The sequence below is a fragment of the Pseudomonas sp. DF5 genome (assembly GCF_058148225.1).
In genome coordinates, this window is the sequence record NZ_JBYVYM010000008.1 from 1 (window position 1) to 54,880 (window position 54,880).

General features: G+C 59.3%; 54 protein-coding genes and 1 rRNA gene (1 of these 55 cut by a window edge). 31 read left to right on the forward strand and 24 right to left on the reverse strand.

Going from position 1 to position 54,880, the window contains the following annotated elements:
- The first annotated feature begins 76 nt into the window (after positions 1 to 76).
- The 5 genes from rrf (at position 77) to AC30D7_RS09395 (ending at position 4,978) form a co-directional block, all read left to right on the forward strand.
- A 5S ribosomal RNA gene (rrf, locus tag AC30D7_RS09375) occupies positions 77 to 192 on the forward strand.
- 149 nt (positions 193 to 341) lie between these two features.
- Positions 342 to 1,001, forward strand: a complete 660-nt coding sequence (locus tag AC30D7_RS09380) for a paraquat-inducible protein A (RefSeq protein ID WP_490133852.1) — start codon at positions 342 to 344, stop codon at positions 999 to 1,001.
- A complete protein-coding gene (locus AC30D7_RS09385; protein WP_490133853.1) occupies positions 988 to 1,611 on the forward strand; it encodes a paraquat-inducible protein A in 624 nt (207 codons plus the stop codon). The genes AC30D7_RS09380 and AC30D7_RS09385 overlap by 14 nt, the downstream gene beginning before the upstream one ends.
- Positions 1,604 to 3,907, forward strand: coding sequence for a PqiB family protein (locus tag AC30D7_RS09390; protein ID WP_490133854.1), 2,304 nt, complete (start codon positions 1,604 to 1,606; stop codon positions 3,905 to 3,907). The genes AC30D7_RS09385 and AC30D7_RS09390 overlap by 8 nt, the downstream gene beginning before the upstream one ends.
- 129 nt (positions 3,908 to 4,036) lie before the next feature.
- Positions 4,037 to 4,978 carry an AEC family transporter gene (locus AC30D7_RS09395; protein ID WP_490133855.1) on the forward strand — a complete coding sequence of 314 codons (942 nt, stop codon included), beginning with the start codon at positions 4,037 to 4,039 and terminating at the stop codon, positions 4,976 to 4,978.
- A 129-nt stretch (positions 4,979 to 5,107) separates the two neighbouring features.
- Here the strand turns inward: AC30D7_RS09395 and AC30D7_RS09400 are convergent, their stop codons facing one another.
- The 6 genes from AC30D7_RS09400 to gatC all read right to left on the reverse strand — a co-directional run bounded on the left by AC30D7_RS09400 (position 5,108) and on the right by gatC (position 10,374).
- Positions 5,108 to 5,488: a carboxymuconolactone decarboxylase family protein gene (locus AC30D7_RS09400; RefSeq protein ID WP_490133856.1), complete on the reverse strand. Its 381-nt coding sequence runs from the start codon at positions 5,486 to 5,488 to the stop codon at positions 5,108 to 5,110.
- Positions 5,485 to 6,546, reverse strand: a complete 1,062-nt coding sequence (locus AC30D7_RS09405; protein WP_490133857.1) for a calcium/sodium antiporter — start codon at positions 6,544 to 6,546, stop codon at positions 5,485 to 5,487. Before AC30D7_RS09405 ends, AC30D7_RS09400 begins: the two co-directional genes overlap by 4 nt.
- 50 nt (positions 6,547 to 6,596) lie before the next feature.
- Entirely contained in the window at positions 6,597 to 6,971 is a 375-nt protein-coding gene (locus AC30D7_RS09410; RefSeq protein ID WP_205888793.1) for a septal ring lytic transglycosylase RlpA family protein, read from the reverse strand.
- A 191-nt stretch (positions 6,972 to 7,162) separates the two neighbouring features.
- Positions 7,163 to 8,608, reverse strand: a complete 1,446-nt coding sequence (gene gatB / locus AC30D7_RS09415) for an Asp-tRNA(Asn)/Glu-tRNA(Gln) amidotransferase subunit GatB (protein WP_490133858.1) — start codon at positions 8,606 to 8,608, stop codon at positions 7,163 to 7,165.
- A 10-nt stretch (positions 8,609 to 8,618) separates the two neighbouring features.
- The gene (gene gatA / locus AC30D7_RS09420; protein ID WP_490133859.1) at positions 8,619 to 10,070 is read right to left on the reverse strand and encodes an Asp-tRNA(Asn)/Glu-tRNA(Gln) amidotransferase subunit GatA; all 1,452 of its coding nucleotides are present in this window, start codon (positions 10,068 to 10,070) and stop codon (positions 8,619 to 8,621) included.
- A gap of 16 nt (positions 10,071 to 10,086) precedes the next feature.
- On the reverse strand, positions 10,087 to 10,374 hold the full coding sequence (gene gatC, locus AC30D7_RS09425) for an Asp-tRNA(Asn)/Glu-tRNA(Gln) amidotransferase subunit GatC (RefSeq protein ID WP_007901429.1): 288 nt from the start codon (positions 10,372 to 10,374) through the stop codon (positions 10,087 to 10,089).
- A gap of 210 nt (positions 10,375 to 10,584) precedes the next feature.
- Between gatC and mreB the strand changes: the two genes are divergently transcribed.
- From mreB to tldD, 8 genes are all read left to right on the forward strand, one after another.
- Entirely contained in the window at positions 10,585 to 11,622 is a 1,038-nt protein-coding gene (gene mreB, locus AC30D7_RS09430) for a rod shape-determining protein MreB (RefSeq protein ID WP_002555108.1), read from the forward strand.
- 143 nt (positions 11,623 to 11,765) lie between these two features.
- A complete protein-coding gene (gene mreC / locus AC30D7_RS09435) occupies positions 11,766 to 12,905 on the forward strand; it encodes a rod shape-determining protein MreC (protein ID WP_490133967.1) in 1,140 nt (379 codons plus the stop codon).
- Positions 12,905 to 13,396, forward strand: coding sequence for a rod shape-determining protein MreD (gene mreD, locus AC30D7_RS09440; RefSeq protein WP_105340069.1), 492 nt, complete (start codon positions 12,905 to 12,907; stop codon positions 13,394 to 13,396). The genes mreC and mreD overlap by 1 nt, the downstream gene beginning before the upstream one ends.
- Positions 13,397 to 13,439: 43 nt before the next feature.
- Positions 13,440 to 14,036 (forward strand): Maf family protein, encoded by a 597-nt coding sequence (locus AC30D7_RS09445; RefSeq protein ID WP_490133860.1) that lies wholly within the window; start codon positions 13,440 to 13,442, stop codon positions 14,034 to 14,036.
- Between the two features lie 57 nt (positions 14,037 to 14,093).
- On the forward strand, positions 14,094 to 15,551 hold the full coding sequence (rng, locus tag AC30D7_RS09450; protein WP_490133861.1) for a ribonuclease G: 1,458 nt from the start codon (positions 14,094 to 14,096) through the stop codon (positions 15,549 to 15,551).
- 75 nt (positions 15,552 to 15,626) lie between these two features.
- Positions 15,627 to 19,430: a YhdP family protein gene (locus AC30D7_RS09455; RefSeq protein WP_490133862.1), complete on the forward strand. Its 3,804-nt coding sequence runs from the start codon at positions 15,627 to 15,629 to the stop codon at positions 19,428 to 19,430.
- 153 nt (positions 19,431 to 19,583) lie between these two features.
- Positions 19,584 to 20,438 carry a carbon-nitrogen hydrolase family protein gene (locus tag AC30D7_RS09460; RefSeq protein WP_490133863.1) on the forward strand — a complete coding sequence of 285 codons (855 nt, stop codon included), beginning with the start codon at positions 19,584 to 19,586 and terminating at the stop codon, positions 20,436 to 20,438.
- A gap of 12 nt (positions 20,439 to 20,450) precedes the next feature.
- Positions 20,451 to 21,893 carry a metalloprotease TldD gene (gene tldD / locus AC30D7_RS09465; protein WP_018927212.1) on the forward strand — a complete coding sequence of 481 codons (1,443 nt, stop codon included), beginning with the start codon at positions 20,451 to 20,453 and terminating at the stop codon, positions 21,891 to 21,893.
- Between the two features lie 60 nt (positions 21,894 to 21,953).
- Here tldD and yjgA read toward each other — a convergent pair whose 3' ends face one another.
- Positions 21,954 to 22,478: a ribosome biogenesis factor YjgA gene (gene yjgA / locus AC30D7_RS09470; RefSeq protein WP_490133864.1), complete on the reverse strand. Its 525-nt coding sequence runs from the start codon at positions 22,476 to 22,478 to the stop codon at positions 21,954 to 21,956.
- Between the two features lie 108 nt (positions 22,479 to 22,586).
- On the opposite strand from yjgA, the gene pmbA reads away from it, so the two are divergent.
- Positions 22,587 to 23,933 carry a metalloprotease PmbA gene (gene pmbA, locus AC30D7_RS09475; RefSeq protein WP_490133865.1) on the forward strand — a complete coding sequence of 449 codons (1,347 nt, stop codon included), beginning with the start codon at positions 22,587 to 22,589 and terminating at the stop codon, positions 23,931 to 23,933.
- 106 nt (positions 23,934 to 24,039) lie between these two features.
- Here pmbA and AC30D7_RS09480 read toward each other — a convergent pair whose 3' ends face one another.
- The 10 genes from AC30D7_RS09480 to AC30D7_RS09525 all read right to left on the reverse strand — a co-directional run bounded on the left by AC30D7_RS09480 (position 24,040) and on the right by AC30D7_RS09525 (position 31,067).
- Positions 24,040 to 24,315: an HPr family phosphocarrier protein gene (locus AC30D7_RS09480; RefSeq protein ID WP_490133866.1), complete on the reverse strand. Its 276-nt coding sequence runs from the start codon at positions 24,313 to 24,315 to the stop codon at positions 24,040 to 24,042.
- 15 nt (positions 24,316 to 24,330) lie between these two features.
- On the reverse strand, positions 24,331 to 25,188 hold the full coding sequence (gene rapZ / locus AC30D7_RS09485) for an RNase adapter RapZ (protein ID WP_007941240.1): 858 nt from the start codon (positions 25,186 to 25,188) through the stop codon (positions 24,331 to 24,333).
- A 2-nt stretch (positions 25,189 to 25,190) separates the two neighbouring features.
- Positions 25,191 to 25,655: a PTS IIA-like nitrogen regulatory protein PtsN gene (gene ptsN, locus AC30D7_RS09490; RefSeq protein ID WP_454184907.1), complete on the reverse strand. Its 465-nt coding sequence runs from the start codon at positions 25,653 to 25,655 to the stop codon at positions 25,191 to 25,193.
- A 12-nt stretch (positions 25,656 to 25,667) separates the two neighbouring features.
- Positions 25,668 to 25,976, reverse strand: a complete 309-nt coding sequence (gene hpf, locus AC30D7_RS09495) for a ribosome hibernation-promoting factor, HPF/YfiA family (protein ID WP_007941242.1) — start codon at positions 25,974 to 25,976, stop codon at positions 25,668 to 25,670.
- A gap of 74 nt (positions 25,977 to 26,050) precedes the next feature.
- Entirely contained in the window at positions 26,051 to 27,544 is a 1,494-nt protein-coding gene (locus AC30D7_RS09500; protein WP_490133867.1) for an RNA polymerase factor sigma-54, read from the reverse strand.
- A 184-nt stretch (positions 27,545 to 27,728) separates the two neighbouring features.
- A complete protein-coding gene (lptB, locus tag AC30D7_RS09505) occupies positions 27,729 to 28,454 on the reverse strand; it encodes an LPS export ABC transporter ATP-binding protein (RefSeq protein ID WP_018927206.1) in 726 nt (241 codons plus the stop codon).
- Positions 28,454 to 29,002, reverse strand: a complete 549-nt coding sequence (gene lptA, locus AC30D7_RS09510; RefSeq protein WP_490133868.1) for a lipopolysaccharide transport periplasmic protein LptA — start codon at positions 29,000 to 29,002, stop codon at positions 28,454 to 28,456. The genes lptB and lptA overlap by 1 nt, the downstream gene beginning before the upstream one ends.
- Positions 28,989 to 29,561: an LPS export ABC transporter periplasmic protein LptC gene (lptC, locus tag AC30D7_RS09515; protein ID WP_019647656.1), complete on the reverse strand. Its 573-nt coding sequence runs from the start codon at positions 29,559 to 29,561 to the stop codon at positions 28,989 to 28,991. Before lptC ends, lptA begins: the two co-directional genes overlap by 14 nt.
- A 7-nt stretch (positions 29,562 to 29,568) precedes the next feature.
- Positions 29,569 to 30,093: a KdsC family phosphatase gene (locus AC30D7_RS09520; protein WP_008008625.1), complete on the reverse strand. Its 525-nt coding sequence runs from the start codon at positions 30,091 to 30,093 to the stop codon at positions 29,569 to 29,571.
- Positions 30,093 to 31,067 carry a KpsF/GutQ family sugar-phosphate isomerase gene (locus AC30D7_RS09525; RefSeq protein WP_490133869.1) on the reverse strand — a complete coding sequence of 325 codons (975 nt, stop codon included), beginning with the start codon at positions 31,065 to 31,067 and terminating at the stop codon, positions 30,093 to 30,095. The genes AC30D7_RS09520 and AC30D7_RS09525 overlap by 1 nt, the downstream gene beginning before the upstream one ends.
- Positions 31,068 to 31,342: 275 nt before the next feature.
- Here AC30D7_RS09525 and AC30D7_RS09530 point away from each other — a divergent pair, with 275 nt between their 5' ends.
- The 10 genes from AC30D7_RS09530 (at position 31,343) to hisC (ending at position 39,293) form a co-directional block, all read left to right on the forward strand.
- Positions 31,343 to 32,152, forward strand: a complete 810-nt coding sequence (locus AC30D7_RS09530; RefSeq protein ID WP_490133870.1) for an ATP-binding cassette domain-containing protein — start codon at positions 31,343 to 31,345, stop codon at positions 32,150 to 32,152.
- Complete coding sequence (gene mlaE / locus AC30D7_RS09535) at positions 32,152 to 32,949, forward strand: lipid asymmetry maintenance ABC transporter permease subunit MlaE (protein ID WP_026286502.1); 798 nt, start codon at positions 32,152 to 32,154, stop codon at positions 32,947 to 32,949. Before AC30D7_RS09530 ends, mlaE begins: the two co-directional genes overlap by 1 nt.
- Complete coding sequence (gene mlaD / locus AC30D7_RS09540) at positions 32,949 to 33,416, forward strand: outer membrane lipid asymmetry maintenance protein MlaD (protein WP_490133871.1); 468 nt, start codon at positions 32,949 to 32,951, stop codon at positions 33,414 to 33,416. Before mlaE ends, mlaD begins: the two co-directional genes overlap by 1 nt.
- 11 nt (positions 33,417 to 33,427) lie before the next feature.
- Entirely contained in the window at positions 33,428 to 34,081 is a 654-nt protein-coding gene (locus AC30D7_RS09545) for an MlaC/ttg2D family ABC transporter substrate-binding protein (protein ID WP_490133872.1), read from the forward strand.
- Complete coding sequence (locus AC30D7_RS09550) at positions 34,078 to 34,383, forward strand: STAS domain-containing protein (RefSeq protein WP_018927197.1); 306 nt, start codon at positions 34,078 to 34,080, stop codon at positions 34,381 to 34,383. Before AC30D7_RS09545 ends, AC30D7_RS09550 begins: the two co-directional genes overlap by 4 nt.
- A gap of 114 nt (positions 34,384 to 34,497) precedes the next feature.
- A complete protein-coding gene (locus AC30D7_RS09555) occupies positions 34,498 to 34,737 on the forward strand; it encodes a BolA family protein (protein ID WP_018927196.1) in 240 nt (79 codons plus the stop codon).
- A 22-nt stretch (positions 34,738 to 34,759) separates the two neighbouring features.
- A complete protein-coding gene (murA, locus tag AC30D7_RS09560) occupies positions 34,760 to 36,025 on the forward strand; it encodes a UDP-N-acetylglucosamine 1-carboxyvinyltransferase (RefSeq protein ID WP_018927195.1) in 1,266 nt (421 codons plus the stop codon).
- A 126-nt stretch (positions 36,026 to 36,151) separates the two neighbouring features.
- Positions 36,152 to 36,787: an ATP phosphoribosyltransferase gene (hisG, locus tag AC30D7_RS09565; RefSeq protein ID WP_007941260.1), complete on the forward strand. Its 636-nt coding sequence runs from the start codon at positions 36,152 to 36,154 to the stop codon at positions 36,785 to 36,787.
- Positions 36,788 to 36,912: 125 nt separating this feature from the next.
- Positions 36,913 to 38,238: a histidinol dehydrogenase gene (gene hisD, locus AC30D7_RS09570; RefSeq protein ID WP_018927194.1), complete on the forward strand. Its 1,326-nt coding sequence runs from the start codon at positions 36,913 to 36,915 to the stop codon at positions 38,236 to 38,238.
- A 2-nt stretch (positions 38,239 to 38,240) separates the two neighbouring features.
- The gene (gene hisC, locus AC30D7_RS09575; protein ID WP_490133873.1) at positions 38,241 to 39,293 is read left to right on the forward strand and encodes a histidinol-phosphate transaminase; all 1,053 of its coding nucleotides are present in this window, start codon (positions 38,241 to 38,243) and stop codon (positions 39,291 to 39,293) included.
- 124 nt (positions 39,294 to 39,417) lie between these two features.
- Here the strand turns inward: hisC and algW are convergent, their stop codons facing one another.
- Positions 39,418 to 40,578: a Do family serine endopeptidase AlgW gene (gene algW / locus AC30D7_RS09580; protein WP_490133874.1), complete on the reverse strand. Its 1,161-nt coding sequence runs from the start codon at positions 40,576 to 40,578 to the stop codon at positions 39,418 to 39,420.
- Positions 40,579 to 40,680: 102 nt separating this feature from the next.
- Between algW and AC30D7_RS09585 the strand changes: the two genes are divergently transcribed.
- From AC30D7_RS09585 to cysN, 3 genes are all read left to right on the forward strand, one after another.
- Positions 40,681 to 41,439 carry a Nif3-like dinuclear metal center hexameric protein gene (locus AC30D7_RS09585; protein WP_018927191.1) on the forward strand — a complete coding sequence of 253 codons (759 nt, stop codon included), beginning with the start codon at positions 40,681 to 40,683 and terminating at the stop codon, positions 41,437 to 41,439.
- A 146-nt stretch (positions 41,440 to 41,585) separates the two neighbouring features.
- Entirely contained in the window at positions 41,586 to 42,503 is a 918-nt protein-coding gene (cysD, locus tag AC30D7_RS09590) for a sulfate adenylyltransferase subunit CysD (protein WP_019647662.1), read from the forward strand.
- A gap of 9 nt (positions 42,504 to 42,512) precedes the next feature.
- Positions 42,513 to 44,411 (forward strand): sulfate adenylyltransferase subunit CysN, encoded by a 1,899-nt coding sequence (gene cysN, locus AC30D7_RS09595; RefSeq protein ID WP_490133875.1) that lies wholly within the window; start codon positions 42,513 to 42,515, stop codon positions 44,409 to 44,411.
- A gap of 83 nt (positions 44,412 to 44,494) precedes the next feature.
- Here cysN and yihG read toward each other — a convergent pair whose 3' ends face one another.
- Genes yihG through AC30D7_RS09610 form a run of 3 tightly spaced genes read right to left on the reverse strand, consistent with a single transcriptional unit; the run spans position 44,495 to position 47,899 of the window.
- Complete coding sequence (gene yihG / locus AC30D7_RS09600; protein ID WP_490133876.1) at positions 44,495 to 45,400, reverse strand: 1-acylglycerol-3-phosphate O-acyltransferase, YihG family; 906 nt, start codon at positions 45,398 to 45,400, stop codon at positions 44,495 to 44,497.
- Positions 45,401 to 47,500: a phosphate acetyltransferase gene (pta, locus tag AC30D7_RS09605; RefSeq protein ID WP_490133877.1), complete on the reverse strand. Its 2,100-nt coding sequence runs from the start codon at positions 47,498 to 47,500 to the stop codon at positions 45,401 to 45,403. It lies immediately after the preceding gene.
- A gap of 60 nt (positions 47,501 to 47,560) precedes the next feature.
- The gene (locus tag AC30D7_RS09610) at positions 47,561 to 47,899 is read right to left on the reverse strand and encodes a DUF3565 domain-containing protein (protein ID WP_490133878.1); all 339 of its coding nucleotides are present in this window, start codon (positions 47,897 to 47,899) and stop codon (positions 47,561 to 47,563) included.
- Here AC30D7_RS09610 and AC30D7_RS09615 point away from each other — a divergent pair.
- The 3 genes from AC30D7_RS09615 to AC30D7_RS09625 all read left to right on the forward strand — a co-directional run bounded on the left by AC30D7_RS09615 (position 47,868) and on the right by AC30D7_RS09625 (position 50,287).
- A complete protein-coding gene (locus tag AC30D7_RS09615; RefSeq protein ID WP_007942189.1) occupies positions 47,868 to 48,353 on the forward strand; it encodes an FKBP-type peptidyl-prolyl cis-trans isomerase in 486 nt (161 codons plus the stop codon). The two genes, AC30D7_RS09610 and AC30D7_RS09615, sit on opposite strands and share 32 nt — an antisense overlap.
- Before the next feature lie 124 nt (positions 48,354 to 48,477).
- Positions 48,478 to 48,960: a glutathione peroxidase gene (locus AC30D7_RS09620; RefSeq protein ID WP_490133879.1), complete on the forward strand. Its 483-nt coding sequence runs from the start codon at positions 48,478 to 48,480 to the stop codon at positions 48,958 to 48,960.
- A 223-nt stretch (positions 48,961 to 49,183) separates the two neighbouring features.
- The gene (locus tag AC30D7_RS09625; protein ID WP_490133880.1) at positions 49,184 to 50,287 is read left to right on the forward strand and encodes an NADH:flavin oxidoreductase; all 1,104 of its coding nucleotides are present in this window, start codon (positions 49,184 to 49,186) and stop codon (positions 50,285 to 50,287) included.
- A 70-nt stretch (positions 50,288 to 50,357) separates the two neighbouring features.
- On the opposite strand, the gene AC30D7_RS09630 is transcribed toward AC30D7_RS09625, so the two are convergent.
- The 3 genes from AC30D7_RS09630 to cysZ form a co-directional block, all read right to left on the reverse strand.
- The gene (locus tag AC30D7_RS09630) at positions 50,358 to 51,557 is read right to left on the reverse strand and encodes a glycosyltransferase family 4 protein (RefSeq protein WP_490133881.1); all 1,200 of its coding nucleotides are present in this window, start codon (positions 51,555 to 51,557) and stop codon (positions 50,358 to 50,360) included.
- A 72-nt stretch (positions 51,558 to 51,629) separates the two neighbouring features.
- Positions 51,630 to 53,225, reverse strand: coding sequence for a beta-N-acetylhexosaminidase (locus AC30D7_RS09635; protein ID WP_490133882.1), 1,596 nt, complete (start codon positions 53,223 to 53,225; stop codon positions 51,630 to 51,632).
- A 155-nt stretch (positions 53,226 to 53,380) separates the two neighbouring features.
- Entirely contained in the window at positions 53,381 to 54,136 is a 756-nt protein-coding gene (cysZ, locus tag AC30D7_RS09640; protein WP_490133883.1) for a sulfate transporter CysZ, read from the reverse strand.
- A 314-nt stretch (positions 54,137 to 54,450) separates the two neighbouring features.
- Here cysZ and trxB point away from each other — a divergent pair, with 314 nt between their 5' ends.
- Positions 54,451 to 54,880 carry the 5' end (the start) of a thioredoxin-disulfide reductase gene (gene trxB, locus AC30D7_RS09645; RefSeq protein ID WP_490133884.1) on the forward strand. Its footprint extends 533 nt past the window's final position, so only the first 430 of its 963 coding nucleotides appear in the window; it begins with the start codon at positions 54,451 to 54,453; its stop codon lies beyond the right edge, outside the window.

Here is a 54,880-nt window from a genome sequence, read left to right on the forward strand (position 1 = left end):
TAATTCACAAAAGCCGCACAAATTATCGCATACCCAATTTGCTGAAGCGTCGAAAGACGGTTCGGTACCCGAATTTCTTGACGACCATAGAGCATTGGAACCACCTGATCCCATCCCGAACTCAGCAGTGAAACGATGCATCGCCGATGGTAGTGTGGGGTTTCCCCATGTGAGAGTAGGTCATCGTCAAGATTAAATTCCGAAACCCCTATCTGCGTATGCAGGTAGGGGTTTTGTTTTGCCCGCAGAAAAAATCTACTTCTCTGGCAACACAAAATTGCACAGTTATTTTCGAGTCAGGACACTAGAATAGGTCCAACTTTTTTGGAGCCAGAGCCTTTATGCCAGATCCGGTTGACGCCCCTGGGCTGTCAGATTTACCACTGGACGGTTTGGTAGCGTGTCATGAGTGCGACTTGTTGATGCGCAAGCCTGAACTCGCTCATGGAGAGAAGGCCATCTGTCCACGTTGCGGCTATGAGCTGTATGCCCATCGGCACAATGTCGTGCAGCGCAGTCTCGCCCTGGTCATTGCCGCACTGCTGTTGTTTATCCCGGCGAACTTTTTACCCATCATGCAGCTCCATCTACTCGGACAGTCATCGAATGACACTGTTTGGAGCGGCGTTGTTGGTCTGTTCGATACCGGCATGCAAGGTGTAGCAGCAGTGGTATTTCTCTGCAGCATGGGGATTCCGCTGCTAAAGCTGCTCTGCCAATTGGTCGTGCTGTTGAGTATCCGCTTCGATATCGGACGCAGCTACGGTTTGCTGCTCTACCGCATTTATCACCATCTACGGGACTGGGGGATGCTTGAGGTTTACCTCATGGGCGTGCTGGTCGCGATCGTCAAATTGGCCGATATGGCAGCGATTACCGTAGGTTTTGGTCTGGTGTGCTTTATCGGATTGTTGTTGGTCCAGGTCTGGCTGGAAGTGGTGATGTCGCCACACCAGATCTGGCAGGCTTTATCAGGAGAAGATGCCCATGCGGGCGATTGATGCGGGCATTCTGATTTGTGCCGAATGCCACGAGTTGAACAAGCAGGAAGCCGGCACTGACGAGCAGGTCTGCACCCGCTGTGGCGCGTTGGTGCATGCGCGTCGACCGGACAGCCTGATGCGTACCTGGGCGCTGCTGATCACCGCTGCGATTATTTATATCCCGGCCAACGTGCTGCCCATCATGACCGTCAGTTCCCTGGGGCAGGGCGATCCAAGCACTATTATGTCCGGCGTGATCCAACTGGTTCAGCACGGCATGATTCCAATCGCCGCTGTGGTTTTTATCGCCAGTATTCTGGTACCCACGTTCAAACTGGTGGGTATCGGATTGCTGCTGTTTTCGGTGCAGCGCCGCCAGCCACTCTCGGCGCGGCAGCGTATCTGGATGTACCGCTTTATCGAATTCATCGGCCGCTGGTCGATGCTCGACATTTTTGTGATCGCCATCCTGGTGGCAGTTGTGAATTTTGGACGGCTTGCCAGTGTCGAAGCCAATCTTGGCGCCATCGCCTTCGCCAGCGTGGTGATTCTGACGATGCTTGCCGCAGTAACTTTCGATCCCCGACTGATTTGGGATAACACGGAGTCGGACGACGACCATGACTGATTTGCCTACAGCGAAAACCCGACCGGCCTCTAACTGGTCTGCCATTTGGGTGTTGCCCCTGATCGCCTTGCTTATCGGCGGCTGGCTCGCCTGGCGGGCCTATAGCGAGACAGGCATCGAGATTCATGTGCGCTTCGAAAGCGGCGAAGGTATTCAGGCCAACAAGACCGAAGTCGTTTACAAAGGCATGTCGGTCGGTAAGGTGAAAGCCCTCACACTCGATGACGAAGGCAGCGCCAAAGGCGTGATCGCCACCATCGAGATGAATAAGGACGTGGAACAATACCTCAGGACCAGCACGCGTTTCTGGCTGGTCAAACCGAGCGTAACCCTGGCCGGTATCACAGGCCTGGAGACGCTGGTCTCGGGTAACTATGTGGCCGTCAGCCCGGGAGAAGGCGAGCCGACCCGCAAGTTCAAGGCTTTGGCCGAAGAGCCGCCGCTGTCAGACGCCAAGCCCGGTCTGCACCTGACCATCAAGGCAGATCGTCTCGGTTCGCTGAATCGCGGCAGCCCGGTATTTTACAAGCAGATCCAGGTCGGTCAGATCAAAAGCTACGTGCTGTCCGCCGACCAGAGCACTGTCGAACTCAAAGTCTTCATTGAGCCAACCTACGCCGGCCTGGTGCGTAAACACACACGATTCTGGAATGCCAGCGGCATCAGTATCGACGCGAACCTCTCTGGCGTAAAAGTGCGTAGTGAGTCCCTCGCCAGCATCGTCGCTGGTGGTATTGCGTTTGCTACACCGGAAAACCGCAAGGACAGCCCGCCCACCGATCCCAGCCTGCCGTTCCGTCTTTATGAAGACTTCGATGCAGCCGCCGCCGGTATTCGGGTCAAGGTCAAACTCAGCGATTTCGAAGGCCTGCAGGCCGGTCGTACTCCGGTGATGTACAAAGGCATTCAGGTCGGCAATCTGAAAGCGCTCAAGATTGACCCGGACCTTTCCAGTGCAACCGCCGAGCTGACGCTCGACCCATTGGCTGAGGATTATCTGGTCACCGGCACACAGTTCTGGGTGGTCAAACCATCGATTTCGCTTGCCGGTATCACCGGCCTGGAAGCATTGGTCAAAGGTAACTACATCGCTGTACGCCCTGGCGACAAGGGTGGCGCACCGCAGCGCGAGTTCGAAGCGCGGGCCAAGGCGCCACCGCTGGATCTGCGTTCGCCAGGCCTGCACCTGGTGCTGTTCACCGAAAACCTCGGTTCACTGGAAGTCGGCAGTCCGATTCTCTACAAGCAGGTCAAGGTGGGATCGGTGCAGAGCTACCAGTTCTCCCGCACCAAAAAGCAGTTGGTAATTGGGGTACACATCGAGAAGGAATACGAGGGGCTGGTCAACGCTTCGACGCGCTTCTGGAATGCTAGCGGTATCACGCTGACAGGTGGGCTGACCGGTGGCATCCAGGTCAAAAGTGAGTCGTTGCAAAGCCTGATGGCTGGCGGCATTGCTTTCGAAACCCCACAAGCCAAAGCGCCGTTGCAGAAGCGCATTCCACGTTTCCGTCTGTTCGCCAGCCATGAAGAAGCAAATCAGAAAGGCGCCGTGGTGACCATCAAGGTCGATCGCGCCGATGGTCTGCGCACGGGCACACCGATCCGGTTCAAAGGCCTCGACGTCGGCAAGGTCGAAGACGTTGACCTCAGCGACGACCTGCAATCGGTGCTGCTGACTGCGCGAATCACGGAAGTGCCGGAGCGTATTGCTCGGGTGGGCAGTCAGTTCTGGGTGGTCAAACCTGAATTGGGTCTGATCAAGACGTCCAACCTTGAGACGCTGGTGACTGGGCAGTACATCGAAGTGCAGCCGGCGCCGAAAAATCTCGGTCCGCAAAAGGACTTCATAGCACTGGCCAATCCCCCGGAAACCGCCAAGGAAGAGGCTGGTTTGAGCCTGGTATTGAGTGCTGCTCGTAGAGGTTCTCTGAAGACCGGTGTACCCGTCACCTATCGCGAAATCACGGTGGGCAAGGTGACTGGCTATGAACTGGGGCAGACGGCAGATCGAGTGTTGGTACACATCCTGATCGAGCCGAAGTATGCGCCATTGGTGCGCAGTGGCACGCGGTTCTGGAACACCAGTGGTTTTGGTTTTGACTACGGCTTGTTCAAAGGCGCAACCATACGCACCGAATCGCTGGAGACGCTGATCCAGGGTGGTATCGCCTTTGCCACACCGGATGGCGACCGCATGGGTGTCCCGGCGCGGCCCGAACAAACGTTTCCGCTGTTCGACAAGTTTGAAGATGAATGGCTGACTTGGGCGCCGAAGATTTCTATCGGTAAGTAACCCGAGGTTAATTTGGCGTTTATCAGGACGTCTTCGCGGGCAAGCCGGCGAAGACGGTCTAACAGACGCCGACGTCTCCGGTGGCTTATCATTAGCCCCCTAACGACGCCCACCCAAGGTTCCTCCGGCATGCTGGCTATTTTCCTCGAAACCCTGAATATCACCGCGCCGGTGTTTGCCATGCTGTTACTGGGTGTGCTGCTCAAGCGCATCGACTGGATCAACGACAACTTCATCCATACCGCGTCGGCCCTGGTGTTCAACGTCACCATGCCGGCGTTGCTGTTTCTGGGCATCTTGCATGCTGACCTGCACGCTGCGTTGCAACCGGCGCTGCTGATCTACTTCTCGGTCGCGACCCTGATGTGCTTTGCAGTTGCCTGGGGTTGGGCGATCTGGAAATGCCCCCGGGAAGATCGGGGCATTTACACCCAAGGCGCGTTTCGCGGCAATAACGGGGTAATCGGCCTGGCCCTGGCGGCGAGCATGTACGGCGACTATGGCATTTCCCTTGGGGCGATTCTCGCGGCGCTGGTGATCCTGTTTTACAACACGCTCTCAACCATTGTGCTGGCGGTCTACAGCCCGGTGATCAAGTCTGATCCGTGGAGCATCTGTAAAAGTGTGATGGTCAACCCGTTGATCATCAGCGTGTTTGCGGCGGCGCCATTTGCCTATTACGAAATCGGTTTGCCGGGGTGGCTGGAAAAGTCCGGCCAGTACCTGGCACAAACCACTTTGCCGTTGGCGTTGATCTGCATCGGTGGCACGTTGTCGCTGGCGGCGATGCGCAAAAGCGGGACGATGGCGCTCAGTTCAAGCCTGGTGAAGATGATCGGCCTGCCGGTGCTGGCGACACTCGGTGCCTGGCTCTGGGGCTTTCGTGGGGCGGAGTTGGGGATACTGTTTCTGTACTTCGGCAGCCCGACCGCCGCGGCCAGTTTCGTCATGGCCCGGCAAGCCAATGGCAATCATGAACTGGCGGCAGCGATCATTGTGATTACTACGCTGATGGCGGCGGTGACCACTAATATCGGGATCTTTTTGTTGCAGTGGGGTGGGTGGATTTAGCTTCAGGATTTGTGGTGTTTTTTAGATCCATTTCGCGAGCAAGCCGGCTTCCACAGGGGAATGCACTCCAAATGTAGGAGCGGGCTTGCTCGCGAAGACGGCTGAACCGCCACCAGAAATGTCAGCGGCTTACTCCGGTATTTGGTAGGTATCGATCACTTCCTGCGCCGCCCGAAATGCATCGATCGCCGCCGGCACACCGGCATACACCGCGCAATGCAGCAGTGCTTCGCGAATCTCTTCCACAGTGCAGCCGTTGTTCAACGCACCGCGCACATGGCCTTTCAATTCTTGCGGGCACTTCAACGCGGTTAGCGCGGCGAGGGTGATCAGGCTGCGGGTTTTCAGCGGCAAACCTTCGCGGTTCCATACACCGCCCCAGGCGTGCTCATTGACGAAGTCCTGCAACGGCTGGGTGAACTCGGTGGCGTTGCCCAAGGCGCGGTCGACGAAGGCATCGCCCATTACTTGGCGGCGGATTTCAACCCCGGGCTTTTTATCAGTGCTCATGGCAATTCCCTCTTGTGGTGTTGGCGACGCCAGGCGCGTAGCGAGGTGAACAGCAAAAACGCCACCAGCGCCGGCAGGACGAAAAACAGCATCAGGTGTTCGAGCTTGCCGGCCAGCGGCATACCTGTGGTGAACGACACCACGTGCAGCCCATAGGCCAGGTACAAGCCCAAAAACAGCAAGCCTTCGGCGCGAGTCACCCGGTAGCCGGAATAGAACACCGGCAGGCACAGCACTGCGACGCCGAGCATCACTGGCAAATCGAAGTCCAGCGCATTGGGCGAGACCGATAGGGGGGACGGCGCAATCAACGCGGTCAGCCCCAGTACGCCCAAGAGGTTGAACAGGTTGCTGCCGATCACGTTGCCCACCGCGATGTCTCGTTGGCCACGCAATGCGGCGATCAATGAAGTGGCCAGTTCCGGCAAGGAGGTGCTGACGGCGACGATGGTCAGGCCGATGATCCGCTCCGACAACCCCAGGTCGGTCGCGACTGCCACCGCGGCGCCGAGCAGTAAATGCCCGGCGAACACCAGCATCGCCAGTCCGACGACAATCATTAGCAAACTGCTGAACCACGGTGCCTGCGGCGCTTCATGAGCCGCCAATGGCGGGCGTGTCGAGTGTCGCGACTGACGCAGCAGCAAACCCAGATACAGCGCCAGTGCGGTCAGCAGGATCACGCCGTCGACCCGAGTCAGTTCTTCATTCCACGCCAGTACGGACACCAGCAGGCTGGCGCCGATCATCAGTGGAATATCCAGGCGCACCAATTGCCGCGAAACCCGTAGCGGAATAATCAGTGCGGAGAGCCCGAGGGTGACGAGGATGTTGAAGATGCTGCTGCCGATCACGCTGCCGACGGCAATGTCGGCGTTTTGCGTCAAGGTGGCTTGCAGGCTGACCGCCATCTGCGGTGCGCTGCTGCCGAGGGCCACGATGGTCAGGCCGATGATCAGTGGTCGCACATGCAGTCGCGCGGCCAGGCGTACGGCGGCGCGCACCATCAGTTCGGCGCCGGCGATCAGTAAAAACAGACCGCTGAGTAATTCAATCACGCTGATCAGGGGTAAATCGGTCAGTCCGAAAATAGTCAGCGCTCCGTCTATCAGTCGTCGAGAGCTTGCACGCGAACCTTCGCGGTGCCGCTGCGCAGCATGCCCAACTGTTCGGCCGCTTCACGGGATACGTCGATCAGGCGCCCACGGGAATACGGCCCGCGGTCGTTGATGCGTACCACGCAGGATCTGTCGTTATTCAGGTTGGTAATCTTCACTCGGGTGCCGAACGGCAACTGGCGATGGGCAGCGGTCAGGCCATGCTGGTTGAAACGCTCACCGCTGGCGGTGCGTTTGCCATGGTGCTTGGCGCCGTAATACGAAGCCGTGCCGGTCTTGTCGTAACCGTGTGGATCGACGGTATCGGTACTGGCACAACCGGCCAGCAGAGAGAGCAGGGCGCATGCGCTGAGCAGACGTTTCATTTGGACGGCTCCCAAAATAAGTGTGGCGAGGGAGCTTGCTCCCGCTCGACCAAGAAGCGGTCGCAAAATCGGCCGATGCATTCTCGCTGAAAGAGTGCGGTTGCCGATTTGGGCCTGCTTCGCAGACCAGCGGGAGCAAGCTCCCTCGCCACAAGGAATGGAGCCAATATTGAGAGCTGGCTCCATTCTCATCAGCCTTCGAGCTTGCTTTTAAGCAGTTCGTTGACCTGTTGCGGGTTGGCCTTGCCTTTGGAGGCTTTCATGGCCTGGCCGACGAAGAAGCCGAACATCTTGCCGCGTTTGGCTTCGTCTGCCGCGCGGTACTGTTCGACCTGTTCGGCGTTGGCCGCGAGCATTTCGTCCAGCACCGCCGAGATTGCGCCGGTGTCGGTCACTTGCTTGAGACCGCGCTTGTCGATGATCTCGTCCGCGCTGCCTTCACCGTTGGCCATGGCTTCAAATACCACCTTGGCGATCTTGCCGGAGATGGTGTTGTCCTTGATGCGCAACAGCATGCCGCCCAGTTGCTCGGCCGAAACCGGCGACTGCTCGATATCCAGGCCTTGCTTGTTCAACAAGCTGCCCAGTTCAACCATGACCCAGTTGGCCGCCAGTTTGGCGTCGCCACTGATGCTCACGACTTTCTCGAAGTAATTGGCTTGCTCACGGCTGGTGGCCAGGACGCTGGCGTCATACACCGACAAACCGAACTGCTGCTGGAAACGCTCGCGTTTCTGCGGCGGCAGTTCCGGCAGGGTGGCGCGCACCTCGTTGAGGAACGAGTCCTCGATGACCACCGGCAGCAGGTCCGGGTCGGGGAAGTAACGGTAGTCGTTGGCTTCCTCTTTGCTGCGCATCGGACGGGTTTCGTCCTTGTTCGGATCGTACAGGCGAGTCTGCTGGATCACTTTACCGCCGTCTTCGATCAGTTCGATCTGGCGTTGCACTTCGCTGTTGATCGCCTTCTCGATGAAGCGGAACGAGTTGACGTTCTTGATCTCGCAGCGAGTACCGAACTCGGCCTGGCCTTTCGGACGGATCGACACGTTGCAGTCGCAACGCAGCGAGCCTTCGGCCATGTTGCCGTCGCAGATGCCCAGGTAGCGTACCAGCGCGTGGATCGCTTTGACGTAAGCCACGGCTTCCTTGGCGCTGCGCATGTCTGGCTCGGAAACGATTTCCAGCAGCGGCGTGCCGGCACGGTTCAGGTCGATGCCGGTGGCGCCGCTGAATTCTTCGTGCAGGCTTTTACCGGCGTCTTCTTCCAGGTGTGCGCGGGTGATGCCAACGCGCTTGACCGTGCCGTCTTCTAGGGCGATGTCCAGGTGGCCCTTGCCGACGATCGGCAATTCCATTTGGCTGATCTGATAGCCCTTGGGCAGGTCCGGGTAGAAATAGTTTTTACGGGCGAACACGTTGTGCTGGCCGATCTCGGCATCGATGGCCAGGCCGAACATCACCGCCATGCGCACCGCTTCCTGGTTCAGCACCGGCAATACGCCGGGCATGCCAAGGTCAACCAGGCTGGCCTGGGTGTTCGGCTCGGAACCGAAAGTGGTGGAACTACCGGAAAAGATTTTCGACCGGGTGGTGAGCTGGGTATGAATCTCCAGCCCGATCACGACTTCCCATTGCATGTGTTTCTCCTTAGAAGCCGGTTGGGGTGCGGGTGTGCCAGTCAGTGTTCTGCTGATACTGATGGGCAACGTTCAACAGGCGACCTTCCTGGAAATACGGGGCGAGCAGTTGCACGCCGACCGGCAGGCCATCGACAAAACCTGCAGGCATGGACAAGCCCGGCAGACCGGCGAGGTTGGCGGTGATGGTGTAGACGTCTTCCAGATACGCGGCGACCGGATCGTTGTTCTTGGCGCCGAGCTTCCAGGCCGGGTTCGGCGTGGTTGGGCCGAGGATAATGTCGACCTCATTGAAGGCCGCCATGAAGTCGTTCTTGATCAGGCGACGGATCTTCTGCGCCTTCAGGTAGTAGGCGTCGTAGTAACCGGCCGACAGCGCATAGGCGCCGACCATGATCCGGCGCTGCACTTCCGGGCCGAAACCTTCGCCACGGGAACGCTTGTACAGGTCTTCCAGGTTTTTCGGGTCTGCGCAGCGATAGCCGAAACGCACGCCGTCGAAACGCGACAAGTTGGAGGACGCTTCTGCCGGAGCGATCACGTAGTACGCAGGAATGGCGTGCTGCATGTTTGGCAGGCTGATTTCCTTGATCACGGCGCCGAGCTTTTTCAGCTCTTCAACGCTGGCCATGATCAGGTCGGCGATGCGCGGGTCCAGGCCTGCGCTGAAGTATTCCTTCGGCACGCCGATGCGCAGGCCTTGCAGCGAACCGTTGAGGCCGGCGCTGTAATCAGGCACGGGCTCGTCAATGCTGGTGGAGTCCTGCGGGTCGAAACCGGCCATGCCTTGCAGCAGGATCGCGCAGTCTTCGGCAGTGCGGGCCAGCGGGCCACCCTGATCGAGGCTGGACGCGTAGGCAATCATGCCCCAACGCGAAACACGACCGTACGTCGGTTTCAGGCCGGTGAGGTTGGTCAGCGCGGCAGGCTGACGAATCGAGCCGCCGGTGTCGGTGCCAGTCGCTGCCGGCAACAGACGAGCGGCCACCGCCGCCGCGGAACCGCCGGACGAGCCGCCCGGAACGTATTCCAGGTTCCACGGGTTTTTCACCGCGCCGTAGTAGCTCGACTCGTTGGCCGACCCCATGGCGAATTCGTCCATGTTGGTCTTGCCCAGGGTCACGGCCCCGGCAGCGGCCAGTTTGGCGACCACGGTGGCGTCGTACGGTGCCTTGAAGTTGTCGAGCATCTTCGAGCCGCAGCTGGTGCGGATCCCCTGGGTGCAGAACAGGTCTTTGTGGGCGATCGGCGCGCCGAGCAGGGCGCCGCTCTCACCGTTGGCCCGACGTGCGTCAGCGGCTTTCGCCTGCTGCAGCGCCAGGTCTTCGGTGAGGCTGATGAAACTGTTGAGCTGCGGGTCGAGCTGGGCGATGCGCGCCAGCAGGACTTTGGTCAGCTCTTCGGAAGAAAACTTTTTATCGGCGAGTCCGCGGGCGATCTCGGCCAGAGTCAATTGATGCATTGCAGGCTCTTTCCCTTTAGTCGATGACTTTCGGAACCAGGTACAGGCCGTTTTCGACCGCTGGTGCGATGGACTGATAGGCCTCGCGATGATTGGTCTCGGTCACGACGTCTGCACGCAGGCGCTGGCTGGCTTCCAGTGGGTGGGCCAGCGGCTCGATACCGTCGGTATTGACCGCTTGCATTTCGTCGACCAGCCCGAGAATGCTGTTCAGGGCCGAAGTGATGTGTGGAAGATCGGCATCATTGAGGCCAAGGCAGGCCAGATGAGCGATTTTTTCCACGTCGGAGCGTTCAAGCGCCATGGGATTCTCCAGTGGAAAACAAAACGGACCGCGTCCGTGTGTTAGATTGTCGGAACACTACCGCATATCTACGGTCTCAGGGCCGCGATTGTGGTGCTTGGTGCACAGAAAAGCAGCCAATTTAACATATTGGCGCCTTGCCCAAAATCCCTGTCGTTGTTAGAGTTTGCCGCACTTTTTTACCCACGCGTTGCCTAGGGTCCCTTTCCCATGTTCAAGAAACTGCGTGGCATGTTTTCCAGCGATCTTTCCATTGACCTGGGCACTGCCAACACCCTTATTTACGTGCGCGAGCGCGGAATCGTCCTGAATGAGCCATCGGTTGTGGCTATTCGGACACACGGTAACCAGAAAAGTGTCGTGGCTGTCGGCACCGAGGCCAAGCGCATGCTCGGCCGTACACCGGGCAACATTGCTGCCATTCGTCCGATGAAGGACGGCGTGATCGCCGACTTCAGCGTCTGCGAAAAGATGCTGCAGTACTTTATCAACAAGGTTCACGAAAACAGCTTTCTGCAGCCTAGCCCTCGTGTGCTGATCTGCGTTCCATGCAAATCCACCCAGGTTGAGCGTCGTGCCATCCGTGAGTCGGCCCTCGGTGCTGGCGCCCGTGAAGTGTTCCTGATCGAAGAGCCAATGGCTGCCGCGATCGGTGCCGGCCTGCCGGTTGAAGAAGCCCGCGGTTCGATGGTCGTCGATATCGGTGGTGGTACCACTGAAATCGCGCTGATTTCCCTCAACGGTGTGGTCTATGCCGAATCCGTGCGGGTTGGCGGCGACCGCTTCGACGAAGCGATCATCACCTACGTGCGTCGTAACTACGGCAGCCTGATCGGCGAATCCACCGCCGAGCGCATCAAACAGGAAATCGGTACGGCCTACCCGGGCGGCGAAGTTCGTGAAGTCGACGTTCGTGGCCGTAACCTGGCCGAAGGCGTTCCACGCGCATTCACCCTGAACTCCAACGAAGTGCTGGAGGCTCTGCAAGAGTCGCTGGCCACTATCGTTCAGGCAGTGAAAAGTGCGCTGGAACAATCGCCTCCGGAACTGGCTTCCGATATCGCCGAGCGTGGTCTGGTACTGACCGGTGGTGGCGCTTTGCTGCGCGACCTCGACAAGTTGCTGGCCCAGGAAACCGGTCTGCCGGTGATCGTCGCGGAAGACCCGCTGACCTGCGTTGCTCGCGGCGGTGGCCGTGCATTGGAAATGATGGATAAACACACCATGGACCTGCTGTCGAGCGAGTGATCTCGCCCGATGCATCTATGCTGGTGAGCCCGCAGGCAGCACTTTGCAGTGCTGCCTGTTGGCGTTTATCTTCTGTCAGTCTGCATCCAAGCCGGTTTGATGCCGTATGAATAAAGAGAACATTTGCCTGGGAGGAGCGGCTTATTAAACCGCTTTTCACCAAAGGCCCCTCACTGGGCGTGCGCTTGTTGGTGCTGGTCGTGTTATCGGTCGCGCTGATGGTGGTCGATGCCCGCTTCACACTGCTCAAGCCAGTGCGTAGCCAAATGTCGCTGGTGCTGATGCAGTCTTACTGGATCACCGACCTGCCGCAGCGGCTATGGCAAGGTGTGGCCAGCCAATTCGGCAGCCGGACCGAACTGGTTGCCGAAAACGAAAAACTCAAAACCGAAAACCTGCTGCTGCAGGGGCGCATGCAAAAGCTTGCCGCCCTCACCGAGCAGAACGTTCGGCTGCGCGAGTTGCTCAACTCTTCCGCACTGGTCAATGAGAAGGTCGAAGTGGCCGAGTTGATCGGCATGGACCCCAACCCCTTCACCCATCGCATCATCATCAATAAAGGTGAGCGCGACGGTGTGATCCTCGGTCAGCCGGTGCTCGATGCCCGTGGCCTGATGGGGCAGGTGGTCGAGTTGATGCCGTACACCTCTCGCGTACTGTTGCTGACCGACACCACCCACAGCATTCCGGTGCAGGTGAACCGTAATGGTCTGCGGGCGATCGCCAGTGGCACCGGCAACCCGGAACGCCTTGAGCTGCGCCATGTGGCCGATACCGCAGACATCAAGGAAGGCGATCTGCTGGTCAGTTCCGGCCTCGGTCAGCGTTTCCCGGCGGGTTACCCGGTGGCGACGGTCAAGGAAGTGATCCACGATTCCGGTCAGCCATTTGCCATCGTCCGTGCGGTGCCGACCGCTGCGTTGAACCGCAGTCGTTATCTACTGCTGGTGTTCAGCGACGGCCGCACGGCCGAGGAGCGCGCCAACGAAGCTGCCCAGGCCCAAGAGGCGCTGGACCGGCAGGGTGGCGGGCCGATCATTCCTGCAACTGTGCCAAAACCGGCCGCATCGCTGATACCGGCTGCCGCCGCAACTCCGGCAACTCCGGTTGCTGCGCCTGCCGCACCCGCTGCCGTGACCCCGGTCAAACCTGCTGCGGCCCATCCTGCGGCCGCCAAGCCACCTGCAACAGCCGCCAAACCGCCGGCTGCCAAACCCGTGGCCGTGAAGCCTGCTGCCAAACCGCCTGTCGCCGCGCCGGCCACCACTGGGGGAACAGAATAATGGGCGGTGCAACTTCCTCCCGAAACGGCTGGATGGTCTGGCTGACGTTCGCCATCGGCATGTTGCTCAGCGTTTCACCGCTGCCGCAATTCATGGAAATCCTGCGTCCTCTGTGGCTGGCCTTGCTGTTGGCCTTCTGGGCGTTGGCCCTGCCGCAGAAAGTCGGCATGGTCACCGCCTGGTGCCTGGGGCTGGCCGAAGACGTGTTGTATGGCACGTTGTTGGGCCAGAACGCGTTGATCCTCACGCTCATTACGTTCCTGGTGCTGTCGCTGCAGCAGCGTCTGCGCATGTTCCCGATGTGGCAGCAGAGCCTGGTGATCCTGGTTATCTTCGGTCTCGCCCAACTGGTTCAGTTGTGGCTGAGCGCCCTGACCGGTAATCGGCAGCCGACCCTGGCGCTGGTGTTGCCGGCGCTGGTCAGTGCGTTGCTCTGGCCTTGGATCAGCTTCGGTTTGCGCGGTTTGCGTCGGCGCTACAAAATCAATTGATTCGGTCAGGCATGTGCCCGTACCTCGACAGGGAGATGTCTTGATGAAATTGTTGTACCTCGCCTCAGGCTCGCCGCGTCGGCGTGAACTGCTCACGCAGATCGGCGTGCCATTCACCGCCATCAGCGCGGACATCGATGAAACCCCTTTCCCTGAAGAATCTCCATCGGCCTATGTCGAGCGTCTGGCGCGCGGCAAGGCCGAGGCCGGGCGCGGGGCGGTCGTGTCCGACGCGGATTTCTGCGTGCTGGGCGCCGACACTGCTGTGGTGCTGGGCGGTAAAATTCTTGGCAAACCAGTGGATGAAGCTGAGGCGTGCGCCATGCTTATGCTGTTGTCCGGGTGCGAGCATGAAGTGCTGACGGCGATTGCAGTGCACGATGGTGAGCGTTGCGAGTCTCTGGTGGTGCGCAGTCTGGTGCGTTTTCGCATCATCGGCCGCGACGAAGCGGCGGCCTACTGGGCCAGCGGCGAACCCCGGGACAAGGCTGGCGGCTACGGGATTCAAGGGCTGGGCGCGGTGTTCGTCGCCGGGCTCAATGGCAGCTACTCGGCGGTGGTCGGATTGCCGCTGTGCGAAACCGCAGAACTACTCGGCCATTTCGGCATACCCTGTTGGCAAACCCATAACGCGCACTGAGCGTCGTACTGACAAGATGCGGCCATTATCGTGAACATGCCTGAACGAGACCCTGCCATGAGTGAAGAGATCCTGATCAACATCACGCCGATGGAATCACGCGTGGCGGTGGTCGAAAACGGTGTTCTGCAAGAGGTTCATGTCGAACGCACGCAAAAACGCGGGATCGTCGGCAACATCTATAAAGGCAAGGTCGTGCGGGTACTGCCGGGCATGCAGGCCGCCTTCGTCGATATCGGCCTGGACCGCGCTGCATTCATTCACGCCTCGGAAATTTCCCTGCGCGAAGGCCCGGCGGTGGAGAGCATCAGCTCGCTGGTTCACGAAGGCCAAAGCCTGGTGGTGCAAGTCACCAAGGACCCGATCGGCTCCAAAGGCGCACGCCTGACCACGCAACTGTCGATCCCGTCGCGCTATCTGGTGTACATGCCGCGCACCGCCCACGTTGGCATTTCCCTGAAGATCGAAGACGAAGCCGAGCGCGAACGCCTCAAGCAAGTGGTCACAGACTGCGTGGACAAGGAAGGCATCAAGGAAGCCGGCGGTTTCATTCTGCGCACCGCTGCCGAAGGGGCCGGGGCCGATGAAATCCTTATGGACATCCGCTATCTGCGCAGGCTTTGGGACCAGATCAACGCCCAGATCAAAACCATCAGCGCGCCGAGCGTGATCTACGAAGATCTTGGTCTGGCATTGCGTACCTTGCGTGACCTGGTGAGCCCGAAGATCGAAAAAATCCGCATCGACTCTCGGGAAACCTTCCAGAAAACCACACAGTTCGTCGCCGAACTGATGCCGGAAATCGCCGACCGTCTGGAGCACTATCCGGGCGAACGACCCATTTTCGACCTGTATGGCGTCGAAGACGAAATCCAGAAAGCCCTGGAGCGCAAAGTGCCGCTCAAGTCCGGCGGTTATCTGGTGGTCGATCCGGCGGAAGCCATGAGCACGATCGACGTCAACACCGGGGCTTTCGTCGGTCATCGCAATCTCGAAGAAACCATCTTCAAGACCAACCTCGAAGCCGCTACCGCCATTGCCCGTCAGCTGCGTCTGCGCAACCTGGGCGGGATCATCATTATCGACTTCATCGACATGGAAGATGAAGAGCATCAGCGTCAGGTGTTGCGCACCCTCGAAAAGCAGCTGGAGCGCGATCACGCCAAGACCAACATCATCGGCATCACCGAGTTGGGCCTGGTACAGATGACCCGCAAGCGCACCCGCGAAAGTCTCGAACAAGTGCTGTGCGAACCGTGCAGCAGCTGTCAGGGACGTGGCAAGCTCAAGACTCCGGAAACCGTGTGCTACGAGATATTCCGCGAAATCCTGCGTGAAGCCCGTGCCTATCAGGCCGAAGGCTATCGCGTGCTGGCGAACCAGAAAGTAGTCGACCGGTTGCTCGACGAAGAGTCAGGTAACGTTGCCGAGCTCGAAGGGTTTATCGGACGCACCATTCGGTTTCAGGTAGAAACCATGTACTCCCAGGAACAATACGACGTGGTGCTGCTCTGAAGCGTTGTATTTCAATTCCATTAGAACGGCTGGCCTCAGCTTTTTGCAGTATTTTTGCCATGGGAGCCAACTGACATGGACCGTCTGACACGCATATTGGCCGCACTGACCCGCTGGGGGCTGGGCCTGTGTGCGTTGGTTTTGGTGTTGATGGCGCTGTTTGTCAGCCTCGGCCGGGAGTTGACGCCTCTAGTGGCCGAATACCGTGCCGACGTCGAAACCAAAGCCAGCGCCGCCTTGGGCATGCCCTTGCAGATCGGTGCACTGGAAGGCAATTGGAGTGGCCTCGCCCCGGTTCTGCTGGCCCATGACGTGATGGTCGGAGAGGGCTCCAATGCCCTGCGCCTGGATCAGGTGCGCGCAGTGCCGGATCTGTGGGCAAGCTTGCTGGCGCGTGAAATACGCATCGCACACCTGGAGCTCAACGGCCTGAAGATCATTCTCAAGGAAGGCGAGGACGGTCATTGGGCGTTGGAAGGGTTACCGGTGCAACAGGATCAGCCGCTGAACCCGGAGCAGTTTCTCGATCGCATGCAGATAGTCCAGCAATTGTCGGTGCTAGACAGCCAGGTGACCTTGCAGCCGCTGGATCAGCCACCGCTGACCCTGACCTACGTTGGCCTCAATCTGAGAACCGGCGTGTCGCGTCAGCGCCTGGACGCCCGCTTGACCCTGCCTGACGGCCAGCCGGTTGCGATGAGCCTGCACACCCGTATCCGCGCCAGTCAGTGGCAGGACGGCGAGGTTGAGGCTTACTTGAGCCTGCCACAAAGCGACTGGTCGAAATGGTTGCCCGAGCGCCTGACTCAACAATGGAATTTCTCCGAGATCAAGGCTGGTGGCGAACTTTGGGTGAACTGGCGCGAGGGCACCCTGCAAAGCGCCGCGATCCGTTTGAACGCGCCGCAACTCACGGGCGCCTACGCCGAGCGCAAGCCGATCCAGATCAACAATCTGGCGCTTAACGGGTATTTCCAGCGCAGCTCCACCGGCGTGCTGGTGACCCTGGATTCTCTGGCAATGAGCCTGGGTGAAACCCGCTGGGAATCGAAACTGCAATTTCAACAAACGGCGGCGACCGATACGACGCCAGAGCTCTTGCATCTGCAAGCCGACCGTATTGATCTCACGCCGCTTACTCCTTTGCTGAACGCCCTGGGACCATTGCCTGAAGGCGTCGCAACGGCCGTCGAGCGGCTCAAGGTCACCGGGATGTTGCGCAATGTGCTGATCGACCTGCGCCCGGCAGCTACCGATGACAGCAAATTCAGCTTTGCCGCCAATCTGGAACGGGTCGGCTTCGACGCCTATCACGGCGCCCCGGCAGCACGAAACGTCAGCGGCAGCATCAGCGGCGACCTCGGAAAGGGCGAGCTGCGCATGGACAGCAAGGATTTCTCCCTGCACCTGGACCCGATTTTCGCCAAGCCATGGCAGTACATTCAAGCCAATGCCCGGTTGACCTGGAAACTCGATCAAGAAGGTTTCACCCTGATCGCGCCGTACCTGAAGGTGCTGGGTGAAGAGGGCAAGATAGCTGGCGACTTCCTGATCCGCCTGCATTTCGATCACACCCAGGAAGACTACATGGACCTGCGGGTCGGTCTGGTCGACGGCGACGGTCGCTACACCGCCAAGTACCTGCCGACCGTGTTGAGCCCGGCGCTGGATGAATGGCTGCGCACGGCGATTCTCAAAGGCGCGGTGGATGAAGGTTTCTTCCAGTATCAGGGTTCGCTGAACCACGGTGCCCCGGAAACGGCACGCAGCATCAGCCTGTTTTTCAAGGTTCACGATGCCGAGCTGGCGTTTCAGCCAGGCTGGCCGTATGTCAGCAAAGTCAGCGGCGATGTGTTCATCGAAGACAGCGGTGTGCGGATCCTCGCGAACAAGGGGCAATTGCTCGACACCCAGGTCAACGACGTCTACGTCAATATTCCCCATGTGCCTGCCGGACAGAGTCCTCATCTGTTCCTCGATGGCGCGTTCGCCGGCGGGTTGGGCGATGGCCTGAAGATTCTGCAGGAAGCACCGATCGGCACCGCCGACACGTTTGCCGGTTGGGAGGGCGAGGGCGATCTGCAAGGCAAACTCAATCTGGATATCCCGCTGGTCAAAGGAGAAAAGCCGAAAATCCTCGTCGATTTCAAGACCGACAAGGCCCGTCTGAAACTCCGCGAGCCCACCCTGGAACTGACACAGCTCAAAGGCGATTTCCGTTTCGACAGTACGAAGGGGTTGAGTGGGCAAAAGATCACGGCGCGAGCGTTCGACAAGCCCGTGACCGCGCAGATCTTTGCCGATGGCAGTGCGGGCAAGCTCAACACTCGGGTTGCCGCATCGGGGCAGGTCGAGGTGAAGAAGCTCACCGAATGGCTGAACGTCACTCAGCCGTTGCCGGTGTCCGGAGTGGTGCCTTATCAACTGCAACTGAACCTTGATGGGGCCGACAGTCAATTGATGGTCAGCTCCAGTCTCAAAGGCGTGGCGGTGGATTTGCCGGCACCGTTCGGCATGGCGGCCGATGTCGGGCGCGACACCGTATTTCGCATGACACTGCAAGGACCGGAGCGGCGTTACTGGGTCAACTATGGTGAGCTTGCGAACTTCACGTTTGCGGCTCCGACCGGCAATTTCGCCGACGGTCGTGGCGAGTTGTTTCTGGGTGGCGGCGATGCCGTGCTGCCCGGCAACAAAGGCCTGCGTGTGCGCGGTGTATTATCCGAACTGGATGTCGCTCCCTGGCAGGGTCTTGTAAGCAAGTATGCCGGCCAGGATCCAGGCGACAGTGCCAAGCAATTGCTCAGCGGTGCAGATTTCAAGGTCGGTAAGCTCATTGCTTTCGGCACCATCCTCGACCAGGCGTCGGTGCAATTGACGCGCAAACCGTCCGCATGGGCTCTGCAACTCGACAGTCAGCAGGCCAAGGGCACCTTCGGTATCCCTGATGCGAAAGCCGCACCGATTGCGGTCAATCTGCAATACGTACGTTTGCCGGCCCCAGACCCGACGGTGCTGGCCGATGAAAATTCGCCGGATCCGCTGGCCACTGTGGACCCGACGAAGATCCCGGCGCTGGATATCACCATCGATCAGCTGTACCAGGGGCAGGATCTGGTGGGCGCCTGGCAATTGAAAGTCCGTCCGACCGCCAAGGGCATTACCTTCAATAGCCTGGATCTGGGCCTCAAGGGCATCCTCTTGCGGGGCAGCGGGGGCTGGGAAGGCATGCCGGGTAACTCCAGCAGTTGGTACAAGGGCCGGGTCAGTGGCAAGAACCTCGCCGACGTGCTCAAGGGCTGGGGTTTTGCGCCGAGTGTCACCAGCGAAGAATTCCATATGGATGTCGACGGTCGCTGGCCCGGCTCGCCGGCGTGGTTGGCCACCAAGCGTTTCTCCGGCAGTCTCGATGCTTCGCTCAATAAAGGTCAGTTCGTAGAAGCCGAGGGCGGTGCCCAGGCGCTGCGGGTATTCGGCCTGCTCAACTTCAACTCCATCGGCCGCCGCTTGCGCCTGGACTTTTCCGACCTGTTCGGCAAAGGCTTGAGCTATGACCGGGTCAAAGGCTTGCTGGTCGCGAGTAATGGGGTCTACGTGACCCGTGAGCCGATCTTGCTGACCGGTCCGTCGAGTAACGTGGAGCTTAACGGCACTCTGGATCTGGTGGCTGATCAGGTCGATGCCAAGTTGCTGGTGACTTTGCCGGTGACCAACAACCTGCCGATCGCCGCGCTGATCGTCGGTGCACCAGCCGTCGGCGGAGCGCTATTCCTCATCGACAAACTGATCGGTGATCGCGTGGCGCGCTTCGCCAGCGTCAGATACACGGTCAAAGGTCCGTGGAAAGAGCCAAAAATCACCTTCGACAAGCCTTTTTGAGCTTTTTTTGAAAAAGCACTCTCCGGGCCTATGGAGTAGCATGGCCAAAGGTTCTTTTGTAGCCGCCACGTTCCCTGTAGCAGCCTGCGGCAGCTGCTACAAGGGAGCGTCGTTGACCTGCGGCAGTGGGAAATCACAAAAAAGGAAATGGCCATGTCTGTAGCGGTGATTCAAATGGTCAGCCAGAGCGACGTACTGGCCAATCTGGTCCAGGCCCGTCGCCTGCTTGAGCAGGCGGCGACCGGTGGCGCGCGGCTGGCCGTGTTGCCGGAAAACTTCGCTGCCATGGGCCGTCGCGACATTGCTGACATCGGCCGCGCCGAAGCCTTGGGCGAAGGCCCGATCCTGCCATGGTTGAAACAGACCGCCCGCGACCTCAAGTTATGGATAGTAGCCGGCACGTTGCCGTTGCCGCCGGCGGATCAACCGACCGCCAAAGCGCATGCATGCTCGTTGTTGGTCGACGATCAGGGCGAGACCGTGGCGCGGTACGACAAGCTGCACCTGTTCGACGTGGACGTGGCGGACAATCGCGGGCGTTATCGCGAATCCGATGACTATGCTTATGGCAGTGGTGTGGTGGTTGCCGATACGCCGGTCGGTCGAGTCGGCCTGACGGTGTGCTACGACTTGCGATTTCCGGAGCTTTACAGCGAATTGCGTGCTGCCGGTGCGGAATTGATTACCGCGCCGTCGGCCTTTACCGCAGTGACCGGCGCGGCCCATTGGGACGTACTGATTCGCGCGCGGGCCATCGAGACTCAATGTTATGTGCTCGCGGCCGCCCAGGGTGGAACACATCCGGGGCCACGAGAGACCTTTGGTCATGCCGCCATCATCGACCCATGGGGACGGGTGCTGGCACAACAGGATCAGGGCGAGGCCGTGCTGCTGGCCGAACGCGACAGCAGCGAACAGGCGTCCATCAGGGCGCGGATGCCGGTGTCCACTCACCGGCGCTTTTTCTCGCAGGGCGCTCAGCGACCTGCATCAGAACGACGAATTTAAGGCGTAAAGCATATGAGCGAGTTGTTGTCCTCTGTCAGTGAACACCTCCTGGCGCCCGGCGGCGTAACGATCGAGAGCCTGCAAGGTGTGCTCGGCGATCTGGCCGGCCCGGGCATCGATGCCGCCGACCTGTATTTCCAGGGGCAGATTTCCGAGTCCTGGGCGCTGGAAGACGGGATCGTCAAGGAAGGCAGCTTCAACCTCGACCAGGGTGTCGGCGTGCGTGCGCAATCGGGGGAAAAAACCGGTTTCGCCTACAGCAATGCGATCACCCTCGAAGCACTGGGCGCGGCGGCCCGTGCGGCCCGTTCGATCTCCCGGGCTGGGCAGAATGGCACCGTACAAGCTTTCACCACTCAGGATGTCGCTCAGTTGTACGGGCCGGACAACCCGCTGGAGGTGATGACTCGCGCCGAGAAAGTCGAGCTGCTCAAGCGTATCGACGTGGCGACGCGTGCCCTTGACCCGCGTATCCAGCAAGTCACCGTGAGCATGGCCGGGGTCTGGGAGCGGATTTTGATCGCCTCCACCGATGGCGGTCTGGCGGCGGATGTGCGGCCGCTGGTGCGTTTCAACGTCAGTGTGATCGTCGAGCAGAACGGTCGTCGTGAGCGCGGCGGTCATGGCGGTGGCGGTCGTACCGATTACCGCTATTTCCTCAGCGAAGACCGCGCCATGGGCTATGCCCGTGAAGCTTTGCGTCAGGCGCTGGTGAATCTGGAAGCGATCCCTGCCCCGGCGGGTACGTTGCCTGTGGTGTTGGGTTCGGGGTGGTCCGGCGTGTTGTTGCACGAAGCCGTTGGCCATGGCCTGGAAGGCGATTTCAATCGCAAAGGCAGTTCGGCCTACAGTGGGCGCATGGGCGAGATGGTTGCATCGAAGCTTTGCACCATTGTCGATGATGGCACCTTGGCTGGACGTCGTGGTTCCTTGAGTGTCGACGACGAAGGCACTCCGACCGAGTGCACCACGCTGATCGAAAACGGCGTGCTCAAGGGGTATATGCAGGACAAGCTCAATGCGCGCCTGATGGGCGTGGCCCGCACCGGCAACGGTCGTCGCGAATCCTATGCGCATCTGCCGATGCCACGCATGACCAACACTTACATGCTCGGCGGCGAAAGCGACCCGGCGGAAATCATCGCCTCGGTGAAAAAAGGCATCTACTGCGCCAACCTCGGCGGCGGTCAGGTGGACATCACCAGTGGCAAGTTCGTGTTCTCCACCAGCGAGGCGTACCTGATCGAAGACGGCAAGATTACTGCCCCGGTCAAAGGCGCGACCTTGATCGGCAACGGGCCGGAAGCCATGAGCCGGGTGTCGATGGTCGGTAACGATCTGGCGTTGGACAGCGGTGTGGGGACGTGTGGCAAGGACGGGCAGTCGGTGCCGGTGGGTGTCGGCCAGCCAACGCTGAAAATCGATGCGATCACCGTAGGTGGCACAGGATCGTAAGGGGTTCTTGAAAAAGTGAAGCTTCGGGTGAGTTGCGAGGCAACTCACCCGATTCGGGACTTAACGCAAACCGCGTTGAGTCTCGTCCAGCTCACGGATGTACTTGAAGATTTTACGGCTCGAAGCCGGTGGCTTGTTGGTCGCCAGTTCGTGCTGGGCCTGACGGATCAGGGAGCGCAATTGTTGACGATCGGCCTCCGGGTAATCGACGACGAACTTCTCCAGGACGGCGTCGTCGCCTGCGATCAAGCGATCGCGCCAGCGTTCCAGGCCATGGAAACGTTCGTTGTACTGCCGGGTGGAGGCATCGAGTTGATCGAGCAGGCTCAGAATGGCGCCAGTGTCCTGATCGCGCATCAGCTTGCCGATGAACTGAAGGTGCCGTTTACGCGCGATGTTCGCGGTGTGCTTGGGCGCATCGGCCAGAGCCCGGCGCAAAGCGTCGGTCAAGGGCAGTTTTGCCAGCAGGTCAGGCTTGAGTGTTGTAAGGCGCTCGCCGAGGTCAACCAGAGCATGCAGCTCGCGTTTGACCTGGGATTTGCTTTTTTCTCCCGTATCGAGGGAGTCGTCGTAAGAATCAACCATGGTGGCCGTCCGCAAAGAAACGCCGCCATGATAACCAGTCGGGGGCCGCTTGTCCGGCCCGGTCGCTCGATGACCGTTACCGAAAGCAGAATTTGAGTGGAGAACAGCATGAGTGCAGTTGAAAGCGTCGGCCCACAAGCGTTGCCGGCACTGCAAGAACAAGTCGAGCAGATCATTGCTGAAGCCAAGCGCCAGGGTGCCAGTGCCTGTGAAGTGGCGGTATCGCTGGAACAGGGCCTGTCGACCACGGTGCGTCAGCGGGAAGTCGAAACCGTTGAATTCAATCGCGACCAGGGCTTCGGCATTACCCTGTATGTCGGTCAGCGAAAGGGCTCGGCGAGCACCTCGGCCAGTGGTCCGGAAGCGATTCGCGAAACCGTTGCTGCTGCGCTGGCAATCGCCAAACACACGTCGGAAGACGAAGCCGCAGGCCTGGCGGATGAAGCGCTCATGGCTAAGGACCTGCAGGATTTCGATCTGTTTCACCAATGGAACATCACTCCGGAGCAAGCCATCGAGCAGGCCCTGGCCTGTGAAGCGGCCGCATTTGCCGCTGATAGCCGGATCAAGAACGCGGATGGCACCACCCTCAGCACTCACCAGGGCTGCCGGGTTTACGGCAACAGCCATGGTTTCGTCGGTGGTTACGCCTCGACTCGTCACAGCCTCAGCTGCGTGATGATCGCCGAGGCTGATGGCCAGATGCAGCGTGATTACTGGTACGACGTGAACCGGCAGGGCAATTTGTTGGCCAGCCCGGAGAGCATCGGCCAGCGTGCCGCGCAACGGGCGGCGAGCCGCTTGGGCGCACGCCCGGTACCGACCTGCGAAGTGCCGGTGCTGTTTTCCGCGGAACTGGCCGGAGGTTTGTTCGGTAGTTTTCTCTCGGCGATCTCCGGCGGCAGTCTGTACCGCAAGTCGTCATTCCTCGAAGGCACGCTGGGGCAGAAACTGTTCCCTGAATGGCTGACCATCGATGAGCGTCCGCACTTGATGCGTGCCCTGGGCAGTTCGGCCTTCGACGGCGATGGCCTGGCGACTTACGCCAAACCGTTCGTTGAGAACGGTGAACTGGTGTCCTACATTCTCGGTACCTACTCCGGCCGCAAGCTGGGTATGCCGAGCACCGCCAATGCCGGCGGGGTGCACAACCTGTTCGTCACCCATGGCGACGAAGATCAGGCGGCCTTGCTGCGCCGCATGGGCCGTGGCCTGCTGGTTACCGAGCTGATGGGGCAGGGCCTGAATATGGTCACTGGCGATTACTCCCGTGGCGCGGCGGGTTTCTGGGTCGAGAACGGCGAGATCCAGTTCGCGGTGCAGGAAGTGACCATCGCCGGCAACATGCGTGACATGTTCAAGCAGATCATTGCGGTCGGTAATGACTTGGAATTGCGCAGCAACATTCGCACCGGTTCGGTGTTGATCGAGCGGATGACGGTGGCGGGTAGCTAAGCTGCGGTTGCTACAAAAAAAGCGCCACCCGATCGGGTGGCGCTTTTTTTTTGGATCATTGGATCGCAGCCCGTAGGCGCTGCCGAAGGCTGCGATCTTTTGCTGTTTATTCGCCTTCGTCAAAGTAATTGTTGATCAACTTCACCAATGCCTGCAGCGCCTCGTCAGCCTGCTCGCCTTCGGTACTCAGGTAGATTTTGGTGCCCTTGCCAGCAGCCAGCATCATCATGGCCATGATGCTTTTGCCGTCGACTGCGGATTCTGGCGTGCGTCCTACCCTGATCGTGCAATCCTTGAACTGACCGGCGACTCCGACAAATTTGGCAGACGCGCGGGCATGCAGGCCCAGCTTGTTGATGATTTCGATTTCCAGAGCAGGCATCGCGATGTGAATCCTTTAGCTGAGGTCGCGGTGGCGAACCTGGACGTTCTTCAGGGATTGTTGCAGGACCTGACCCAGACGTTCGGTCAGGTAGACAGAGCGATGATGCCCGCCGGTGCAGCCAATGGCTATGGTGACATAGGCGCGGTTGCTGGCGGCAAAGCGGGGCAACCATTTAAGCAGGTACGAGGAAATGTCCTGGAACATTTCTTCAACGTCAGGCTGCGCCGCCAGGTACTCGGCCACCGGTTGATCGAGCCCGGATTGTGCCCGCAGCTCCGGTTTCCAGTAAGGGTTGGGTAGGCAGCGCACGTCGAACACCAGATCGGCGTCCACCGGCATTCCACGCTTGAACCCGAAAGACTCCACCAGAAACGCAGTGCCGGGTTCCGGCTGATTCAGCAGGCGCAGCTTGATGGTATCGCGCAGCTGATACAGGTTCAGACTGGTGGTGTTGACCTTGAGGTCGGCCAGATCGGCGATCGGCCCCAGCAGATTGGTTTCGTCCTCTATCGCCTCCGCCAGCGAGCGATTGGCACTGCTCAGCGGGTGACGGCGGCGGGTTTCCGAAAAGCGTTTGAGCAGGGTCTCTTCATCGGCGTCCAGATACAGCACATCGCACTGGATATGCCGGCTGCGGACTTCTTCCAGCAATTCGGGAAACCGTGACAGGTGGCTAGGCAAGTTGCGTGCGTCGATGGACACGGCCACCAGCGGCTGTGCCAGTTCGGTGTGAATCAGTGCGCGTTCGGCCAGTTCCGGCAGCAGGCCGGCAGGCAGGTTGTCGATGCAGTAGTAGCCGTTGTCCTCGAGAACATCGAGGGCGGTGCTTTTACCTGAGCCGGAGCGGCCACTGACGATGATCAGGCGCATGATTAATGACCGTTTTGCTCGTCCAGGACAACCTGATACAAGGCTTCGTTGCTCGGGGCACTGCGCAGTTTTTCACGCACTTCCTTGCGATCAAGCATGCTGGCGATCTGGCGCAGTAACTCCAGGTGCGCATCGGTGGCGGCTTCCGGGACCAGCAGTACAAACAGCAGGTCAACCGGGGCGCCGTCAATGGCGTCGAAATCGATGGGTGCGTCCAGGTGCATCAAGGCACTGATGGGCGATTCGCAGCCCTTGAGACGGCAGTGGGGGATGGCGATACCGTTGCCAAAACCGGTGGAACCGAGTTTTTCACGGGCGACCAGACTCTCGAAGACATCCTGCATGGCCAGATCCGGCACTTCGCGATGGATGAGGTTGGCAATTTGCTCGAGGGCTTTCTTTTTACTGCCGCCCGGCACGTTCACCAGGGAACGGCCGGGGGTCAGGATGCTTTCAAGTCGGATCATGGGTTGGGAGTGTCAACGACCGGTCGCGCCCTGGAGGAGGCTCTGGGTCTTTTCCTTATGCTTTTTGAGTTGTTTATCCAGCTTGTCGGTCAGTGCGTCGATCGCTGCGTACATATCGGTATGTTCCGCGTTAGCGACCACTTCATTGCCGGGAATATGCAGCGTGGCTTCGATTTTCTGCTTGAGCTTCTCGACCGTCATCGTGACCTGCACGTTGGTGATCTTGTCGAAATGCCTCTCTAATCGTTCGAGTTTTTCGCCGATGTAGGTGCGAAGAGGTTCGGTCACTTCCAGTTGGTGTCCACTGATGTTGACTTGCATACAGCTTCTCCTTCGTTGCCAGTGCATAAAGCGGTAGATCAGATGATCTACCACTGGAACGCTGTGGCGTGGCTCTACATCAACCGCTTACGTTCGCTCGAAGGCGCGATCCCGAGGGATTCGCGGTACTTGGCGACGGTGCGGCGAGCCACCTGAATGCCTTGTGCCTCCAGTAAACCAGCGATCTTGCTGTCACTCAACGGCTTTTTCTGATTTTCCGCGGCAACCAGTTTTTTGATGATCGCGCGGATCGCCGTGGACGAGCATTCACCGCCTTCGGAGGTGCTGACGTGGCTGGAAAAAAAGTATTTCAGTTCATAGATGCCCCGTGGGGTATGCATGAATTTTTGCGTGGTTACCCGTGAAATCGTCGATTCGTGCATGCCCACCGCTTCGGCGATGTCATGCAGCACCAACGGCTTCATGGCCTCGTCGCCGTACTCCAGGAAGCCGCGTTGATGCTCGACGATCTGGGTGGCGACTTTCATCAGGGTTTCGTTGCGGCTTTGCAGGCTCTTGATGAACCAGCGAGCCTCCTGCAACTGATTACGCATGAAGGTGTTATCGGCGCTGGTATCGGCGCGGCGTACGAAGCCGGCGTATTGGGCGTTGACTCGCAGGCGTGGCACCGACTCCTGGTTCAATTCCACCAGCCAGCGCTCGTTGTCCTTGCGCACGATCACGTCGGGAACGACGTATTCGGCTTCGGTAGACTCGATTTGCGAACCTGGGCGCGGGTTGAGGCTCTGGACCAGTTCGATCACCTGGCGCAGTTCATCTTCCTTGAGCTTCATGCGGCGCATCAGCTGGCTGTAGTCGCGGCTGCCGAGCAGGTCGATGTAATCGGTGACCAGGCGTTTCGCCTCGGCCAGCCAAGGGGTCTTGGCGGGCAGTTGGCGCAGTTGCAGCAGCAGGCATTCACCAAGATTGCGGGCGCCGATGCCGGCAGGTTCGAATTGCTGAATGCGGTGCAGGACGGCTTCGATTTCGTCCAGTTCGATATCCAGTTCCGGATCGAAGGCATCGAGGATTTCCTCGAGGGTTTCGTCCAGATAGCCCTGATTATTGATGCAATCGATCAGGGTCACGGCGATCAGGCGATCGGTGTCGGACATCGGCGCCAGGTTCAGTTGCCAGAGCAAATGGCTTTGCAGGCTTTCGCCGGCCGATGTACGGGTGGTGAAGTCCCACTCGTCGTCATCGTTGCTCGGCAGGCTGCTGGCACTGGTCTGGTAGACGTCTTCCCAGGCGGTATCGACAGGCAGTTCGTTGGGAATGCGCTCGTTCCAGTCGCCTTCCTCAAGGTTATCCACTGTCGGGGCGGTTTCCTGGTAGGAGGGCTCCTGAATGTCGGCGTTGGGTTTTTGTTCGGTGTTGTCGGCCAAGGGGTCGGCGTTATCGAAGTCGTCGCCTTCTTCCTGGCGTTCGAGCATCGGATTGGACTCCAGGGCCTCCTGGATTTCCTGTTGCAGGTCCAGGGTCGACAATTGGAGCAGGCGGATGGCCTGTTGCAGCTGCGGTGTCATCGTCAGCTGCTGGCCCATTCTCAAGACTAGCGATGGTTTCATGGCAGGGGCTTAACACCTTATTCGCCGGCGCACATGCGCCATCCACTACAGGGCGCCGAAGCGCCAAACATAAGCAAATTATATGCCTGAAACTGAAGTGTTTGCCTAGAGCGCTGTAACAATAAAAACCTGTTGATTTTTTATTGAAATGAGCGCTCTGACGACTGGCCAGACTCCTCAGCGCTTACAGGCGGAACTCATGGCCCAGATACACTTCCTTGACCAATTCGTTGGCCAGGATGGTGGCGGAGTCACCTTCGGCGATCAGCTGGCCATCGTTGACGATGTAGGCTGTTTCGCAGATGTCCAGGGTTTCACGGACGTTGTGGTCAGTGATCAGCACGCCAATGCCTTTGGCCTTGAGGTGGTGGATGATCTGCTTGATGTCGCCCACCGAGATCGGGTCCACGCCGGCGAAGGGTTCGTCGAGGAGGATGAATTTCGGGTTGGTGGCCAGTGCCCGGGCGATTTCCACGCGACGGCGTTCGCCACCGGACAAGCTCATGCCAAGGCTGTCACGGATGTGGTGAATGTGAAATTCCTGCAGCAGGCTTTCCAACTCTTTGCGGCGACCGGCCTTGTCGAGTTCCTTGCGGGTCTCGAGGATGGCCATGATGTTGTCGGTCACCGACAGCTTGCGGAAGATCGACGCTTCTTGCGGCAGATAGCCGATACCGGCCTTTGCGCGACCGTGCATCGGCTGGTGGCTGACGTCCAGGTCGTCGATCAGTACGCGGCCCTGATCGGCCTGTACCAGGCCGACGATCATGTAGAAGCAGGTGGTCTTGCCTGCGCCGTTGGGGCCAAGCAAGCCGACAATCTGACCGCTGTCGATGGACAGGCTGACGTCGCGCACGACCTGGCGGCTCTTGTAGCTCTTGGCCAGATGCTGAGCTTTCAGAGTTGCCATTACTGGGCCTTTTGCTCGTCGGTTTTCTTTTTCGGCTGGATCACCATGTCGATACGCGGACGTGCCTCGGTGACCTTGCTGCCCGTGGCGCGACCGGCGCTGGCCAATTTTTTCACCGTGTCATAGACGATTTTTTCGCCCTGGGTGACGTTGTTGTCCTTGTCGACAACTTTGGCCTTGTCGATCAGTACGACGCGGTTTTGCGCGGCGTGATATTGGATGGTCACGCCCCAACCCTGAACAGGCTTGGTGTCGCCAGCTGTTTGCAATTGCTCGAAGTACGCCAGGTTGCCCACCGAGGTCACCACGTCGATGTCGCCAGTCGGGGTGCGAGTGATGGTCACGGTGTTGCCGGTGACCTTCATCGAGCCCTGAGTGATGATCACGTCACCTTTATAGGTGGCAATACCATTCTTGTCGTCCAGCTGGGCGTCGTCGGCCTGAATGCGGATAGGCTGCGCTTGATCGGTCGGCAGAGCCCAGGCGCTCACGCTTCCCAGTGCTGCGCTCAGACCGAGCAAAATAGGGAGAGTTTTAACGAGCCTCATACTGTCCTCTTACGTTCGATAGCAGGTGTATCCTGCTTTCTTTCAAGTACGCTTTCATTCCGTTGCCTGTCGATACACCGCCGGCGCCGTCGATTCTAACGGGTTGATCGGTCTGCGCATATTGCTGCTGCGGGAACACTGTCATACGGGTGGTGGTAATCAGGGTTTTACGGTTTTTTTCGTCGAAACGCGTGATACGTACCGAGTCGATCAACTCGACCTGGGTGCCGTCCGGGTTGACTTCGCCGCGATCGCTCTGGACGTGCCAGGGGAATTCGGTGCCGCGAAACATGTTCAGGTCAGGGTTGGACAGCAACGTCACTTCCGTCGCCTTCAGGTGTTCGACCTTGTCGGACGTCATTTCATACTGCAATTTGCCGTCCGGCAGGTACTGCACGCTGTGGGCGTTGATGGCGTAATAGTCGATCGCGCTTTCATCGACCTTGACCACTGGCTTGTCGAGGAAACGTTCCGGGCTGATGTTCCAGTAGCCGACCGCGGCGAACAGTGCCGCGATACAGCCGAATATCAGGATGTTACGAATCTTTTTGCTCAGCATGATGGGCTCACAGGTACGCGGCGTTGGCCGCATCGAGGCGGCCCTGGGCGCGCAGGATCAATTCGCAGAATTCGCGAGCGGCACCCTCGCCACCGCGGGCCTGGGTGATGCCGTGGGCGTGTTCGCGCACGAAGCTGGCGGCGCTGGCCACGGCCATGCCCAGGCCGACGCGGCGAATCACCGGCAGGTCTGGCAGGTCGTCGCCGAGATAGGCCACTTGTTCATAGCTCAGGTTGAGTTGGGCAAGGAGCTCGTCGAGCACCACCAGTTTGTCTTCGCGACCCTGATACAGGTGTGGAATGCCGAGGTTCTTGGCCCGTCGTTCGACCACCGGGGTCTTGCGTCCGCTGATGATAGCTGTCTGTACGCCGGCTGCCATCAACATCTTGATGCCCTGGCCGTCGAGAGTATTGAAGGTCTTGAATTCGCTGCCGTCTTCGAGGAAGTACAGGCGCCCGTCGGTCAGCACGCCGTCGACGTCGAATACCGCCAGTTTGATCTGTTTGCCGCGTTGCAGCAGGTCCGTGCTCATTACATTACTCCAGCGCGCAGCAAATCGTGCATGTTCAAGGCGCCGACCGGGCGGTCTTCGCTATCGACCACGACCAGTGCGTTGATCTTGTGGTCTTCCATGATTTTCAGCGCCTCGGCGGCAAGCATCTCGGCACGAGCGGTCTTGCCGTGGGCAGTCATGACCTGGTCGATGGTGGCGCTGTGTATGTCGATGCTGCGGTCCAGGGTGCGACGCAGATCGCCGTCGGTGAAGATCCCGGCGAGTTTGCCGTTGGCTTCCAGAACCACGGTCATGCCCAGGCCCTTGCGGGTCATTTCCATCAGCGCGTCCTTGAGCAGGGTGCCGCGCTGAACCTGCGGCAGCTCTTGCCCGGCGTGCATGACGTTTTCCACTTTCAACAGCAGGCGTCGGCCAAGTGCGCCGCCTGGGTGGGAAAAGGCGAAGTCTTCAGCGGTAAAGCCGCGGGCTTCCAGCAGCGCCACCGCCAGGGCATCGCCCATCACCAGAGCGGCGGTGGTCGATGAGGTTGGCGCCAGGTTCAGCGGGCAGGCTTCGTGCTCGACGTGGACGTTGAGGTTGACCTCGGCAGCCTTGGCCAGCGCTGAGTCGGGATTACCGGTGACGCTGATCAATTTGATGCCCAGGCGCTTGATCAGTGGCAGCAGGGTAATGATTTCATTGGTGGAGCCGGAGTTCGACAGTGCCAGGATGATGTCGTCACGCGTGATCATGCCCATGTCGCCATGGCTGGCTTCAGCTGGATGCACGAAGAATGCCGTGGTGCCGGTGCTGGCCAGGGTGGCGGCAATCTTGTTGCCGATGTGCCCTGATTTGCCCATGCCGACCACGACTACGCGGCCTTTGCTGGCCAGAATCATCTCGCAAGCGCGTACGAAATCTGCGTCGATATGGGGTAACAAGCCTTGCACGGCTTCCAGTTCGAGACGGATGGTGCGTTGTGCAGATTGAATCAGGTCGCTGGATTGGCTCATGTCAGAAATCGTATAGCCTGATGAAAAGGCGGCGATTATAACGGTAATGATCAAAACCCTCACGCAAGTTCGTCGCGGTTTGTCATTCCTTGTTGCCGAATCCTCTAAATAGATGATTCCAGGCGCTCATGTTGTTGATAGTGCCCGGCTTGGGCCTTGGGCGCTTGATGATTGCAGTGATATAGTTCGCCGCCAGTTCGGCCTGCCCGGGAAGGTATGTGCTTTCGTCAGAAAGCCAGGCGTCCGAGTGAGAGGCTGCATCGCAAGGAGTTTAGATGAGTGCCGATAACGCCTACGCGGTCGAGCTGAAGGGACTGACCTTCAAGCGCGGTGCGCGCAGCATTTTCAATAACATCGATATCCGCATACCACACGGCAAGGTCACCGGCATTATGGGGCCTTCCGGGTGTGGCAAGACCACACTGCTGCGGTTGATGGGGGCACAATTGCGCCCCACCAGCGGTGAAGTCTGGGTCAATGGCCAGAACCTGCCAACGTTGTCGCGCAGCGATTTGTTCGATGCGCGCAAGCACATGGGCGTGCTGTTTCAGAGCGGCGCGCTGTTTACCGATCTCGATGTATTCGAGAACGTCGCCTTTCCGCTACGTGTTCATACCACGCTGCCGGAAGAGATGATTCGCGACATTGTCCTGCTCAAATTGCAGGCCGTGGGCTTGCGTGGCGCCCTAGACCTGATGCCTGACGAATTGTCTGGCGGCATGAAACGTCGAGTCGCGCTGGCCCGGGCGATTGCCCTCGATCCGCAGATTCTCATGTACGACGAGCCTTTTGTCGGCCAGGACCCGATCGCCATGGGCGTGCTGGTGCGCCTGATCCGCCTGCTCAACGATGCGCTGGGCATCACCAGCATCGTGGTCTCCCACGATCTGGCCGAGACCGCAAGCATCGCCGACTACATCATTGTGGTAGGTGACGGGCAGGTGTTGGGGCAGGGTACACCCAAGGAATTGATGAATTCGCAGGAGCCGCGGATCCGCCAGTTCATGACTGGCGAACCCGACGGCCCGGTCGCATACCACTTTCCAGCGACGGATTACCGCGCAGATCTTCTGGGGAAGCGCTGATGCGCAAGATTTCATTAATAGAAAGAGTGCGCCGTTTCGGCCACGCCGGCATCGATGTGCTGGCGGTATTCGGGCGTTCGGCGCTGTTCCTGTTTCATGCCTTGCTCGGTCGCGGTGGCATCGGCGGCAGTTTTGGCCTGCTGGTCAAGCAACTGCATTCGGTTGGCGTGATGTCCCTGGTGATCATCGTGGTCTCCGGGGTGTTCATCGGTATGGTGCTGGCGCTGCAGGGCTTCAATATCCTGTCCAGCTATGGCTCGGAGCAGGCTGTCGGGCAGATGGTTGCGCTGACACTGCTGCGTGAACTGGGGCCGGTCGTCACGGCCTTGCTGTTCGCCGGGCGTGCGGGTTCGGCGCTGACCGCCGAAATCGGCAACATGAAATCCACCGAGCAACTGTCCAGTCTGGAAATGATCGGGGTTGACCCGCTCAAGTACATTATTGCTCCGCGCCTGTGGGCCGGCTTCATTTCCCTGCCGGTGCTGGCAATGATTTTCAGCGTGGTGGGTATCTGGGGCGGTTCGTGGGTGGCCGTCGACTGGCTGGGTGTCTATGAAGGCTCCTACTGGTCGAACATGCAAAACAGCGTGACGTTTGTCGACGATGTGCTCAACGGCATTATCAAAAGCATCGTTTTTGCCTTCGTCGTGACCTGGATCGCCGTATTCCAAGGCTATGACTGCGAGCCCACTTCCGAGGGGATCAGTCGTGCCACTACCAAGACCGTGGTGTACGCCTCTTTGGCGGTACTCGGCCTGGACTTTATTCTGACCGCCTTGATGTTTGGAGATTTCTGATGCAAAACCGCACCCTGGAAATCGGTGTCGGCCTTTTCTTGCTGGCTGGCATCCTGGCTTTGCTGTTGCTTGCGTTGCGGGTCAGTGGCCTGTCCCCGAGCGCAACCACCGATACTTATAAACTTTATGCGTATTTCGATAATATCGCCGGTTTGACTGTCAGAGCTAAAGTGACCATGGCCGGTGTGACCATCGGCAAGGTCACTGCGATCGATCTGGATCGCGACAGCTTCACCGGTCGGGTGACCATGCAACTGGAAAAGCGCGTAGATAACCTGCCGACTGACTCCACTGCATCTATCCTGACCGCTGGCCTATTGGGTGAGAAATACATCGGTATCAGTGTGGGCGGGGAACAAACCCTGCTCAAGGATGGTGGAACCATCCACGACACGCAGTCGTCGCTGGTGCTTGAGGACCTGATTGGTAAATTTCTGCTCAATACCGTTAGCAAAGACGCCAAATGAGGAGTTTTTCAATGATCTCTATCTTACGACGTGGCCTGTTGATATTGCTCGCGGCCTTGCCGTTGATGGCTAACGCCCTGGCGGCGCAGTCGGCGCACGATCTGGTTCAGGACACTACGACCCGGATGCTCGCCGACCTGTCGGCCAATAAAGAGAAGTACAAGCAGGATCCACAAGACTTTTATACGGCCTTGAACACTATCGTCGGACCCGTGGTGGATGCCGAGGGCATTTCCAAAAGCATCATGACGGTCAAATACTCGCGCAAAGCAACGCCCGAGCAAATGAAGACGTTTGAAGAAAACTTCAAAAAGGGCCTGTTCCAGTTTTATGGCAACGCATTGCTCGAATACAACAACCAGGGCATCACCGTTGAGCCTGCCAAGGATGAGTCAGGAGACCGTACCAGCGTTGGCATGACGGTCAAAGGCAGTAGCGGCGCGATCTATCCTGTGTCTTACACGCTCGAAAAGATCAACGGCGAATGGAAGTTGCGTAACGTCATTATCAACGGCATCAACATTGGCAAGCTGTTCCGTGATCAGTTCGCTGATGCAATGCAGCGCAACGGCAACGATCTGGACAAGACCATCAACGGTTGGGCCGGAGAAGTCGCCAAAGCCAAGGAAAACACCGAAAAAGCTGTTGAGAAGAAAACCCAATGAGTGAGTCGGCCATTCGCATGAGCGAAACCGGCGAGTTGCTGCTCAGCGGTGTGCTGGATTACCGGACCGGCCCGAACTTGCGCAAGCAGGGGCAGGTACTGATCAAGTCCAGCAAGGCGCCTGCGCTGGTGGTCGATTGCTCCGCAGTGGAGAAGTCCAGCAGTGTCGGCTTGTCGCTGCTGCTGTGCTTCATGCGCGATGCTCAGGTGGCCGGCAAGGCCGTGAGCATTCGCGCGATGCCCGAAGACATGCGCAAAATCGCTCAGGTCAGCGAATTGACCGAGCTGTTGGCGCACCCCTGAACCGCATCTATAAAGAAGCCCCCCGTCAGAGTCCTGCTTCGCGGGGTTCGCAGGCGCGGGGCTTTTTTGTATGATGTCCGACCCGCGCGCACAGGGCGCCGATTGAGGTTGAGCATGCAGGCCGTAGAAGTGAAGAGCTTCCTTGAAGGAAAGCTGCCAAACACGAAGGTGGAAGTTGAAGGCGAAGGCTGCAATTTCCAACTGAACGTGATTAGCGATGAACTGGCGGCGTTAAGCCCGGTGAAGCGTCAGCAGCAGGTCTATGCCCATTTGAACCCGTGGATTGTCGATGGCAGCATCCATGCGGTCACTATGAAATTTTTCAGCAGCGCGGCCTGGGCCGAGCGCACCTGAGCCCAAGGGCGTCGAGATTCTTATGGATAAATTGATTATTACTGGTGGCGCTCGTCTTGATGGCGAGATCCGCATCTCCGGGGCAAAGAACTCTGCCTTGCCGATTCTGGCTGCTACCTTGCTGTGCGATGGCCCGGTGACCGTGGCCAACCTGCCGCACCTGCACGACATCACCACCATGATCGAGCTGTTCGGTCGCATGGGCATCGAGCCTGTGATCGACGAGAAACTCAGCGTCGAAATCGACCCGCGCACCATCAAGACCCTGATCGCGCCGTATGAACTGGTTAAAACCATGCGCGCCTCGATCCTGGTGCTGGGCCCGATGGTTGCCCGTTTCGGTGAAGCCGAAGTTGCACTGCCTGGCGGTTGCGCCATCGGTTCGCGTCCGGTTGACCTGCACATCCGTGGTCTTGAAGCCATGGGCGCGGTCATCGACGTCGAAGGCGGCTACATCAAGGCCAAGGCCCCTGAAGGCGGCCTGCGCGGTGCGCACTTCTTCTTCGACACCGTCAGCGTGACCGGTACCGAGAACATCATGATGGCGGCTGCTCTGGCCAAGGGCCGCAGCGTTCTGGCCAACGCCGCTCGCGAGCCTGAAGTCGTCGACCTGGCGAACTTCCTGAATGCCATGGGCGCGAAGGTTTCCGGCGCCGGCACTGACACCATCACCATCGATGGCGTCGAGCGTCTGCACACGACCACTTACAAAGTGATGCCTGACCGTATCGAGACCGGTACCTATCTGGTGGCGGCAGCGGTTACCGGTGGGCGTGTGAAGGTCAAGGATACCGATCCGACCATCCTCGAAGCCGTTCTGGAAAAACTTCGTGAATCCGGCGCCGAAATCACCACCGGTGAAGACTGGATCGAGCTGAACATGCACGGCAAGCGGCCGAAAGCCGTCAACGTGCGGACCGCTCCATACCCGGCGTTCCCGACCGACATGCAAGCGCAGTTCATCTCCCTCAACGCCATTGCCGAAGGCACTGGTGCCGTGATCGAGACGATCTTCGAAAACCGCTTCATGCACGTTTACGAACTGCACCGCATGGGCGCGCACATCCAGGTTGAAGGCAACACCGCCATCGTCACCGGCATCGAAAAGCTCAAGGGCGCGCCAGTCATGGCCACCGACCTGCGTGCTTCGGCCAGCCTGGTGATCTCGGCGCTGATCGCCGAAGGCGATACCCTGATCGATCGCATCTACCACATCGACCGTGGTTATGAGTGCATCGAAGAGAAACTGCAGATGCTCGGCGCCAAGATCCGCCGCGTACCGGGCTAGTTTCTGCTGCATGGGCGCAGGGACGCGTCCGTTGATTTGTTGAAGTCGAGCCGGTTTCCGGCTCGATGTGTGTCCGGCGCCGTTTGCGACCGGGCATGAGTACCTTGATAAGGACTGACGTTTCCCATGTTGACTATCGCACTGTCCAAGGGCCGCATCCTTGACGACACCCTGCCGCTTCTGGCTGAAGCGGGCATCGTGCCGACCGAGAATCCGGACAAGAGCCGCAAGCTGATCATTCCCACGACCCAGGCCGATGTGCGCTTGCTGATCGTGCGTGCCACCGATGTGCCGACCTATGTCGAGCATGGTGCCGCCGATCTGGGCGTCGCCGGTAAAGACGTGCTGATGGAATACGGCGGCCAGGGTCTGTACGAACCACTGGACCTGCAAATCGCCCAGTGCAAACTGATGACGGCCGGTAAAGTCGGCGCAGTCGAGCCCAAGGGCCGTCTGCGCATTGCCACCAAGTTCGTCAACGTCGCCAAGCGCTACTATGCCGAACAGGGTCGTCAGGTCGACATCATCAAGCTCTACGGCTCGATGGAGTTGGCGCCGCTGATCGGTCTGGCGGACAAGATCATCGACGTGGTCGACACCGGTAACACGCTGCGGGCCAATGGCCTGGAGCCACAGGATTTCATCGCTGCCATCAGCTCCCGTCTGATCGTCAACAAGGCGTCGATGAAAATGCAGCATGCCCGTATCCAGGCGTTGATCGACACCCTGCGCAAGGCAGTGGAGTCTCGACACCGCGGCTGATTCACCTGCGCGACCTTGAGTCGCGCCCGTCTATCCGCCTCATAGCCAGAATTCTCGGGTGCCCAAGCGGATCAACGGCTAGCTTAGGGCGCCCGAGTTTTTGCCAATCCTATGAGGCTCTCGCTATGACCGCACCGACTGCAATTCGCCGACTCAACGCTGCTGACCCGGATTTCGCACATCATCTGGATCATCTGCTGAGCTGGGAAAGTGTGTCTGACGACTCGGTCAATCAGCGGGTGCTGGACATCATCAAGGCCGTGCGCGAGCGTGGCGATGCGGCGGTGGTCGAGTTCACCCAGAAGTTCGATGGCCTGCAAGTGGCGTCCATGGCGGACTTGATCCTGCCGCGCGAACGCCTGGAACTGGCATTGACCCGCATCACAGTGCCTCAGCGCGAAGCCCTGGAAAAAGCCGCGACCCGTGTGCGCAGCTACCACGAAAAGCAGAAACAGGACTCTTGGAGCTACACCGAAGCCGATGGCACGGTGCTGGGCCAGAAGGTCACGCCACTGGATCGCGCCGGCCTGTATGTGCCGGGCGGCAAGGCGTCCTACCCGTCCTCGGTGCTGATGAACGCGATTCCGGCCAAGGTGGCGGGCGTGACCGAAGTGGTCATGGTCGTGCCGACCCCGCGCGGTGAAGTCAACGAACTGGTGCTGGCCGCAGCCTGCATCGCCGGCGTCGACCGGGTGTTCACCATCGGCGGTGCCCAGGCAGTTGCCGCGCTGGCTTACGGCACCGAAAGCGTGCCGAAGGTCGACAAAGTGGTTGGCCCGGGCAACATCTATGTCGCCACCGCCAAGCGCCACGTGTTCGGCCAGGTCGGTATCGACATGATCGCCGGCCCGTCGGAAATTCTGGTGGTGTGCGACGGCCAGACCGATCCGGACTGGATCGCCATGGACCTGTTCTCCCAGGCCGAGCACGACGAAGACGCCCAGGCGATTCTGGTCAGCCCGGACGCCGAGTTCCTCGACAAGGTGGCCGCCAGCATCGCTAAACTGCTGCCAACCATGGAACGCGCCGAGATCATCGAAACCTCGATCAATGGCCGTGGTGCGCTGATCAAGGTTCGCGACATGGAACAGGCCATCGAAGTGGCCAACCGCATTGCCCCGGAGCACCTGGAGCTGTCGGTCGCCGATCCGCAGGCCTGGCTGCCGCAGATCCGTCACGCCGGCGCGATCTTCATGGGCCGGCACACTTCCGAGGCCCTGGGCGACTACTGCGCAGGTCCGAACCACGTATTGCCGACCTCCGGCACTGCGCGCTTCTCCTCGCCGCTGGGGGTTTACGACTTCCAGAAACGTTCGTCGATCATCTTCTGCTCCGAGCAGGGTGCCTCCGAACTGGGCAAGACCGCCTCCGTACTGGCCCGTGGCGAATCGCTGAGCGCTCACGCCCGCAGTGCTGAATACCGCATTCTTGATGACAAGCAGGGGAACTGAACATGAGTAAATTCTGGAGCCCGTTCGTCAAGAATCTGGTGCCTTACGTGCCGGGCGAGCAGCCGAAACTGGCAAAACTGGTGAAGCTCAACACCAACGAAAACCCGTACGGTCCATCGCCAAAAGCCCTGGCGGCGATGCAAACCGAACTGAACGACAACCTGCGTCTGTACCCGGACCCGAACAGCGACCTGCTCAAGCAAGCCGTTGCCAAGTACTACGGCGTGCAGGGCAATCAGGTGTTCCTCGGTAACGGTTCCGATGAAGTCCTGGCGCACATCTTTCACGGTTTGCTGCAACACGATAAACCGCTGCTGTTCCCGGACATCAGCTACAGCTTCTACCCTGTTTACTGCGGGTTGTATGGCATCACGTTCGATGCGGTTGCGCTGGACGAACAGTTCCAGATCAACCCGGCGGACTATGCAAAGCCGAACGGCGGGATCATCTTCCCGAACCCGAATGCGCCGACCGGTTGCTTGCTGGCGCTGGACGCTGTCGAGCAGATTCTCAAGGCCAGCCCGGATTCAGTGGTCGTGGTGGATGAGGCTTACATCGACTTCGGTGGGGAAACGGCGATCACGCTGGTGGACCGTTATCCGAACCTGTTGGTGACGCAGACCCTGTCCAAGTCCCGTTCCCTGGCCGGCCTGCGGGTTGGCCTGGCCGTGGGGCACCCGGACCTGATCGAGGCGCTGGAGCGGATCAAGAACAGTTTCAACTCCTACCCGCTGGATCGTCTGGCGATTGTGGGGGCTGCAGCGGCGTTCGAAGATCGCGAGTATTTCGACAAGACTTGCCGGTTGGTCATCGAGAGTCGCGAGCAAGTGGTCGCGCAACTGGAAGCGAAGGGGTTTGAGGTGTTGCCGTCGGCGGCGAACTTCATTTTCGCCCGTCACCCGAAGCACGATGCGGCGGGGCTGGCGGCGAAGTTGCGCGAACAGGGCGTGATTGTTCGGCACTTCAAGCAAGAGCGGATTGCCCAGTTCCTGCGGATTTCCATCGGCACACCGGAGCAGAACCAGGCACTGATCGACGGCCTCGGCGACCTCTAGAACACGCCTCGGTCCTGTGGGAGCGTGGCTTGCCCGCGAAGAACGATGACGCGGTGTACCTGATACACCGCGGCGTTCCCATCGCGGGCAAGCCACGCTCCCACAGGGTTTTGGGTGTTGGCGACTACTCTTCTTCTTTTTCCTGGATCGGTGCAGGCGGCGGACGCAGGCCGATTTCTGCGGTGAGCTTGAGCTCTTTACCGTTGCGCATCACCTGAATCGTGACCTTGTCGGTCGGTTTGATGCGCGCCACCTGGTTCATTGACTTGCGACCATCGCCAGCCGGTTCACCGTCGATACTGAGGATCACGTCGCCTAGTTGCAGGCCGGCCTTCTGCGCCGGGCCGTCACGGAAAATCCCCGCGACCACAATTCCCGGGCGTCCCGACAAGCCAAACGATTCCGCCAGTTCCTGACTCAAAGGTTGCACTTCGATACCGAGCCAGCCGCGAATCACCTGGCCGTGTTCGATGATCGACTTCATCACTTCCATCGCCAGTTTAACCGGGATCGCGAAGCCGATGCCTTGCGAGCCACCGGACTTGGAGAAGATCGCCGTGTTGATGCCGGTCAGGTTACCGTTGGCGTCCACCAGTGCACCGCCGGAGTTGCCGGGGTTGATCGCAGCGTCGGTCTGGATGAAGTCTTCGTAGTTGTTCAGGCCCAACTGATTGCGCCCGGTGGCGCTGATGATGCCCATGGTCACGGTCTGGCCGACGCCGAACGGGTTGCCGATGGCCAGGGCCACGTCGCCGATGCGCAGGTTGTCAGAACGGCCGACGGTGATCGACGGCAGGTTTTTCAGGTCTATCTTCAATACTGCGAGGTCAGTTTCCGGGTCGCTGCCGATGACCCGGGCCAGGGTTTCACGACCATCCTTGAGCGCCACCACGATCTGGTCGGCACCGCTGGTCACGTGGTTGTTGGTCAGCAGGTAACCTTCCGGGCTCATGATCACGCCCGAACCGAGGCTCGACTCCATGCGCTTCTGTTTGGGCGAGTTGTCGCCGAAGAAGCGGCGGAACTGCGGATCCTCAAACAGCGGATGGCTGGGTTTGTTGACCACTTTAGTGGTGTACAGGTTGACCACCGACGGCGCGGCAATGGTCACTGCATCGGCATAGGACACCGGGCCCTGCTGCACACCAAGGGTCTGCGGGGCTTGTTGCAGATTGACGTCGAGGCTTGGCAGCCCGACCCACTGCGGGTAACGCTGAATAATCAGTAGAGCGACAAGCACGCCGGCCAACAGCGGCCAGCCGGAAAAACGCAGCGCCTTGAGCATTAAGCACGTCCTGAGAGGTTGCAGGCGGTATGAGACCGCCCATAATGTCGCGCATTATACGAGGCCGCGCGCGCCTCTGAACGGGATATTTAGGAGTCTTTTATGGCCGTCGCCCTGAGCACCCTGGTCGAAGAAGCCGACCGTTACCTGGCAAGTGCGAAGATCGCCGATTACTGCCCCAACGGCTTGCAGGTCGAAGGCCGGCCGCAAGTAATGCGCATCGTCAGCGGTGTCACCGCCAGCCAGGCACTGCTGGACGCTGCAGTGGAGGCCCAGGCCGATCTGGTGCTGGTGCATCACGGCTATTTCTGGAAAGGCGAGAACCCGTGCATCACCGGCATGAAGCAGCGCCGATTGAAAACCCTGCTCAAGCACGACATCAGCTTGCTGTCTTATCACTTGCCGCTGGACCTGCACCCTGAAGTCGGCAACAACGTACAGCTTGCCCGGCAATTGGACATTACCGTCGAAGGCCCGCTGGATCCGGATAACCTGAAAATCGTCGGGTTGGTCGGCTCGTTGAGCGAACCGATGACTCCCCGCGATTTTGCCCGTCGGGTACAGGAAGTCATGGGGCGCGAGCCGCTGCTGATCGAAGGCAGCGAGATGATTCGTCGGGTCGGCTGGTGCACCGGTGGCGGCCAGGGTTACATTGACCAGGCGGTGTTGGCCGGTGTTGATCTGTACCTCAGTGGCGAGGCCTCCGAGCAGACGTTCCACAGCGCCCGGGAAAACGACATCAGTTTCATTGCCGCCGGCCACCATGCCACCGAGCGTTACGGTGTGCAGGCTTTGGGTGATTACCTGGCGCGACGTTTCGCCCTCGAGCACATCTTCATCGATTGCCCGAACCCGATTTGACTACAGGGCTGGAGCCCAAACGAGGGGGTATATTCATATACCCTTTCGATCTAGTCGCCGTCCTGATTAGAAGAGGGCGCTGTGCTAGGATTCCCCGCTCGAACACGGCCCGCAGGCCGTCCATAAGATCGTTTTCGTGAGTAGCCATGGTCGACAAACTGACGCATCTGAAACAGCTGGAGGCCGAAAGCATCCACATCATCCGCGAGGTCGCCGCCGAGTTCGATAACCCGGTGATGCTGTACTCCGTCGGTAAAGACTCCGCCGTGATGCTGCACCTTGCGCGCAAGGCATTCTTCCCGGGCAAACTTCCGTTTCCGGTGATGCACGTCGACACCCGGTGGAAGTTCAAGGAAATGTACGCGTTCCGCGACCGCATGGTCGAAGAGCTCGGCCTGGACCTGCTGGTACACGTCAACCCCGAGGGTGTTGCGCAGGGTATCAACCCGCTGACCCACGGCAGTGCCAAGCACACCGACATCATGAAGACCGAAGGCCTCAAGCAGGCTCTCGACAAGTACGGCTTCGACGCCGCATTCGGTGGCGCCCGTCGTGACGAAGAGAAGTCCCGTGCCAAAGAGCGCGTGTATTCGTTCCGTGACAGCAAGCACCGCTGGGACCCGAAAAACCAGCGCCCGGAGCTGTGGAACGTCTACAACGGCAAGGTCAACAAGGGCGAATCGATCCGCGTATTCCCGTTGTCGAACTGGACCGAGCTGGACATCTGGCAGTACATCTACCTGGAAGGCATTCCGATCGTGCCGCTGTATTTCGCTGCCGAACGTGATGTCATCGAGATGAACGGCACCTGGATCATGATCGACGACGAACGCCTGCTCAATCACCTGAGCGACGAAGACAAGGCGCGCATCGTCAAGAAGAAGGTCCGTTTCCGTACACTGGGCGACTACCCGTTGACCGGTGCTGTCGAGTCCGAGGCCACTAGCCTGACCGACATCATTCAGGAAATGCTCCTGACGCGAACTTCCGAACGCCAGGGCCGAGTCATCGATCACGATGGCGCCGGTTCCATGGAAGAAAAGAAACGTCAGGGTTATTTCTAAGGGGTTGTCATGTCGCACGCATCTGATTTGATCAGCGAGGACATCCTCGCCTACCTGGGCCAGCATGAACGCAAGGAAATGCTGCGCTTTCTGACTTGTGGCAACGTCGACGACGGCAAGAGCACCCTGATCGGGCGCCTGCTGCACGACTCCAAAATGATCTACGAAGATCATCTGGAAGCCATTACCCGCGACTCGAAAAAAGTCGGCACCACCGGCGAAGACATCGACCTGGCGTTGCTGGTCGACGGCTTGCAGGCCGAGCGTGAGCAGGGCATCACCATCGATGTCGCCTACCGCTATTTCTCTACCGCCAAGCGCAAATTCATCATCGCCGATACCCCTGGCCATGAGCAGTACACCCGCAACATGGCCACCGGTGCATCCACCTGTGACCTGGCGATCATCCTGGTCGACGCCCGTTACGGCGTGCAGACCCAGACCCGTCGCCACAGCTTTATCGCCTCGTTGCTGGGCATCAAGCACATCGTGGTCGCCATCAACAAGATGGACCTCAACGGCTTCGATGAAGGCGTGTTCGAGTCGATCAAGGCCGATTACCTGAAGTTCGCCGAAGGCATCGCGTTCAAGCCAAGCACCATGGCGTTCGTGCCGATGTCTGCGCTCAAGGGCGATAACGTGGTGAACAAGTCCGAGCGCTCGCCGTGGTACACCGGCCAGTCGCTGATGGAAATCCTCGAAACCGTCGAGATCGCCAGCGATCGCAACTACACCGACCTGCGTTTCCCGGTGCAGTACGTCAACCGTCCGAACCTGAACTTCCGTGGTTTCGCCGGCACCCTGGCCAGCGGCATCGTGCACAAGGGCGACGAAGTCGTTGTGTTACCGTCGGGCAAGAGCAGCCGCGTGAAATCCATTGTCACCTTCGAAGGTGAGCTGGAGCATGCAGGCCCTGGTCAAGCGGTGACGCTGACCATGGAAGACGAGATCGACATCTCCCGTGGCGACTTGCTGGTGCACGCCGATAACCAGCCGCAAGTGACCGACGCCTTCGACGCCATGCTGGTGTGGATGGCTGAAGAGCCGATGCTGCCGGGCAAGAAGTACGACATCAAGCGCGCCACGACTTACGTGCCGGGCTCGATTACCAGCATCGTCAATCGCGTGGACGTGAACACCTTGGCCGAAGGCCCTGCCAGCTCGTTGCAGCTGAACGAGATCGGTCGGGTCAAGATCAGCCTCGACGCGGCCATTGCGCTGGACGGTTACGACAGCAACCGCACCACGGGTTCGTTCATCGTCATCGACCGTTTGACCAACGGCACCGTCGCGGCCGGCATGATCATCGCTCAGCCGCTGGCGCATGGCAGCAGCTCCCACCACGGCAAACTGGCCCATGTGGCCACCGAAGAGCGCGCCCAGCGCTTCGGTCAGCAACCGGCCACCGTGTTGTTCAGCGGACTGTCGGGCGCTGGCAAAAGCACTCTGGCCTATGCGGTTGAACGCAAGCTGTTCGACATGGGCCGCGCGGTGTTTGTACTCGATGGCCAGAACCTGCGTCATGACCTGAACAAAGGTCTGCCACAGGATCGCGCCGGGCGTACCGAGAATTGGCGTCGTGCGGCGCACGTTGCGCGTCAGTTCAACGAAGCGGGCCTACTGACACTGGCGGCGTTCGTAGCCCCGAGTGCCGAAGGTCGTGAGCAGGCCAAGGACCTGATTGGCAAGGAGCGTCTGCTGACGGTCTACGTCCAGGCCTCGCCGACGGTCTGTGCCGAGCGTGATCCGCAAGGTCTGTACGCGGCGGGTGGCGACAACATCCCGGGCGAATCCTTCCCGTACGACGTGCCGCTGAATGCCGATCTGGTGATCGACACCCAGTCGCTGTCGCTGGAAGAAAGCGTCAAGCAAGTGCTGGATCTGCTGCGCAAGCGTGGCGCGATCTAAGCGTTAGCTGAAAACAAAAAGCCCGCAGATGAGTGATCATCTGCGGGCTTTTTTGTGTCCGGGAGGACGCCTTCGCGAGCACCTCAAGAATTCACTGGATACTCACGGTGCATCTGCGCCAGCAGCGCATCCTTGTCCTGCCACAGCTGATTGATCCAGCCCTGAAACTCCAGGCGATACACCCCGTCCTGGTCGTAGTTCTTGCCAACGAACTGCGGTGGAATCTTCAGCTCCTGAAAGTGCACCACCACGTCTTTCACATTACCGCAGAGCAAATCCCAGTAACCCGGACGCCCCGCCGGGTAGTGGATGGTCACGTTGACGATGGCTTCCAGTTGGTCGCCCATGGCATCCAGCACGAATGCAATGCCGCCCGCTTTCGGCTTGAGCAGGTAGCGGAACGGTGAACTCTGCTGGGTGTGCTTGCCCTCGGTGAAGCGCGTGCCTTCGACGAAGTTGAAAATCCCCACCGGGTTATTGCGGAAGTTGTCGCAGGTCTTGCGGGTGGTTTCCAGGTCTTTGCCTTTCTTCTGCGGATGCTTTTCCAGATAGGCCTTGGAGTAACGCTTCATGAACGGAAAACCCAACGCCCACCACGCCAGGCCAATCACCGGTACCCAGATCAGTTCCTGTTTGAGGAAGAACTTCAGCGGGCGGATGCGACGGTTGAGCGCGTACTGCAACACCATGATGTCGACCCAGCTCTGGTGGTTGCTGGTGATCAGATAAGAGTGCCGATAGTCCAGGTCTTGCAAACCGCTGAGGTGCCAGCGTGTGCGGCAAACCAGATTCATCCAGCCCTTGTTGTTACTGATCCACGCTTCGTGGGTATGACTCATCAGCCAGCGCGCGAAACGTTGGGTGAGGGCGAACGGCAACACTTTGAACAGCGCCACACAGAACAGAAACGAGCAGAGCAGAATCGTATTCAGCGCCAACAGCAGCGAGGCGATCACACCGCGCACGGGTGCAGGTAGAAAATCCAGCATTTAAACATCCATAGGTCGGTTGGCAGCTTGAATCGCGGTCAACGCGATGGTGTACACGATGTCGTCGACTTGCGCGCCACGCGGCAGGTCGTTCACCGGTTTGCGCAGGCCTTGCAGCATTGGCCCGAGGCTGACGCAGTCGGCGCTGCGTTGCACGGCTTTGTGGGTGGTATTGCCGGTGTTCAGGTCGGGGAACACGAACACCGTGGCACGACCGGCCACCTGACTGTTCGGCGCCAGTTGCCGGGCTACGGTTTCGTTGGCAGCGGCATCGTATTGCAACGGGCCGTCGATCAGCAGTGAGTGTTGCTGTTCGTGGGCGAGCAAGGTGGCCTCGCGAACCTTCTCGACTTCTTCGCCGCTGGCCGATTCACCGCTGGAGTAGCTGATCATCGCCACTCGCGGAGTGATGCCGAATGCCGCTGCCGAATCGGCGCTTTGCAAGGCGATCTCGGCCAGTTCGCTGGCACTCGGGTGCGGGTTCATCACGCAGTCGCCGTAGACCAGCACTTCTTCGGGAAACAGCATGAAGAATACCGACGACACCAGGGTGCAACCCGGCGCGGTCTTGATCAGTTGCAGAGCCGGGCGGATGGTGTTGGCGGTGGAGTGAATGACCCCGGACACCAGCCCATCGACCTCATCCAGCGCCAGCATCATGGTGCCGATCACCACGGTGTCTTCCAGTTGCTGCTCGGCCATCGGCGCGTTGAGGCTTTTGGTTTTGCGCAGCGCAACCATCGGCTCGACGTAACGCTCGCGGATCAGGTCCGGGTCGAGGATTTCCAGCCCCGGAGGCAACTCGATGCCTTGGGCGCGGGCGACCGCCTCGACGTCTGCCGGTTTGGCCAGCAACACGCAACGGGCGATGCCCCGTGCCTGACAGATAGCGGCAGCTTGCACAGTCAACGGCTCGCTGCCTTCGGGCAACACGATGCGCTTGTTGGCGACCTGGGCGCGCTGGATCAGTTGATAGCGGAACACTGCGGGCGACAGGCGCATTTCCCGTGGCGTGCCGCAGCGCTGATGCAGCCAGTTGGCGTCGAGGTGGCTGGCGACGAAATCGGTGATGATTTCCGCACGCTCGCGGTCGTCGATCGGGATTTCCTTGTTCAAACCGTTCAACTGGTTGGCGGTGTCGTAGGAACCGGTGCTCACCGACAACACCGGCAAGCCCGCCTGCAAGGCGCCACGGCACAGCTCCATGATGCGCGGGTCGGGCAGGGTGTCGCTGGTCAGCAACAGGCCGGCCAGAGGCACACCGTTCATCGCCGCCAGGCTGACCGCGAGGATGATGTCGTCGCGATCGCCGGGGGTCACCACCAGCACGCCGGGCTTGAGCAGCTCCACGGTATTGCGCACGGTGCGGGCGCAAATGATGATTTTGGTCATGCGCCGGGTTTCGTAGTCACCGGCATTGAGCACCTGAGCGCCCATCAGCTCGGCCACGTCACGGGTGCGCGGCGCGTTCAGCTCCGGTTGAAACGGGATGCAGCCGAGCAGACGGAAGTCGCCACTGCGCAGCAACGGCGAGTGCTCTCTCAGGCGCGAGGCGAAGACGTCCATGCTTTCGTCGGTCTTGACCTTGTTGAGGATCACGCCCAGCACTTTCGGGTCTTTCGGCCCGCCGAACAATTGCGCCTGCAATTCCACCCGGCCGGACAATTCGGTCAGCACTTCGTTTTCCGGCGCCGAAACCAGAATCACGTCGGCGTCGAGGCTTTTGGCCAAGTGCAAGTTGACCCGCGCGGCGTAGCTGGCGCTGCGGGTCGGGACCATGCCTTCGACGATCAGCACGTCCTTGCCGACAGCGGCTTGCTGATAAAGGGTGATGATTTCTTCGAGCAATTCGTCCAGCTGACCGTCGCCGAGCATCCGCTCGACATGGGCCAGGCCCAGCGGCTGAGGCGGTTTCAAGCCGTGGGTGCGGGCCACCAGTTCGGTGGAGCGTTCAGGGCCGGTGTCGCCCGGGTGCGGTTGGGCAATCGGTTTGAAAAAGCCGACTTTGAGGCCAGCCCGCTCAAGGGTACGCACCAGCCCGAGGCTGATGGAGGTCAGACCCACACCAAAATCGGTGGGCGCGATAAAAAAAGTTTGCATGCGGATTCTCTAAGGGTGCATGGCAATGGTGAACGCCTATGGCTGGCGTTCTACCGATATTCAGTGGTCAAGGTTATCGCTAACCGAGCCTTGTGCGCACCAACCGCAATCAAAGGGTTGGCCTATTTTTTCATTGCGCAGCACAGGGTCCAGCACCCAGACCCGGGATTGCCACGGCGGCTGGTGCCGCAGGTGTTGGGTATGGCCGCATGACAGCTCGGCCACCCAGTGCCCGTCCTCGTCCTGATGGAAACCTGTAACGGTCGAGGTTTTCATCGCGCCCCGTTTGTCCGGGTTGTGTTCGCTTTCGGGCGATTGCTTCGCTAAACTTGGACATTCATCTTTCTTATGCAAAAGGTCTCGCCCCATGCTGATCGCCGCCAATAAGGCTGTCTCCATCGACTATACCCTGACCAACGACGCTGGTGAGGTCATCGACAGCTCCGCCGGCGGCGCGCCGCTGGTCTACCTGCAAGGCGCAGGTAACATCATTCCAGGCCTGGAAAAGGCTCTGGAAGGCAAAGCAGTCGGTGACGAACTGACTGTTGCCGTAGAACCTGAAGATGCCTATGGCGAATACGCTGCCGAACTGGTCAGCACCCTGAGCCGCAGCATGTTCGAAGGCGTCGACGAACTGGAAGTGGGCATGCAGTTCCACGCTTCCGCTCCGGACGGCCAGATGCAGATCGTCACCATTCGCGATCTGGACGGCGACGATGTCACCGTCGACGGCAACCACCCGTTGGCCGGTCAGCGCCTGAATTTCCAGGTCAAGATCGTTGCCATCCGTGATGCCAGCCAGGAAGAAATCGCTCATGGTCACGTCCATGGCGAAGGTGGCCATCATCACTGATTTTCTGCGCTAAGCTTTCGAGAACTGGAGAGGCGCCCTAGGGCGCCTTTTTAGTCCGCGGCTGTCCTCTGGTGGCACCGCCAAGTGGCTGTTTTGAGAAGAACACAGGAATTTGGAGTTCGTCATGAGTGCTTTTCACGACCTTAAACTGACAGCCCTGGATGGTCAGGAGCTACCTCTGGCGCCCTTCAAGGGGCGTGTCGTGCTGGTGGTCAACGTCGCCTCCAAATGTGGCTTGACCCCACAATACGCGGCGCTGGAAAACCTCTACCAGCAATACAAGGGCAAGGGTTTCAGCGTGCTGGGCTTGCCGTGCAACCAGTTTGCCGGGCAAGAACCGGGCACCGAGAAAGAGATCCAGGAGTTTTGCAGCCTCAACTATGGTGTGAGCTTTCCGTTGTCCAGCAAGCTGGAAGTCAACGGTCATGATCGTCATCAGCTGTATCGCCTTCTGGCGGGCGAGGGCGCGGAATTCCCGGGCGACATCACCTGGAACTTCGAAAAATTCCTGTTGGGCAAGGACGGTCGCGTATTGGCGCGGTTCTCGCCGCGTACGGCGCCGGATGATCCTTCTGTTATCCAGGCTATCGAAAAAGCGTTGAGCTGACATCCCCCTGTAGGAGCGAGTGGTGCGGCGATCCGACTTGCCCGCGAAGGCGTCATGTCAGTCAGCAATGATGTCGGCTGACCGACCGTCTTCGCGGGCAAGCCTCGCTCCTACAATTCGTTCTGTCTTTTGACTCTTAATCACCCAAATCAATAGTGCTGTTCAAGGCCGGGCGCTCTCCATATTATCGCCGTCATAAAGTCTATGTCCCGTGGAGCGTCCCATGCCTGTCAAAGCCCTGTTCAAGCCTTTTCACCTCGGCGCTCTCGAACTGCCGACCCGTGTCGTCATGGCGCCGATGACCCGCTCGTTTTCGCCGGGCGGCGTGCCCAATTCCAAAGTGATCGAGTACTACCGTCGCCGCGCCGCCGCCGGGGTTGGCCTGATCATCACCGAAGGCACCACCGTCGGTCACAAAGCCTCCAACGGCTACCCGAACGTGCCGCACTTCTACGGTGAAGCTGCACTGGCCGGCTGGAAGAAAGTCGTCGACGCGGTGCATGCCGAAGGCGGCAAGGTCGTTCCGCAGCTGTGGCATGTGGGCAACGTGCGTCGTATCGGCACCGAGCCGGATGCCAGCGTGCCGGGTTACGGTCCGTCGGAAAAACTGAAAGACGGGCAGGTCGTGGTTCATGGCATGACCCGACAGGATATCCAGGACGTGATCGCCGCGTTCGCCCAAGCCGCCAAAGACGCCCAGAGCATCGGTATGGATGGCGTGGAAATCCACGGTGCCCATGGTTATCTGGTGGACCAGTTCTTCTGGGAAGGCAGCAACCAGCGCGCTGACGAATACGGTGGCAGCCTGGCCAACCGTTCGCGCTTCGCCATCGAATTGATTCAGGCGGTGCGTGCAGCGGTCGGCGAGGGTTTCCCGATCATCTTCCGTTTCTCCCAGTGGAAGCAGCAGGACTACACCGCGCGTCTGGTGCAGACACCTGAGGCGTTGGGCGAATTCCTCAAGCCGCTGTCCGATGCCGGCGTGGACATTTTCCACTGCTCGACGCGGCGTTTCTGGGAGCCGGAGTTCGATGGTTCCGAACTGAACCTGGCCGGCTGGACCCGCAAGCTCACCGGCAAGCCGACCATCACCGTTGGCAGCGTCGGCCTGGATGGCGAGTTCCTGCAATTCATGGTCAACACCGACAAGATCGCACAGCCCGCCAGCCTGGAAAAACTGCTGGAGCGTTTGAACAACGACGAGTTTGACCTGGTGGCGGTAGGTCGTGCGTTGCTGGTGGACCCGGACTGGGCGCAGAAAGTGCGTGACGGTCGTGAGCAGGACATCCTGCCGTTCAGCCGTGATGCGTTGATGACGCTGGTGTAAACGGCGACTGAAAAGGCCTTTTCGCGGGCAAGCCTCGCTCCTACAGGGGCGAGGCTTGCCCGCGAAGCTTTTAAGGCAACAACGCTGCATCGGATAGAACTTGTTCCTGCGCACAAGCCCCCCGCAACTGCCCCTCGAACTGCTCGATAATCGCCGCCCAGCCCTGACGGCTTGCATGCTGGCGGGCATTGAGCCGCACGCAGCGCAAGGTTTCGCGCTCCTCCAGCAGCCAGCGTGCCGCATCGCAGAACGCCTCTTCATCCCCGGGCATGGCCAGTACGCCGTTGTAGCCATGGCGAATATGCTGAGCCGCTGCAGCCTGATCGTACGCCACCACCCCCAGCCCCGAGGCTAATGCCTCAAGCACCACATTGCCGAAGGTTTCGGTCAGGCTCGGAAACAGAAACACATCCCCCGATGCATAGTGACTGGCCAGGGCTTCGCCGCGCTGGGAACCGCAGAAAATCGCCTCGGGCAATTCCTTTTCCAGCGTCGCTCGTTGCGGACCGTCGCCGACCACAATCAATTTCATGTTTCGCTGTGGATAAGTGGCTTTCAGCGTGTCGAAACTGCGCTTGAGCAGGCCAAGATTCTTTTCCTGGGCCAGACGTCCTACGTGGATGAAGGCGATGTCATCCTCGGACAGTCCCCATTGCTCGCGCAGCGGTTTCAGTCGTTTGGCCGGATGAAACAACTGGCTGTCGACGCCCCGAGAGAGCAGCGCCAGGCGCTCGAAACTGCGCCGCTCCAGTTCCAGTCGCTGGCTGGCGCTGGGCACCAGGGTCAGGGTCGAGCGATTGTGAAACCAGCGCAGGTAGTGGGTCAGCAAACGCGTCAGCAACCCGAGCCCATACTGGCTGGAATACTGCTGAAAATTGGTATGAAAGCCGCTGACCACCGAAATCCCCAAACGCCGTGCCGCACGTAACGCCGACAACCCCAGCGGTCCTTCGGTGGCGATGTACAGCACGTCCGGGCGATGGCGCTTCCAGCGCCGCAGCAACTTGTGCATCGACGACTGACCCCATTGCAGGCCGGGATAACCCGGCAGCGGCCAGCCCCGACACAGCAGCAACTCATCATTGCTGCCCATCAGCGGGTCGCCGCCCTGACGTGGCCGCACCAACTCGACCTGATGCCCGCGCGCGCGCAAACCGTCGAACAAGCGGCCAAGGGTATTGGCCACGCCGTTGATTTCCGGGGGGAAGGTTTCGGTGATCAGAGTGATATGCAGAGCTGTCGTCATGACCTCAGTGTCGGCTGAGGCCATGTCGTCATTGTTGCGTTTCAATGATGGATTTATGACGCTGACGCCCTCATGGGCGCAAGGTATGGCCGATCATCAATGTTCTGGTGGGGCGAAGGCTACTGAGCGGCTAATCAGTTGTACCTCCTTCATGGTGCTGGCCGCGTGCGGCGACCCCCACGAACGCTGCCCTGTCGGTTGCATCCAGAGAATCAGATGCGACCAGACTTTCTCAGCTGACAGGTAATCGGGTTCATCGGCCCAAACTTGTATGCCTCCCCCCTTCATCGCAGGGTGGTCTGAATCGATGATCGTCACGCTTTGCCCGGCTTTGTCCATGAAATGGTTGGGGCGCCAGAAGTCGTAAAGTCCATAAGGCGAGTGCTTGCGATCCACCAGATTGCTCCAGTCGGGTCGGATGACAAAGTAGAAGTCGCCATGGGCATTGAGCACTGTGTATCCGGCGTTGATCAGCGCTTGCACGTTTTTCTCACTGCGAATACTGCCCCAGATACTCCAACACAGTATTTCAACGGCGGTATCGACCTGGATCACTTGATTGTCTTGAACGACGGCATCGTTCCACATGCGTGCAGTCTTGCCGTTCTCGCGTACGAAACTCGCTAGCTCATTGACGAAATGTCGGACGCCATCGCGCGAATTGGCGCCAGGTTTCCCCGATGCCTTCCGTGCGTATTGAGCCAGTTGTGGCGTGTTGTAGGGGGTAATCGGGGAGAGGAAATACTCGTCGGCCTCCAGATTGACATGGGTGCAGCCTGGAAACATGTTGAACAGATCTTTGAAGAGCTCTTTAATAAATCGGCGTGCGGCCGGAATGCTGAAGTCCAGCGCTTTCGGCACAACGGTGCCATTGCTGAGACGCAGTTGAAATTCGGGCTTGTTGCGCAGTATGAAACTCATATGCCCAGGCGATTCAATCCCGGGAATGACGTTGATGTAGTACGAGGCGGCGGTATCGAGTATCTCTTTGAGTTCCTCTGCGCTCCAGGCATCCGAGCTGGAAAGGTCTGGATGAGAAGGGAAGACGATCCGAACGCCCTCATTGTCGGTGAGGTGAAGATACAGCGTGTTGAGCTGGTTCCACGCCATCTCGCGCAGCAGGTTTTTGATCCATTCAGGGCTGTAATATTTGCGCCCGACATCAAGCAGCACTGAGCGCTCCGCAAAGGCAGGGGCGTCGATGACGATACCTGGATCAAGTGTGGCGCAAACCAGTACCGCTTTATGCAAGGTCGTCAACGCCCGTGCCATGGCTTCCAGGGTTTTTGCGGTGACGCAAACGGCATCGGTAATATCGATACGGTAAGCCTCGTTCAGACCTTTGGCGGGGATCGACACCTGTGCAGTATCTGGCGCAGACAGAGTCAACGCGACGTCACCCATACTCTTTCGGGGACTGTTGTCTGATACGAGCAATACGACGGGAGGTTTGCTGAGCTCGGCAGCAACGGCGAGCCCGAATGCCAACCGTGTCGCCAACGGGCGAATGCGCTCATCGTCGATGAGAATACGCGTGTTTTCGTTGAGGGTGCAGGCGGTCCCGGCAACGGGCTGGGCATAACGTACTGCCGGACTCAGGCCGGTCCAGGCAAAGCCTTCGCGGGGCGTGTTTGCGGTCGTGTGGATTGCCGTCGCGGCAGAAGCTACGGGCGGGTGGGTGGGTAATTGCATTGAACCAAATCTCCATGAATTGAGGTCACATCTCTTCCTTGAATGCATGAGAACTCTCAATGCAGATGGACCTCGTAATCCATTGGATACGTCATTCCTGATATTGGCTACTGTCAGAAATAGCCTGATATAAAACCCTCAAGAGAAACAGATGTTCAGGCGGCGCTTCTTTCCAGTGCGTCTGCTCCACGCTCCCTCACCCAAAACAACGTCGCACCCGCCACAGCGGCCGGCATCATCAAAATGTTCACCACCGGAATCAGCAGCACCAGATAAACGATCCCGCCAAAACTCATGCTCTGCCAGCGCTTCTTGCGCAGCCAGGCGAGCATCTCGTTCCAGCCCAGCTTGTGGTTGTCCGCTGGGTAGTCGATGTACTGGATCGCCATCATCCACACCCCGAACAGCAGCCACAGCGGTGCGGCAATGATGTTGACCACCGGGATGAACGACAGGATGAACAGCCCGATGGCCCTTGGCAGGAAATAGCCTAGCTTGCGCATTTCCCGGGACAGGGTGCGGGGGATCATGGCAATCAGTTCACTCCAGCTGAAGGTCGGGAAATCGTCGGTGCCGCGCACCACCACTTCGACTTTCTCCGCGAGGAAGCCGTTGAATGGTGCGGCGATAACGTTGGCGAGCATCGTGAAGGTGAAGAACACCATCAACACCACCAACACCACGAATATCGGCCAGAGGATATAGCTGAGGAAGCTCAGCCAATCGGGCAGGGACGGCATCAGCGTATCGACCCATAGGCTGAACTGATGACCGGCCAGATAGATCAATCCGACGAACAGCACCAGGTTGATCGCCAGCGGCAATAACACGAACAGACGCAGACTTGGGCTCAGGACCAACTTGAGGCCCTCGCGCAAATATTGTGGGCCGGACAGAACAGGGGCGGGCATAACGTGCTCCGAGCAAGGGGTAAACGCGCCGACCTTACCGACTTTGCCTGACGGGTGAAAGCGCGGTAGATGCATCGACATTAACTGTAACAAAGGCGTCTATACATTCACTGCAACGGAATAGAGACCGCCTATGAGCTGGATTGTTAAACCGTATTTCCTTAATCTTCGCCCCCTCGATACGCTGCACCCATTCTTTTACAGGACTGTCGAGCCCAAGCCTTCCCCAAGTGCTTTCTACGGTCCTTTTTTATTCCCGCCGGCAATCCGGCGTTCCGCGCTCAGTGTTTCGGGCCGGTCAACAGGAGCAGGTCATGTCTGAAGTTCGTCATTCGCGAGTGATTATTCTCGGTTCCGGCCCTGCCGGTTACAGCGCCGCGGTCTATGCCGCCCGTGCCAACCTCAAGCCGCTGCTGATCACTGGCATGCAGGCCGGCGGTCAATTGACCACCACCACCGAAGTCGACAACTGGCCAGGCGATGTCCACGGCCTGACCGGCCCGGCGCTGATGGAGCGGATGAAAGAGCACGCCGAGCGCTTTGAAACCGAGATCGTGTTTGATCACATCAATGCCGTGGACTTCGCTGCCAAGCCGTACACCCTGATTGGCGACAGCGCGACTTACACCTGCGACGCCCTGATCATCGCTACCGGTGCCAGCGCTCGTTACCTGGGCCTGCCGTCGGAAGAAACGTTCATGGGCAAAGGCGTTTCGGCTTGCGCGACCTGTGATGGTTTCTTCT

What these genes read in the sequence shown, in the direction of transcription:
- AC30D7_RS09380 (WP_490133852.1), top strand. Translation starts at nt 342, where the DNA reads ATGCCAGATCCGGTTGACGCCCCTGGGCTGTCAGATTTACCACTGGAC.
- AC30D7_RS09385 (WP_490133853.1), top strand. Translation starts at nt 988, where the DNA reads ATGCGGGCGATTGATGCGGGCATTCTGATTTGTGCCGAATGCCACGAG.
- AC30D7_RS09390 (WP_490133854.1), top strand. Translation starts at nt 1,604, where the DNA reads ATGACTGATTTGCCTACAGCGAAAACCCGACCGGCCTCTAACTGGTCT.
- AC30D7_RS09395 (WP_490133855.1), top strand. Translation starts at nt 4,037, where the DNA reads ATGCTGGCTATTTTCCTCGAAACCCTGAATATCACCGCGCCGGTGTTT.
- AC30D7_RS09400 (WP_490133856.1), bottom strand. Translation starts at nt 5,488, where the DNA reads ATGAGCACTGATAAAAAGCCCGGGGTTGAAATCCGCCGCCAAGTAATG.
- AC30D7_RS09410 (WP_205888793.1), bottom strand. Translation starts at nt 6,971, where the DNA reads ATGAAACGTCTGCTCAGCGCATGCGCCCTGCTCTCTCTGCTGGCCGGT.
- gatB (WP_490133858.1), bottom strand. Translation starts at nt 8,608, where the DNA reads ATGCAATGGGAAGTCGTGATCGGGCTGGAGATTCATACCCAGCTCACC.
- gatA (WP_490133859.1), bottom strand. Translation starts at nt 10,070, where the DNA reads ATGCATCAATTGACTCTGGCCGAGATCGCCCGCGGACTCGCCGATAAA.
- gatC (WP_007901429.1), bottom strand. Translation starts at nt 10,374, where the DNA reads ATGGCGCTTGAACGCTCCGACGTGGAAAAAATCGCTCATCTGGCCTGC.
- mreB (WP_002555108.1), top strand. Translation starts at nt 10,585, where the DNA reads ATGTTCAAGAAACTGCGTGGCATGTTTTCCAGCGATCTTTCCATTGAC.
- mreD (WP_105340069.1), top strand. Translation starts at nt 12,905, where the DNA reads ATGGGCGGTGCAACTTCCTCCCGAAACGGCTGGATGGTCTGGCTGACG.
- AC30D7_RS09445 (WP_490133860.1), top strand. Translation starts at nt 13,440, where the DNA reads ATGAAATTGTTGTACCTCGCCTCAGGCTCGCCGCGTCGGCGTGAACTG.
- rng (WP_490133861.1), top strand. Translation starts at nt 14,094, where the DNA reads ATGAGTGAAGAGATCCTGATCAACATCACGCCGATGGAATCACGCGTG.
- AC30D7_RS09455 (WP_490133862.1), top strand. Translation starts at nt 15,627, where the DNA reads ATGGACCGTCTGACACGCATATTGGCCGCACTGACCCGCTGGGGGCTG.
- AC30D7_RS09460 (WP_490133863.1), top strand. Translation starts at nt 19,584, where the DNA reads ATGTCTGTAGCGGTGATTCAAATGGTCAGCCAGAGCGACGTACTGGCC.
- tldD (WP_018927212.1), top strand. Translation starts at nt 20,451, where the DNA reads ATGAGCGAGTTGTTGTCCTCTGTCAGTGAACACCTCCTGGCGCCCGGC.
- yjgA (WP_490133864.1), bottom strand. Translation starts at nt 22,478, where the DNA reads ATGGTTGATTCTTACGACGACTCCCTCGATACGGGAGAAAAAAGCAAA.
- pmbA (WP_490133865.1), top strand. Translation starts at nt 22,587, where the DNA reads ATGAGTGCAGTTGAAAGCGTCGGCCCACAAGCGTTGCCGGCACTGCAA.
- AC30D7_RS09480 (WP_490133866.1), bottom strand. Translation starts at nt 24,315, where the DNA reads ATGCCTGCTCTGGAAATCGAAATCATCAACAAGCTGGGCCTGCATGCC.
- rapZ (WP_007941240.1), bottom strand. Translation starts at nt 25,188, where the DNA reads ATGCGCCTGATCATCGTCAGTGGCCGCTCCGGCTCAGGTAAAAGCACC.
- ptsN (WP_454184907.1), bottom strand. Translation starts at nt 25,655, where the DNA reads ATGATCCGACTTGAAAGCATCCTGACCCCCGGCCGTTCCCTGGTGAAC.
- hpf (WP_007941242.1), bottom strand. Translation starts at nt 25,976, where the DNA reads ATGCAAGTCAACATCAGTGGACACCAACTGGAAGTGACCGAACCTCTT.
- AC30D7_RS09500 (WP_490133867.1), bottom strand. Translation starts at nt 27,544, where the DNA reads ATGAAACCATCGCTAGTCTTGAGAATGGGCCAGCAGCTGACGATGACA.
- lptB (WP_018927206.1), bottom strand. Translation starts at nt 28,454, where the DNA reads ATGGCAACTCTGAAAGCTCAGCATCTGGCCAAGAGCTACAAGAGCCGC.
- lptA (WP_490133868.1), bottom strand. Translation starts at nt 29,002, where the DNA reads ATGAGGCTCGTTAAAACTCTCCCTATTTTGCTCGGTCTGAGCGCAGCA.
- lptC (WP_019647656.1), bottom strand. Translation starts at nt 29,561, where the DNA reads ATGCTGAGCAAAAAGATTCGTAACATCCTGATATTCGGCTGTATCGCG.
- AC30D7_RS09520 (WP_008008625.1), bottom strand. Translation starts at nt 30,093, where the DNA reads ATGAGCACGGACCTGCTGCAACGCGGCAAACAGATCAAACTGGCGGTA.
- AC30D7_RS09525 (WP_490133869.1), bottom strand. Translation starts at nt 31,067, where the DNA reads ATGAGCCAATCCAGCGACCTGATTCAATCTGCACAACGCACCATCCGT.
- AC30D7_RS09530 (WP_490133870.1), top strand. Translation starts at nt 31,343, where the DNA reads ATGAGTGCCGATAACGCCTACGCGGTCGAGCTGAAGGGACTGACCTTC.
- mlaE (WP_026286502.1), top strand. Translation starts at nt 32,152, where the DNA reads ATGCGCAAGATTTCATTAATAGAAAGAGTGCGCCGTTTCGGCCACGCC.
- mlaD (WP_490133871.1), top strand. Translation starts at nt 32,949, where the DNA reads ATGCAAAACCGCACCCTGGAAATCGGTGTCGGCCTTTTCTTGCTGGCT.
- AC30D7_RS09545 (WP_490133872.1), top strand. Translation starts at nt 33,428, where the DNA reads ATGATCTCTATCTTACGACGTGGCCTGTTGATATTGCTCGCGGCCTTG.
- AC30D7_RS09550 (WP_018927197.1), top strand. Translation starts at nt 34,078, where the DNA reads ATGAGTGAGTCGGCCATTCGCATGAGCGAAACCGGCGAGTTGCTGCTC.
- AC30D7_RS09555 (WP_018927196.1), top strand. Translation starts at nt 34,498, where the DNA reads ATGCAGGCCGTAGAAGTGAAGAGCTTCCTTGAAGGAAAGCTGCCAAAC.
- murA (WP_018927195.1), top strand. Translation starts at nt 34,760, where the DNA reads ATGGATAAATTGATTATTACTGGTGGCGCTCGTCTTGATGGCGAGATC.
- hisG (WP_007941260.1), top strand. Translation starts at nt 36,152, where the DNA reads ATGTTGACTATCGCACTGTCCAAGGGCCGCATCCTTGACGACACCCTG.
- hisD (WP_018927194.1), top strand. Translation starts at nt 36,913, where the DNA reads ATGACCGCACCGACTGCAATTCGCCGACTCAACGCTGCTGACCCGGAT.
- hisC (WP_490133873.1), top strand. Translation starts at nt 38,241, where the DNA reads ATGAGTAAATTCTGGAGCCCGTTCGTCAAGAATCTGGTGCCTTACGTG.
- algW (WP_490133874.1), bottom strand. Translation starts at nt 40,578, where the DNA reads ATGCTCAAGGCGCTGCGTTTTTCCGGCTGGCCGCTGTTGGCCGGCGTG.
- AC30D7_RS09585 (WP_018927191.1), top strand. Translation starts at nt 40,681, where the DNA reads ATGGCCGTCGCCCTGAGCACCCTGGTCGAAGAAGCCGACCGTTACCTG.
- cysD (WP_019647662.1), top strand. Translation starts at nt 41,586, where the DNA reads ATGGTCGACAAACTGACGCATCTGAAACAGCTGGAGGCCGAAAGCATC.
- cysN (WP_490133875.1), top strand. Translation starts at nt 42,513, where the DNA reads ATGTCGCACGCATCTGATTTGATCAGCGAGGACATCCTCGCCTACCTG.
- yihG (WP_490133876.1), bottom strand. Translation starts at nt 45,400, where the DNA reads ATGCTGGATTTTCTACCTGCACCCGTGCGCGGTGTGATCGCCTCGCTG.
- pta (WP_490133877.1), bottom strand. Translation starts at nt 47,500, where the DNA reads ATGCAAACTTTTTTTATCGCGCCCACCGATTTTGGTGTGGGTCTGACC.
- AC30D7_RS09615 (WP_007942189.1), top strand. Translation starts at nt 47,868, where the DNA reads ATGCTGATCGCCGCCAATAAGGCTGTCTCCATCGACTATACCCTGACC.
- AC30D7_RS09610 (WP_490133878.1), bottom strand. Translation starts at nt 47,899, where the DNA reads ATGGAGACAGCCTTATTGGCGGCGATCAGCATGGGGCGAGACCTTTTG.
- AC30D7_RS09620 (WP_490133879.1), top strand. Translation starts at nt 48,478, where the DNA reads ATGAGTGCTTTTCACGACCTTAAACTGACAGCCCTGGATGGTCAGGAG.
- AC30D7_RS09625 (WP_490133880.1), top strand. Translation starts at nt 49,184, where the DNA reads ATGCCTGTCAAAGCCCTGTTCAAGCCTTTTCACCTCGGCGCTCTCGAA.
- AC30D7_RS09630 (WP_490133881.1), bottom strand. Translation starts at nt 51,557, where the DNA reads ATGGCCTCAGCCGACACTGAGGTCATGACGACAGCTCTGCATATCACT.
- AC30D7_RS09635 (WP_490133882.1), bottom strand. Translation starts at nt 53,225, where the DNA reads ATGCAATTACCCACCCACCCGCCCGTAGCTTCTGCCGCGACGGCAATC.
- cysZ (WP_490133883.1), bottom strand. Translation starts at nt 54,136, where the DNA reads ATGCCCGCCCCTGTTCTGTCCGGCCCACAATATTTGCGCGAGGGCCTC.